The sequence below is a fragment of the Polaribacter reichenbachii genome (assembly GCF_001975665.1).
GTDB classification, from domain to species: Bacteria; Bacteroidota; Bacteroidia; order Flavobacteriales; family Flavobacteriaceae; genus Polaribacter; species Polaribacter reichenbachii.
Genome location: NZ_CP019419.1, coordinates 173,014 through 230,684 on the forward strand (window position 1 = coordinate 173,014; position 57,671 = coordinate 230,684).

Sequence of the window (57,671 nt, forward strand, 5' to 3'; positions counted from 1 at the left end):
GAAAATATGATAATAATTATTTGATTCTAGTACTTCGTATTTCATATCCTTTATTTGGTAGACCTCACAGGTTTCAAAAACCTGTGAGGTCTTTTGATAACTCTAATAATTTTAAAGTTGTTCTTAAATTTCTTGTTGTTGCAGTTACTTTTAATTTTTTTTCGATGCTATTATTTGTCAGTTTTGTTTTTGCAAATGTTGATGGGCAATTTAAATACACAACATCTCCATTTATTTTATATTTATCTTCTCCAATATTATTGATTTCAATTTCTGTAATTTCTGATGCTTTGTCTAAAAAAGTAAAGGCAACTATTTTTTCGTTTTCTGTTGAAAACGGATAATTTTCAATTGCTTTTTTCCACTCTGGAATTGTTCTTGCAATTACAGGAACATTAAACCCAAATTTATCTTTAATTGCGTCTCTTATAGTGTTACAAGTTGCTGATTTTGTTTTACTTGATTCTAAAATAATATTTCCACTTTGGATATATGTTTTTACATTTTGAAAACCTAAGCTGTTTAATAATTCTCGTAAATCTAACATTGGAATTTTGTTTTTTCCTGATACATTTATGCCGCGTAATAATATGATAAATCTTTTCATTAATTTACTTATTTTGTCTGTTCGAGCGCAGTCGAGAACTATTTATTATAAGGTTTATATTTATGATGAGTAACATTTCTACATTCAGCTAAAATTTGTAGCATATCAAAATCATTGTTTGCTAAAGCTAATTTTTTCTTTGAACTCCATTTTTTTATTTTCTTTTCAAAATAAATTGCTTGTTCTACATCATTAAAAACTTGATGAAAAATTAATTCTAAAGGTCTTCTTTTAAAAGTAAAACAACCTTTGTTTAATCCATTTTGATGTTCTTCAAAACGTCTTGCCATATTATTTGTAATTCCTACATAAAGCAAGTTATCCGAGCATTTTAATATGTATACATAATACGTTTTCATAATTAACCTCTCGACTGCGCTCGAGGAGACACTTTATATTGATTATTACTTTTTTCATCCTCTCGACTGCACTTGAGGTGACTCATAATTTGACTTACAAACCTGCAATTTTATCTTCTTGCAAAATTTTATCTGTTTCGTGAATTACTTTATCTAAAATGCTTCTTAATTCTTCTTTTGTCATATTTAAATGGGTGTGTACTTCATCATCTACAATTAAATTTAACAAGGCTTTGTCTTGGGCTCTACCTCTTTTCATTGCTTCATTATAAACAATATTTTCATTGAATGTAACTAATGAATATTTAGAAAAATATTGATTAGGAAAGGTCTTTTCTAAATCCATTTCTATTTTTCTTTTTTCTTTAAACAACGGATTTGCAACGTGATCTCTCATTTCATAAAAGTTATCAATCGCTAAATCTGCAATGGCATCTGTGTCTTTTTTTCTTGCTTTTTCGTAAGCTTTAAAAACAGATTTCCAATCTGATAATTCTTGGTTTAATATTTCATCGAACACAAAAACATCTTCGAAAGAAGCGTTCATTCCTTGTCCATAAAAAGGAACAATTGCGTGAGCTGCATCTCCAATTAACAGTGTTTTATTGAGATAAGACCAAGGAGAACATTTTACAGTGCCTAAAGCACCTGTTGGATTTTGTGAAAACTCCTTTTTTATATTCGGAATTAAAGCCAAAGCATCTGGAAATTCTTTTTCGAAAAACTCATTAATCTTTTCTGTAGTTGTTAAATTCTCGAAATTATATTCACCTTCATTGTAACTTAAAAATAGTGTTACTGTAAAACTACCATCTAAATTTGGTAAGGCAATTAACATAAAATCGCCTCTTGGCCAAATATGTAAATGACTTTTGCTTATTTGGTGATTTCCTGAATTATCAGCAGGAATTTCTAATTCTTTATAGCCGTGATTTAAATAGTTTTGCGAATAACTAAACAAGAATTTACGCTCAGAAATATAGCTTTTTCTTAAAGCAGAACCTGCACCATCTGCGCCAAAAATAACATCGGCTTTTACAAAAAACTTTCTTTTACTTTTATAATCTTTAAAATGAGCAATTGTATTTTCAATATCTACATTTTCGCAACTACTATTAAAATGAATATTTACATTTTCGTGTTTTTCTGCTTCATCTAACAAAATGGCATTTAAATCGCCTCTAGAAATTGAATTGATGTACTCACCTTCTCTACCAGAATAATTCGACTCAAAAGTATTGCCTTCTTTGTCGTGCATAAATCTGCCATACATTGGTATGCTAATTTCTTTTGCTTTTTTTTCCATTCCACATAATCGTAAGGCTTTTAAACCTCTATCTGATAATGCTAAATTTATAGATCTTCCTGCAGAAATATCAACCTTTCTTAAATCAGGTCTGCTTTCGTACAATTCTATTTTATAGCCTCTTTGTGCCAATCTTAAAGCTAGTAAAGAGCCACATAAACCTGCTCCTATAATTAGTATTTTATCTTGTTTATTCATCAATTAATTCTAATGCTTTTAAATACGTTTCTTTATAACTATTTGTTGTAAAATCGGGTTTAAAATGTTCTCTAGGTAAACCATTTACATTGTATAATTTCTCAAAAGGATAGCAAAACCGAATTCCTGAATTCTGCAATTGTTTACACTTAATTGCTCCTAATAATTTTGCCATTGTTGTACCTACAACTGTTACATTTTCCATATTAGAAAAACCTTGAGCTATGGCTTCTCCTACTGAACCTGTCCATCTACTTACCAAAACATAAACTGGTTTTTTATATGGATTTTTAAGTGGTGATAATAGTTCTATATATTTTCTTTTGATGCCAAACGCCCTTTCTAAACCTACTCTTTCGTGAATTTGATAAGGCATTTCTTCTTTTATAAATTTGCCCATTATTGACTTTGCAACATCTGTATTGCCACCATTTGCAGTGTTTCTTAAATCGATTATGATGGCTTTACTGTTGTGCAGACTGTTGTGCAGACTGTCTACTGCCTTTGGAAATTGTTGAATTAAATTATTATTACCTAAAGAATTATTGATTCTAATATAACCAATATTTCCTGACAATAATTTATAATCTAAAAGTTTTGAATTGTATTTTTTAAGATTAGGTTTTGGCAGTTTTAAAGTGATGAATTTACCTTTGCGTAAAACTTTAATTTTTCTAGGTTGATTATGCCTGCCAGCAAAAATCAAATTAGCAAAATATTCTTTTACTTTATTGTCTGGTTTTTTTATAGAAATTGGTAGATTTTTTTTTACCAAATCTTTAAATGATGTATCATTTACTACTATAAGTTCATCGTCAATTTTTAGATTAAATTTTTTAATTGTATAATTATCTCTGATGTCTGTAATATAATATTTATTATTTTTTAGGGATACAAAAGCATCTACATCATTAGGAATTAAACGAAATGAAAACGCAAGATTTTTATTTAATGTAAAATGAGCATCATAAAGTTCGTGTTTCATTAGCTCGATTAAATAGGTAAACTCCCAATCTTCTTTTATCGAATTTAGACGTTTGCTATATACCTCTTTTACCTTCTGCCAATTGGTTTGTTTTGCATCAAAATAGGCATATTCTGTATTTATGGTTTCCCAGAAATAATTGAAATCAGACAAATATTTACTTTGAGAAAAAGCAGCAAAAGACTGTAAAATTAGGCAAATAGCAATGATGTTCTTTCTCATAAAATACCCTTTAAAATTGAAACCATTTTATAAACATCTTCAAAGGAATTATACATTGGTGTTGGTGCACAACGAATTACATCTGGTTCTCGCCAATCTGTGATAATATTTTTTTCTGTTAATTTTTGATGCAAACTTTTATCGGTATTTTTTACTTGTATAGACAATTGACAACCTCTTTCTTTGGGATTTTTTGGAGTGATAATTTTAATGTCTTCAGCACCAATTTCATCAATTAAAAACTCAAAATAACCTGTTAGTTTTTCTGATTTTTCTCGTAAAGCATCCATTCCAATTTCATCAAACAAATCTAAAGATGCTTTTATGGCTGCCATTGATAATATTGGCGGATTTGACAATTGCCAACCTTCTGCACCTTCCATTACATCAAAAGGCATTCGCATATTAAAACGTGTGGATTTGTTATGATTCCACCAACCTGCAAAACGTGGTAAATCTTTATTTTTAGCATGTTTTTCGTGCACAAACAAACCTGCTAAACTTCCAGGACCAGAGTTTAAATATTTGTACGTGCACCAAGCTGCAAAATCGACACCAGAATCGTGTAAATTGGGTTGAATATTTCCTGCTCCGTGAGCTAAATCTATACCAACAACACAATCTTTTGAATGCCCTATTTCTGCGATTCTTTTAAGATCTAAATACTGACCTGTGTAATAATTTACGCCTCCAATTAATAGCAATGCTATTTCATCTCCTTGATTTTCAACAATTTTTTCTAAATCATCAATATTTAATAATGCTGACCCTTTTCTTGGTTTCCATTCAATGACATCATCCTCAGAAAAACCGTGGAATTTTAATTGTGATTGCACTGCATATCTATCTGATGGAAAAGCATCTGACTCAATTACAATTTTATATTTAGATTTTGTTGGTCTGTAAAACGAAACCATTAGCAAATGTAAATTTGTTGTAAGCGTATTCATAACCACAACTTCTACGGGTTTTGCACCAACAATTTTTGCCATTTTATCCGTTAAATATTCGTGATAATGCAACCACGGATTTTTAGCTTCAAAATGACCTTCTACGCCTAAATTTGCCCAATCTTCTAATTCTTGATTGATATATTCTTTTGTAGATTTTGGCTGTAAACCCAAAGAATTTCCTGTAAAATACAACCAATCATTTCCGTTTTTATCTTTAGGAATGTAAAATTGATTTCTTAAATAAGCTAGTTGGTCTTCTTTATCTAATTGTTGGGCAAAAGCCAATGAATTTTTGTATTTCATTAATAAAAAATAGGATTGTTCTCAAATATAAAACAATCCTAATTCAATTTCAATTTTTTAAGTTTTGTTTTTTTGTATTTTCGCTTAAACTTAATGAAAATGAAATCCTTAAAATACACGTTACTTTCTGTTCTAATCTTATTTATTTCTTGTGATAACAAGGAGGAAGAATTAAAAAAGATACAACAATATGCTTCGTTATTAAAAATGACAGAAACTCCAGATCAGAGAGTAGCTCTATTTGATGTAGATATTAATTATGAAGAGGATAAAATTAAACTTGAAGGAATAACAACTACTAAGGCAGCTATGTTTAAATTAATGAACAGTATTAGTAGAAAAAAAATAAAATACATAAACGAAATTAGAGTTTTACCAGATACTGCTGTTGGTGATTTAAAATATGCAATTGCCAGAAATTCTGTAATTAACGTTCGTTCTCAACCCAAACATTCTGCAGAATTAGGCACACAAGGTTTATTAGGAATGCCTTTAAAAGTATTAGATAAAAAAGGCGATTTTTATAGAGTTCAGACTCCTGACAATTACATTTCTTGGGTTGATAAAGGTGGAATTACAAGAATGAACAAAACCGATTTTGATGCTTGGAATAATGAAAAAAAAGTAATTTTCACTAAAACCTTTGGAGCCGTTTTTAGCCATAAAAGTGATAAATCTGAAATTATTTCTGATATAACTTTAGGTGGAGTTTTAAAATATAAAGCTTTACATAAAGATTTTATTGAAGTTGAATATCCAGATAAAAGAATAGGATTTGTAAAAAGAGATGAAGCTACTTTATATGAATCTTGGCTTACTAATTTACAAGTTTCTCAATCTAATATTGAGAAGATTGCTAAATCTATGGATGGTTTCCCTTATTTATGGGGAGGAACTTCGAGCAAAGGAATGGATTGTAGTGGGTTTACAAAAATGGTGTATTTAATGAATGGTTTTATTATTCCTAGAGATGCTTCACAACAAGTGCATGCTGGACAAATTGTGGATCCTGAATTAAAGTTTGAAGGTTTAGAAAAAGGTGATTTATTGTTTTTTGGTAAAAAAGCAACAGCTGAAAAAGGAAAAAAAGTAACACATGTTGGTATTTGGCTTGGTAATGGAAAAGGTGAATTTATCCATGCTTCTGGTAATGTACATATTAGTTCTATAGATGATTATCAACCTAATTACGACGAATTTAATAAAAACCGTTATTTAGGTAGTAGACGTTATTTAGGTGTTGAGGATAAAAAGATCATCAACCTAAAAGAAAAAATTAAGCTATAAAAGTTTACAATAAATTAAATTGCTTAAAGTGATGCGTAAAATGTTTTACGTGAAATTTTTTCCAGTATTCATAATCTAATTCGCCAAAAAACGGATGATTTTCGGTTGTAGTTTCTGTAAAATGATTTTTAAAATCATTAATTTGTACTACTAAATCATCAATTGCTTCTTGAATAGAATTAAATTTTTCTGGAGTAGGTTCATCAGATAAAATAGCGGCTCTAAAGCCAATATGCAATTCGCCATCTGTATCTAAAAATGGTTTTCTTCTAGCTGTTTTTTCATCAGAAACATAATAATCAGCATCAATTTTTCCATTAGAAATTTGCATCAACAAACTTAAATGTTCAATAACTTGTTGCCCATTCATTTTACCAAAAACAGGTTTTGTTATTTTGGTTAAAGTGTTTAATCTTTCAGAAATATCATCAATATTTAAAAAATTAATCCAATTTATTTTTGGTTTTCTTAATTCATTAAATTGAGTAACCACAGCAGAATGAGATACAGTTCTGGTTTCGAAATATTTGATAATTTTTTCTTTTTCTTGCTCATTAGCACCTAACTGATTTAAAATATTTTGCAAGTGCATTTTCATATGCCCATGCTGAATTCCTTTGGTTGTTAATGCTCTTAAAGCTGCAAAATTTTGTGCTAAACCTGCTGCAGCCATAATTTGCATTAAAGTTCTTGCAGATGGTTTTTGCAACATTTCTAAAGACAATTTAGCCATAGGATGCAAAGCTGTTAAACCACCAACAGTACCTAATGCTAACGGAATTTCTATCCAAAATTTAAAAACTCCATCATCAATAGAACAATGAGACAAACTCGAATACGAACCATTTCTAGAGGCATAAGCATGTGCACCAGCTTCTACTGCTCTAAAATCGTTACCAGTTGCTAAAACTACAGCATCAATTCCGTTCATAATTCCCTTATTATGTGTAACTGCTCTATAAGGTTCTATTTCTGCAATTTGTACAGCTTGATGAAATTTTTCTGCAAATTTCTGCGGGTTTTCTCCACCCAATTCTTCAATTTTACAACTCACTTCTGCCCTAACCAAACATTCAGGAACGTAGTTAGATAAGATACTCATTACAATTTCTATATCGTCTTTTTCAAACTTTTTAGCAATGGCTTCTAAACAAGAATTAATAAAATTTGCACCCATTGAATCTTTCGTTTCAAAAGTTACGTGCAATTGATAATAATTGGCAAGTTTAGCTGTTTTATCAATCAATTTTATATCTAAAATTCCTCCACCTCGTTTTTTCATATTTTTGGTGATGGAAGCAGTTGCCGCAAATAATTCTGTTTTATTTTGATTAAAATAAGTTTCTAAATCATTTTTATTGCCAGCGAACATAAAATGAACTTGCCCAATTTTAGTAGTAGAAATTACAGTTGTTTTAAAACCACCTCTTGTGCTCCAAAATTTACCTACTAAAGAAGCTGCTGCAACTACAGAACTTTCTTCTACAACCATAGGAATTACGTAGGTTCTGTCATTAATCACAAAATTAGGCGCAACACCAAATGGCATATAAAAATTAGAAATTGTGTTTTCTATAAAATCGTCATGCAGTTCTTGTAATTTGGTATCAACATTCCAATATTGTTTAATAATATTTACAGTTTCTGTTTGGTTGTGGAAATAGTTTTCTGTTAACCAATTAATTTTTTCTTCTTTGGTAAACTTCGAAAAACCAGATATAATTTTACTCATTTAAGTATCTATAAGCTATAAAGAACAAATATAAATGAAACCTTTCAAAAAATATGATATAATCAAGTTTTATGGTTTTTTAAGATATTTTTTGCTGATTTTTCCGTAAACTTGGCAAATCTTTATTAAAAACAAAGTCTCAAATGAAAAAAAGCCTCATTTTAGTAACAATTTTCACATTGATAACTTCTATAAATTACTCTCAACAAGATTCAAAAAACACTTCTGGCACCAAAGAAATTACCCTCGAAGAAATTTGGGATGGTACTTTTTCTGCAAAGAGAATGAACTCTTTAAACTCTATGAACGGAGATTTTTATTCGCTCTTAAATAGGGATAAAGACAGAAATACCTCTGTTGATAAATATAGTTATGCCACTTTAGAAAAAGTGGAAACCATTGTAAATAGTAAAGATTTACCAGAAATTGATGGTTTTCAATCTTACAGTTTTAATAATGACGAAACTAAAATTATTTTAGGTACAAATTTTAAAAAGATTTATAGACATTCTTATACAGGTACTTATTATGCTTATGATGTTGCCACTAAAAAAGTAACTTTAATAGGTGAAGACATTCAAGAACCTATTTTTTCTCCTGATAACAAAAAAGTAGCTTACGCAAAAAACAACGATCTTTTTATCAAAGATTTTTCTGAAAACAAAATTATCCAGGTTACTAAAGATGGAAAAAAGAATAGTATTATTAATGGTATTACAGATTGGGTTTACGAAGAAGAATTTGCTTTTGTAAGAGCTTTTGAATGGAGTAATAACAGCGAATATTTAGCTTTTTTACGTTTCGATGAAAGTAAAGTACCTACTTTTTCTATGGATATTGTTGGTAAAGAATTGTACCCAAGCCAACAAGTTTTTAAATATCCAAAAGCCGGAGAAAAAAATGCTGATGTAACTTTACATATGTACACTATTGCATCAGAAAATAGTAAAAAAATTGCTTTAGGTGATTATGAATATATACCAAGAATAAAATGGTCTAATGATGATAAAATTTTAATAGCAACTACTTTAAATCGTCATCAAAATGATTTAAAATTACATAAAGTTGATGCTGTAAAAAATACAACTTCTGTATTATTAAACGAAACCGATAAAGCTTATATAGATATTACAGACAACCTAACTTTTTTAGTTGATAATTCTTTTATCTGGACAAGCGAAAAAGATGGATACAATCATATTTATCATTATGATTTTGATGGAAAATTAATCAATCAAATTACAAAAGGAAATTGGGAAGTAACTCGTTATTATGGTTTTAACGAATCTAAAAAAACAATTTATTATCAATCTGTAGAAAACGGATCGATTAATAGAGGTGTTTATTCTATCAAACTAAATGGAAAAAACAAAAAGCTTTTAAGTAATGAAGATGGACAAAATTCAGCTGCTTTTAGTACTAATTTAAACTACTTTATCAATACGTTTTCATCCGCAGAAATTCCGCCAATTTATTCTTTATACAATGCTAAAGGTAAAATGCTGAAAGTAATTAAAGACAATGGAGAATTAAAGGAAGAATTAGCAGCATATAAAATGAGTCCGAAAGAATTTTCTACCATCAACATAAATGGTAATGATTTAAATATGTGGATGATAAAACCTGTAGATTTTGATGAAAGTAAAACTTACCCAATGTTTATGTTTCAATATTCAGGTCCAGGTTCTCAGCAAGTAGGTAATAAATGGAATGCCGCCAATGATTATTGGCACAATATGTTAGCCCAAAAAGGGATGATTGTAGTTTGTATTGATGGAAGAGGAACTGGTTTAAAAGGAGCAGAATTTAAAAAAATTACTCAAAAAGAATTAGGTAAATTTGAAGTTGAAGATCAAATAGCAGCTGCTAAAAAATTGGCTGAACGTTCTTATATTGATAAAAATAATATTGGTATTTGGGGTTGGTCTTATGGCGGATTTATGAGTACGAACGTATTGCTAAAAGGTAATGATATTTTTACAACTGCAATTGCTGTAGCACCAGTTACTTCTTGGCGTTTTTACGACACTGTATACACAGAACGCTATATGCAAACTCCGCAAGAAAATGCAAGTGGTTATGATGACAATTCACCAATAAATTATGCAGATAAGCTAGAAGGAAACTACTTATTAGTTCACGGAACAGGAGATGATAATGTACACGTACAAAACTCAATGAGAATGATAAATTCTTTAATTGAAGCCAACAAACAATTTGATATGTTTATTGTGCCAGACAGAACCCACGGAATTTACAAAGGAAGAAATACTAGATTAAATTTATACACCAAAATGACTAATTTTGTTGTAGAACATTTATTAAACTAATCGAATAAACCTTAAGAAATAAAAGTAGAATTATGTTAGATAAAGGAGTTAGCACAACTGTTGAAGAACCACAAATGTTTGGACATCCAAAAGGATTGTTCTATTTATTTTTTGCTGAATTATGGGAGCGTTTTAGTTTCTATGGAATGAGAGCATTACTTACGCTCTATATGGTTGAAAAAATATTTGCTGCAATTACAGAAAGAGATACAGCTACAGCTGTTGTTTACGCTTCCTATGGTTCTTTAGTGTATGCTTCTACAGTGATTGGAGGTCAAATTTCTGATAAAATTCTTGGTATGAGAGCCTCTATTTTTTTAGGAGGAATTTTAATGTCTTTAGGTCATTTTGTTTTAGCAATTGAAAATGATATCGCTTTCTTTTTGGCTTTAGCTTTTATTGTAGTTGGTAATGGTTTTTTTAAACCTAATATATCAACATTTGTAGGTGCTTTATATAAAGATGGTGATGTAAGAAAAGATTCTGGTTTTACCATTTTCTATATGGGTATTAATATTGGTGGTATGGTTGCACCTTTTTTGTGTGGTTTATTAGCTGTTAAATATGGGTATCATTATGGCTTTGGTTTAGCAGGAATTGGAATGTTAGCTGGTTTGATTTTTTTTTGGAGTGGAATTAAAAAAAATGTATTTGGAGACAAAGGTATGCCACCAAGTAAAGACGTTTATGAGAAAAAAATAATTGGAGTTCCTCAAAAAACATTAATTCCTATTGTTGCTTTTTTATGTGCTCCTGCTATTGCATGGTTATTATCTTCTTGGCAAGATAATTATGTTACAGGTATTTTTAAATTTATTGGTGTTGCTGTATTAGTATATCTTGGATATATTATATATAATTTAAAAACAAATGAAGCTAGAAAAAAGTTATTTATGGCTGTTTTAATTACATTTTTTATGACGCTTTTTTGGGGTTTCCATGAATTATCTGGAAGTGTAATTACCTTATTTGCCTCTAGAAATGTAGATTTAGAAGGTATAATGACTGCTGGTCAAACCAATGGGTTAAACTCTATGTTTATCATCATTTTAGCAATCCCAATTTCTTTATTATGGGGTTATTTATCTAAAAAAGGTATGAACCCAAGAACTCCCTATAAATTTGGTTTAGGATTACTTTTTGCAGGTTTAAGTTTTTATATTCTTTCAATAAGTGGAGCTAGTGCTAATGAAAACGGATTAGTTCCTTTTTATTATTTATTTGCAATGTATTTAATCATTTCTATTGGAGAGTTATTTATGTCACCTGTAGGTTTATCTAAAATCACAGATTTATCACCTAAAAACATTGTAGCTTTTATGATGGGAGTTTGGTTTTTATCATCCGCATTTGCTTTTCAAATAGTAGGATTTATTTCTGAACAATTAGCCATTGAAAATGTTCCAGGACAAGTTATTAACCCATTAGATACATTAGGTGTTTATACAGATGGTTTTAACCTAATAGCTATGTACGCTCTTGGTGCAGGAGCAATTGTTCTTTTATTTTCTCCATTAATGAAGAAATTATTAGGAAACGTGCATTAATTTTTAAGGAGAAAATAAAATTAACTTTGGCATATCATTTGTAAATGTTTCAATATGAAAAAAACATTTTTATTATTACTTATAATATTCGCTAGTTTTTCAACTAACGCTCAAGATGAAATTAAATGGCTTTCTTTCGAAAAAGCAATCGCTTTAAACAAAGAAAACCCGAAACCAATTTTAATTGATGTGTATACAGATTGGTGTGGTTATTGTAAAAAAATGGATAAAGAAACCTATGCCAATAAAGTAATTATCGATTATATAAATAAAAACTTTTATGCCATAAAATTAGATGGTGAAGGCAAAGAAGATATTGAATACAAAGGCTATACTTTTAAATATAAAAAGGAAGGTAGATCTGAATATCACGAATTATCTGCTGCTTTGCTAGAAGGACAATTATCATATCCTTCAACCGTTTTTATGTCTGATAAAGAAGAAATGCTTCAAAAGGTTCCTGGTTATTTATCAGCAGAACGCTTTGAAAAAATACTCGCTTTTTTTAATACAAAAGCATACAAAGATCAAGAATGGGTTAATTTTGAAAAAGATTTTAAAAGCAATATAAAACCTTAATTACTTAAAATATAAGCTCCTTTTTTTGCAGTGTCATGAAAAGGAGTTTTTTTATTCTCGGCTGTTTGCTGCCATCTTTTTACATAACTTTTATAGTTAGAACCATCTGCAATAATTTGTTTAGGTTTTAATTGCATTATCAATCTTTCTAAGTTGATTTTAGGTGATTGTTGCAACAAAACAATCGGATTTTTTAAATCATTTAACTGATAAATTCCTAAACTATCTACCACCAAAATAATTTCATTTTTAAATTGATAAATATTTGAAACATCATTATTTAAAGTCTGATGTATATTTTCTCCAATTCTATAAGAACTTAACAAACCTAAATTTTGGATATTGATACTATCTAAATCGTGATGAATTTCAACTTGTTCTCCTACTCTATTGCCAAGAATTGAATTTCTACTTTTATGAAAAACAATAAATTCTTCTTTTGTTTTCTTTTGATGTTTATGAACCAAAAAAACACTCTGAATAACTAAAATTGAACTAAGAAAATATATCAATCTTTTGGGTGATTTTTTCATTAAAAAAAGAACTCCAATAAACGTTGCTGTGTAAGTTGCTAACATCATAAAAAATGATAGCGAAATCTCTTTAAATAAAAATTGTTCTTGATGAGAAATCCAACTTACAAAACTGTTCATTACAGAAATAACATAACCATAGCAATTTGCCAAAAACTGTGGTAAAACTCCTATTAAAGCTAAGAATATTACTAAAATCCCTGCAACTAAAATAGCACCTAAAAACGGAATGATTATTAAATTAGAAAGCATAAACAAACCCGGAAACTGATGAAAATAGAATAAACTTAAAGGCAAAACTCCTATTTGAGCAGCAATTGAAACTGATGCTAATTGCCAAATTTTTTCATCAACTATAAATCTTGGCTTGTAAATTATATACAATTTCGGTTGAATTAAAATAATACCGAAAACCGCTAAATAACTCATTTGAAAACCTACATCAAATAAAAACATAGGTTTAAAAATCAATAATAAAAACATAGACGATATTAACGAAAACACAGAAACATTTTTCTGATTAAAAGACATACCAATCGCCAAAAAAGTAAACATAGTTACAGCTCTTGTTACAGATGCAGATAAACCTGCTATAAAAGCAAACATCCAAAGAAATAAAACAATACAGATTATTTTTATGAATTTTCCTTTTTTTAATCGTTCTAAAGGTTTTAACAACCAAGTTAAAATCAATAAAATAATACCAACGTGCAAACCAGATACAGCTAAAATATGTATGGCTCCTGCTTTAGAATAGTTTGCCAAAAGTTCTTTAGATATTTCTTGCCTTTGCCCTAATAACAAAGCGTTTATTACTGCTAATTCATCGTTTTTAAATTGATATTTTTGTAGCGATTCTTGTATTTTAGTTCTAAATTTTGCAGATAAACCTACCAATGAAAAGGGTTTAAAACCTAGTCTTATAAAATTATTTTTGCTAATAAATAGTTGTTGATGAATACCCTGTTTAGCTAAGTAAAACCGATAATCAAATTGATGTGGATTTAAAGGTTTATTAATTGCTTTAAAAGGTGATTTTACATAAAGGAGTTCATCAACTTTAAAAGGTTTAGCAACACTATCTTTTGATAAGTTTAATAATACTCTACCCCTAGTTTTTAGGCTATCTATTTGCAAAACTTCTGCTTCAAATTTATGGTGATATAAACTTGATTTTAGAACTTTATCAATCTTTAAAATAGCAGTAGAAGTACTAGTTAATTGTTTTTGATAATAGTTCTCATAATTCAAATCGTTGTTTACAAAAACAGAAAAAATCCCTAAAAAAAAGAAAAAAACAAACGCTAAAACAGTTCTTATAATTCTATTGTTGAGCAATAATATAAAACCTAAAAGAACAGAAAGTAATACCCCTATTTTAGTAAAACTAAAATGGCAAATTTTGATATAAAATTGTAAAACTATTCCTAGAATTATAGAAATAACAAAATGTAGAGGTAAATAACCTAGTATCTTTTTCATATAGCATGATAAAGATACTAAAAAAAAAAATCAAACCACTTATTTACAATACATTAGAAGCTTTCACAAACGTATTCTTCCAATATTTTTCTGACATCGAAGAGACAATTACACCTCTAGAAGTTGTAGCATGAATAAAAAATATTTGTCCGTTTTTAATCTCAGTTACCAAACCAACGTGATTAATTTGATTTGACCTTCGGCTTATTTTAAAGAATAATAAATCGCCTTTTTTCACTTTAGCTAAAGCAATTTTTTTACCCTCTTTTGCCATGTATCTAGAAGATCTAGGTAATGCAATATTTTCTTCGCCAAAAGAAACAAACACGACTCCAGAACAATCCATCCCTTTTCTTGTTGTGCCTCCGTATTTGTATTTTACACCTTTATATTTTAGTGCATTTGCAACAACTATATCTGCTTTTGATATTTTATTTTTTGTGTAATTTACAGCACTCGCAGAAGAAAAACAAGAACTTAAAACAAAGGTTAACATTATAAAAAGTAGTTTTTTCTTCATACGCTTAAGGCTTTAAATTTTCTATAATAAGTTTTGCTGTTTTTGTTGATGCTCCTTTACCACCTAACTTTTTCTCTAATTCAAAATAGTCTAAAAATAATTTTTCTCGGTGTTCTTGATCAAGTATTTTAGACAATTCTTTTTTAAGTTTTGTTTTTGTAAAATTGTTCTGAATTAATTCAGTAACAACCTCTTTATCCATAATTAAATTAACTAAAGAAATATATTTTAAGGTTATAATTCTTCTTGCTATTTGGTACGAAATAAAACTACCTTTATAACAAACTACTTGCGGCACTTTAAACAAAGCGGTTTCTAAAGTTGCTGTACCAGAAGCTACAATAGCTGCTGTTGATACCGATAATAAATCGTAGGTTTTATTGTTGATAAAACTTACATTTTTTGTTCCAATTATTCTTTGATAAAAAGAAAAATCTTGACTTGGTGCACCACCAATTACAAATTTATAATAAGGATAATCATCTACCAAAGACAACATTACAGAAAGCATTTTGGTTATTTCTTGTTTTCTACTTCCTGGTAATAAAGTAATTATTGGTTTATCTCCTAAATTATGCTCTTCTCTAAATTCTTCTACAGCTGTTTGTTCTCTATCTGCAATGGCATCAATTAAAGGATGCCCAACAAAATCTACTTTATAATCGAACTTTTTGTAAAACTCTTTTTCAAAAGGGAGAATTACAAACATTTTATCTACATCGTTTTTAATTGCTTTAACTCTTGTAGCTCTACTTGCCCAAACTTGTGGAGAAATATAATAATTAGTTTTATAGCCTTGTTGTTTTGCCCATTTTGCAATACGCAAATTAAAACCAGAATTATCGATAAAAATAATTACATCTGGTTGAAACAAATCAATATCACTTTTACAAAACTTAAGATATACAAGAATCTTGTTTAAGTTTTTAAGCACTTCGAAAAAACCCATAAAAGCTCTTTCTTTATAATGGCTTACTAAAGTACCACCAACTGATTTCATTAAATCTCCTCCCCAAAATTTAATATCTGCATCTGCATCTTCTTTATACAAGGCTTTCATTAAATTAGAACCATGTAAATCTCCTGAGGCTTCACCTGCTATAATGTAATATTTCATCAGATAAACTTTAAAATTAAGGTGGTTAAAGCAATAAAAATGGTTGTCATTAACACACCTTTTGCTCTGTTGTCTTGTTTCTTTTTGATAAAAATTAAGAACACAAATAAATTAGGAATTGCTGCTATAGATAGAATTTTACCATACAAAGCTCCATCTTCTATCAATTTTAAAGTTTCACTAAAACCAACATTAGAAAAATATTCTATATACAAAAAACAGCCTGCAAGCGTTGCAAATACAGAAACTAAAACTCCTATTAATATGTCTTTTTTTACAGTTCCCAAGAATTTAGTTTTTGAATCATATGATGTGCAGTTAAATCGAACTGAACAGGTACTATAGAAATATAACCGTTTTCTAAGGCATAAATATCTGTATCCTGACCTTTGTCTCTGTTTACAAACTCACCAGAAAGCCAGTAATATTCTTTACCAAACGGACTTTTTCTTTTATCAAAATCTTCTTTCCAAACACCCATTGCTTGTCTGCAGATTTTTGTTCCTTTTATTTCTTCTTCCTTTAAGTCAGGAATATTTACGTTTAAAACAATACCTTCTGGCAAACCATTTAACAAGGTATTTAGAGTAATGTTTTTTACAAAATTTTCGCAAGATTTAAAATCTGCATGCCATTTAAAATCTAATAACGAAAAACCTATTGCAGGAATCCCTTCTATACCAGCTTCTATTGCAGCACTCATTGTACCAGAATAAATAACATTAATCGATGAATTTGGTCCGTGATTAATACCAGAAACACATAAATCTGGCTTTTTATTTAGAATTTCGCTAATTGCCATTTTTACACAATCTGCAGGTGTACCAGAACACGTATATTCTAATTGAGGGCCATCATCAATTGTTATAGGATTACATGTCAATACATTATCAACAGTAATTGCGTGTCCCATTCCACTTTGTGGGCTATCTGGAGCAACAACAACTACTTCACCAATTTTGTTCATTATTTTAATAAGCGCTCTTATACCAGGAGCTGTAATTCCATCATCATTTGTTACTAAAATCAACGGTCTTTCATTCATAAAGAATAATTTTTAGATTTTAAATTTAAGTCTTTTAAACAAATGTAATTTATTTTAATCGATTTTCTTTTTAACATTTTATAAAGAACGAATACCTATTATTTTGAGTAATATTGTTAGTCAAACGAGTTACTAATTAAAGAAAGACTTTTCTAAATTTTAAAATAAATTGGTTTGATACTCTCAATTTTAAAAAAGTAAAAACCTAATTATCTCTTAAATTTTAGAGGTAATTATAAAAAGAGTTGATTCCTAAAAAATTTGGCACTATTTTAGTAGATTAGCAAGTGAGATTAGTAATTTTTAATTAAAATAACGACAGTAGATTTATGAAGACGAAATTTAAGTTTAGTACTACTTTATTGGCAATTGTTTTGTTGATAAATAGCATAGCAGTAAATGCATCAGAAAAAATTGAAACATCAAACCTTGATCCCGAAAAAGATAAAGTTTTAATTTATGTTTTAAAAAATATCTTAACAAGAGGTCATTTTGTGGTAAAAGATATGAACGATGATTTTTCTGAACACGTTTTTAATTCTTTTATTGATGGTTTAGACAGCAACAAAAGATATTTTACTCAAAAAGATATTAAAGAATTTTCGAAATATAAATATCAAATTGATAATCAACTTTTACAAGACGATTTAACTTTTTACAAATTAGTTTACGGGCGTTTTTTAAGTAAAATTAAAAATGCAAAATCTTATTATGGCGATTTATTGGCACAGCCTTTTAATTTTAATAAAAATGAAGTTATTGATTTAGATTATGAGAAAGTTCCTTTTGCTAAAAATGACAATGAATTAATCGATTATTGGAGAAAACAATTAAAACTGCAAACTTTAAGCAGAATCGAAGAACAAACTGATTTACAAGAAAGTAAACTTAAAAAGGATAAAAATTTCAAAGTAAAATCGTTTGCAACATTAGAAAAAGAAGCTAGAGCAAAAGTTCTAGAAAATATGGATGAATTGTACATAAGAATTGAAGAATTAGAACACGATGATTGGTTTTCTACCTTCTTAAATTCTGTTGTAGGGGCTTTTGATCCGCATACAACCTATATGGATCCTTCTATAAAAGAACGTTTTGACCAAACCATTTCTGGTAAATTAGAAGGTATTGGAGCACGTTTACAAAAAAAAGGAATTTACACACACGTTTTTGAATTGGTCGCTGGTGGCCCTGCTTCTAAACAAGGCGAATTAGAACCTGGTGATATTATTTTAAAAGTTGCACAAGGTGATGAAGAACCTTTAGATATTGTTGGTATGCGTTTAGATGATGCTATTAAATTTATCAAAGGAAAAAAAGGAACTGAAGTACAATTAACGGTTAAGAAAAAGTTAGATGGTTCTACAAAAGTAATTTCTATTATTAGAGATGTTGTACAACTTGATGAAACTTTTGTAAAATCGAGCATAGTAGAAAAGAACGGAAAAAAATATGCAATTATAGATTTACCTAGTTTTTACATCGACTTTTCTGATAACAATTACAGAGATTCTGCAAAAGATATGGAAAAGGAAATTGAAAGATTAAAAGCAGAAGGTGTAAATGGTTTAATTATAGATTTAAGAAATAATGGTGGTGGTTCTTTAAAAACAGCGATAGAAATATCTGGTTTATTTATTGATAAAGGCCCTGTTGTTCAAGTAAAATACAGAGGCGAAAGCCCAATTATTAAAAATGATATAGATCCTAAAATGCAATGGGATGGAGCTGTAGTCGTTTTGGTAAATGAATTTTCTGCATCAGCATCAGAAATTTTTGCAGCTGCAATGCAAGATTATAAAAGAGGTGTTATTTTAGGTGGTAATCAAACTTATGGTAAAGGAACTGTGCAGAATGTATTGCCTATCAATCAATTTTATCAAAAATATGAAGGTGATTTAGGTTATTTAAAAATGACTATTCAAAAATTCTACAGAGTTAATGGTGGTTCTACACAAAAAGAAGGTGTTTATTCTGATATTGCAATGCCAAGTAGATTGAGTTATATGAAATATGGTGAGCGTGATTTAGAAGATGCTTTAGATTGGGATAAAGTACCACAAGCTAACTATACTCAAACTAATTCTTATGCTAATTTTAATGATGTTGTTTACAACAGCAAACAAAGAATTGCAAATAGCGATAACTTTAAGTTGGTAAACGAATATGCTAAATGGCTTAAGAAAAATCAAGATGATACTTCGTATTCTTTAAATTATAAAACGTTTTTTAAAGAGAGTGAAATTAGAGAAAAAGAAGCTGAAAAATTCAAATCTGTTTTTGATTACAAATCGAATTTAACATTTACTTCACCACAATATGAGCAATCTTTATTTAAAGAAAATGAAGATTTAAAGGACAAAAGATTAGCTTGGCACAAAAACTTATCGAAAGATATGTATGTATCTGAAGCTCTAAATGTTTTAAGCGAATTAAAACTTAATAAAAAAACAGATATTGTTAAACATTAACAATTATTAAAATTAATTTTTAAGCCTGATATGTTTCTATAACATATCAGGTTTTTTATTTTTGAAATATGGAATTTAAAGTAGACTTTACAACAAAATGGTCAGATTTTGACCCAAACAGACATATGCGTCATACAGCATATAATGATTATGCAGCAGAAGTAAGAGTTCGTTTTTTTGCAGGCCAAAACTTTACACTAGAAGATTTTAGCAAACACAATATTGGCCCAATTCTTTTTACTGAAGAAACCTCTTTTAGAAAAGAAATTTATATTGGAGAAAATATTTCTGCAAACTTTAAAGTATCTGGTCTTTCTAAAGACAACGAACGCTGGAAGATAACACACGAAATCTTTAACCAAGCAGGAAAATTATCAGCAATAATAAAAGTTTATGGTGCTTGGTTAGATTTAAAAACTCGTAAATTAACTGTACCTCCAAAAGAAGCGCAACATTTATTTTTAGTAGCAGATAAAACTGATGACTTTGAAGAAATAATCTTAAAAAAATAATTACAAAAAAAAAACGTCTAAATTTCTTTAGACGTTTTTTTTATTCAGTCAATTAATATTCTACCAGAATAAAGCATACAATACTGCTAATAAAAGACAAACAACCATTGAACCTAAATTGAATAATGGAGATGTTTTAAATAATTCTTTAGAAATTTCTATACCTTTTTCATCATCTGCGCCTTTATTCTGTAAATAACTTAATACCATTGTCACTGCCATAGATAATAAAGTTGCAATTCCCATTTGATGCATCCAAGGCTCCAAAGCCACAATTGGTAAGAATTTTAAAGCTAATGCAATAGGAATTGATAATATAGCTCCCCAAATTGCTGCATTGTTGGTTGTTTTTTTCCAAAATAAACCTAACATAAAAACAGCTAAAATACCAGGACTAACAATACCTGTCCACTCTTGTATAAATTGAAAAGCTTGGTCTATACCACCTAATAATGGAGCAACAATTACAGCGATTAATAAAGAAGCTGCAGCAGAAATTCTCCCCACATTTACAGTTTGTTTATCATTTGCATTTTTGTTAATGTATTGCTTATAAATATCCATCGTAAAAATGGTTGATGTTGAATTTAACATAGATGCTAAAGAAGAAACAACAGCAGCAGCTAGTGCAGCAAAAGCAACACCTTTCAATCCTGTTGGTAAAAATTGTAATAACCAAGGATAAGCTTTGTCTGCTTGTTCAGGAGAAGGTGTATTTAACATACCAACTTCACCTAAATTTGCCATAATTGCTGGGTCATTTACCATAACATAGGCAGCTATACCTGGTACAACAACAATTAAAGGAATAATTAATTTTAAAAATGCAGCTAATAAAATACCTTTTTGAGATTCTTTTAAAGATTTTGCTGCTAAAGTTCTTTGTATAATATATTGATTAAAACCCCAGTAATATAAGTTTGCCACCCATAAACCACCAACTAAAACCCAGATTCCTGGTAAGTTTACATAGTTTTCATTACTTTCTTCTAAAATCATATGAAACTTTTCTGGTGCTGCTTCCCAAACTTTAGAGAAACCAGCTAACATTCCTTCTCCTCCAGAAACTGTATTTAAGGCTAAATAGGTTGTAATTAATCCTCCTAAAACTAAGAAAACTACTTGTATTACATCTGTCCAAGCAACAGCAGATAATCCACCATATAAAGAATAGGCAGCAGCAAATAATGCCAAACCAATTATAGCATACATCATATCTACACCCATAATGGTTTCTATTGCTAAACCTCCTAAATAAAGAACAGAAGCTAGATTTACAAAAATGTATAAAGCCAGCCAAAAAAGCGCTAAAATGGTTTTCAAGTTTGTAGAGAAACGTTTTTCAACAAATTCAGGAATGGTATATAAACCTTTTTCAATAAAAATTGGTAAAAAATATTTACCTACAATAATTAATGTTAAGGCTGCCATCCATTCGTAAGAAGCAATTGCAATACCCAATGCAAAACCTGAACCAGACATACCAATAAATTGTTCTGCTGAAATATTTGCTGCAATTAGTGAAGTACCAATGGCCCACCAAGGTAAAGATTTACTTGCTAAGAAATAATCTTCTGCGTTTTTTTGATGCCCTTTTTTATCACGCGAAACCCATAAACCTACACCTAAAATTAAAATGGCGTAAGCTACGAAAACTACATAGTCCCACATATCAAATCCTGCTGTCATAATTGTTTTTTTATTATTTGTTTAGTTAATTTTTGAATCTCAAATATACTATATAAACCAAAGATATAGTAATAACTAATGCAAAAACCAACACAACAAATGGCTTAAATTATACAATTAATTGAGTTTTTTTTTTGATAATACAATTAGATTTCAATAATTCACTTTTTAAAGCAGAATCAAGTTTTTTATAAGAAAAAAGGCTGTTCTATGTAGAACAGCCTTTCGCTAATTATCAAATTCAAATAATAAAAAGTTTATTTATTTACCTAAAAACTTAGGTTTAATTACTAACATTACCCAAGCCCAATTTTGAGTACCTGCAGCTGTAGCTTCTGTAATTCCTTTTAATTCATACATACCATCAGAAGCAAACATTTGAGAATATCCTGCTACTAATGCATAACCTTTAAACTTCTTTTTATACACTATATCTAATTCTGTCCCTAAAGATTTTTCTCCACTTGCTAAAGCTTGTTCTCCACTAAAATTTAATGCTTTTACTAACAAGCTAGAACCTTTACCTAAATTAAAATTAGCACTTACATGAAAATCTACCAAACCAATTGAGTTTGCATGATTCCCCACATAAAAATAATCCATAAAACCATTAAATTTATGATTTGTACCATATAAAGGAAAGAATGCTCCTGTTTCACCTGCTGCACCATCATTACCACTTATAGACTCGAAACCTGCTCCTAATGTAACTTTATCTGATGCTTTAAGTGATGCATCTAAACTAAATAAATAAGCTCCTTTTACATCTAAAGCTCCTTGTCTTTTACCTGTTTGTAAAAAAGCATTAGCAGCTAAACCAAAACTACCAGATTTGTAATTTAAATGCGTACCAATAGTTTGTAAATTACTTACACCATCTGCTGCACTTGCTGCATCAAACTCTTGAAAACCATTATTTAAAAGTAACAAACTACCAGTAAATTTTGTCCAACTTTGTTTCATATATAACATTTGCATTGTTTTGTATGAGAAAAAACCTGTTGTATTATAAGCAGTTCCTGATGAAATAAAACCTGTTGGATTAGAGTAGTCTTGATTAAAAGCAAACGCAAAATCTAACATAAATTTATCCTTTTTATATTTAATTAAAGCAGCATCATGATTTCTACCTTGTTGTGCCCAATCTAAACCGCCTAAAATTCTTTGATCATCGTAAGAAAGTACTTGACGACCAATTTTTGTTGTAGTATTTTCTCCTAATTTAAGAGAAGCCCAAGCTTGAAAGACTGCAAATGAATTATTAGCATCATAAGGTAAAATCTGTCTATTTTCTCCCCAAACCATAACATCTTGTAAGCTGATAAAAACATTGTAAGCATCAGTTTTAAAACCTGCATTTAATCTTGCTCTGGTCGAAATTCCAAAACCCGCATCTGCTGCATCTGAAATTAAACTACCAAATCCGTTTCTGTATTCTGTACGTGGTCGAAATTCACCATCTAATGTAAATTGTGCATTTACGAATTGAAAACTCACTAACAATAAGGCTAAAATTATGTATTGTTTTTTCATTGTGTTTGTTTTAAAATTTAATTTATTTGTTTGTTTGTTTGTTTGTTTGTTGTTTAGTGTTCTAGAAAGTCTATTAAATGCTTCCTGTATTTGTAATAATCTTGGTGTTCTAAAACTGATTTTCTTGTTCTTGGTCTTTTAAAATCGATATCTAAAATATCTCCAATTTTTGCTCTTGGGCCACTTGTCATCATTACAACTCTATCTGCTAAAAAGATTGCTTCATCAACATCATGAGTAATCATAACAGCTGTAATTTTTTCTTTGTTCCAAATTTCGATTAAGATGTCTTGCAACTCTCCTCTTGTTAAAGAATCTAGCATACCAAAAGGTTCATCTAGCAATAATACTTTCGGTTTTATAGCAAATGCTCTTGCAATACCAACTCTTTGTTGCATTCCTTGCGATAATTCACTTGCTTTTTTATGAAATGCATCTTCTAAACCTACTTTTTGCAAATAATATTTAGCAATATCATTTCTTTGTTTTTTTGTTGCGTGAGGAAAAACTTGATTTACCCCAAGTAATACATTTTGTAAGGAAGTCATCCATGGCATTAAACTTGGCGATTGAAAAATTACACCTCTATCTGGACCTGGACCTTTAATATGTTTACCAAGTACCGCAATGTTACCTCCAGAAATTGGGTTTAAACCTGCAATCATAGAAAGCATTGTTGTTTTTCCACAACCAGAATGCCCAATGATAGTTACAAATTCTTCTTTTCGAATTTGCAAGTTTAAATTTTCTAATACTACATAATCTCCTTTTGGAGTTGGGTAAACTTTCTTTAAATCATTGAGATCTAACATTACATCATTAGATGGAAATTTTCCGTTTTCTAAAACATTTTTTGTGATGGTATTTTCAGTAATTATGCTCATAATTTTTCCTATCTAAATTGATTAACAAAATCTTTTGGTGCTACATCTGGTAATATAAATTCTTCTTTCGCTTCAGATTTACGTTCGTTTCCTATATCCATCAAATATTCAATAATTGCGTTTCTAGTTTTCTTAAAACTTTCGCTATCATTCATTTCTGTTTTATCTCTAGGTCTCTCTAAATCGATTTTAAATTCAGGTCCTAAAGTTGCATTTGGCCCAGGTCTTAAAGGAATAATTCTATCTGCCATATAAATGCCCTCATCAACATCATTGGTAATTAATAAAGCTGTTCTTTTATCTTTTCCCCAAATATTTAAGATTTGATCTTGTAAATTACCACGAGTTAAAGCATCTAAAGCTCCAAGAGGTTCATCCATAATAATCATATCTGGTTTCATAGATAAAGCTCTAGCAACAGCAACTCTTTGACGCATTCCTCCAGATAATTCTTTTGGAAGTTTATTAATAGCAGGTGTTAAACTAACCATATCTATGTAGTGTGCAGCTTTACGTTTCCAGACCGCTTTTTCTCTTTTAGGGAAAGCTTCTTTTACTGCCATCAAAACATTTTGTTCTACAGTTAACCAAGGTAATAATGAATAGTTTTGAAAAATTACACCACGTTCATGACTTGTACCAGAAACAGGTTCTCCTTTAAATAAAACCTCTCCACTTGTTGGTTTTATTAATCCGTTTATTAAGTTTACTAAAGTTGTTTTTCCACTACCAGTAAAACCAACTATAGCAACAAATTCTCCTTCTTCTATTTTTAAGTTGATGTTAGACAATACTTCTGTCTCATTATCTCCTTGACCATAGGTTTTGCAAATATTATTTAACTCTAAATATGCCATCTTTTTATTTTATTTGGGCGTTACCTAAAAAGGTCGGGCTTTCCACTATATCTTTTTTATTAAAAAAAATAAAAAAGGATGCCGTTTCAATCCCTAACACAGGTATCAACTCTTATTTATATTGCATCCGTTTTATCAAAAGACACCCAGTTCTGTATGGTTAACATTAATCGATCTAATAAGAAACCAATAATACCAATCACAAACATTGCTACAATAATTTTTGCATTAGAATCGTTAGCTCCATTCTGGAATTCCTCCCAAACAAACAATCCTAAACCAGGACTTTGAGCCAAAAGTTCAATGGCAATTAAAACCATCCAAGCTACTGATAATGTAATTTTTAAACCTGTAAATATTAATGGTAAAGATGATGGTAATACTACTTTAAATATCTTTTGAAAAGTTCCTAATTTTAAAACTTTTGCCACGTTTATGTAATCTTTATCTACAGAAGAAACTCCCATTGCTGTATTTACCAATGTTGCCCACATAGAACATAAACCCACACTTATAAATGAAATGGTAAATGAACTATCATCTGCAGAGCCTATTAATAATGTTTTTACAATCATAAAAACCAATAAATACCAAACTACAGGAGATACTGGTTTAAATATTTGTATAAACCAATTGAAAGCACTTTTTAAAGTTGGACTTAATCCGATAAAAATACCAAGAGGAACCGCAATAAATAATGCCAATAAAAAGCCTGCAAATACCGTTTGTAAACTTCTAAAGATTTGATCTACAAAAGAGGGTCTACCAGTATAAACAATAGCATCTTTACCATCTGCAATTCTTTTAGCATTTAAAGTCGCTGTTTTTTCTGCAAATGCAGCTTTGTCTGCACTAATTATATTGTGATCTCTTAATAAAGATTGAAAAGAATCCCAAACCTGACTTGGAGATGGCAATGTATTTGGCTGACAACTAGATTCGCCAGAAGCAATACAAGCTGTTAAAGCATCTGCTGCAACTTGACCTTGATCTTGTAAAGCTTTTTCAATTTTATATTCTGCCTCTATATTATATAAAGATTTTGCGCCTAAATGCCATAAAAGAAAGAACAATAAAATGGAAGCAAGTGGAACAATAAACTTGCGTAGTAAATTTTTAAAGTCTTCTTTCTCTAGCTTTCCAGTAAATAGATCTTTTAATGTTGTAAAAAAACCTAGTCCTATAAAATTAGATACTTTTCCTAATGTTAAACTTGCTTTCATAATATTTAGATTTATAAGTTCTCGATACAATTTCTCATTCTTCGAAATCACTCGAACTGACACCAAAAATTGTCACATCGAGTGATTCTGATTTTTCATCAGAATCGTATCGAGATGTTATTTTACTTTTTGTCTTTATTACCTATCAAAAAACTGTTGATATATCCTATAGGATCTTTTGCATCGTAAGTAGTACCATCAATAAAATCTGCTGTTGCTGGTTTGTAACCATCTGTTGCAGGAATATCTGTTGCAGGAATATTACCTTCTTCTACTAAAAGTGCTGCTGCTTTTTTCCAAATATCTGGTCTATATATATCTTTGATTGTTGATGAATACCAATCTGCAGTTTTAGCTTCTGGTATTTGTCCCCATCTTCTCATTTGAGTTAAGAACCAGATTCCATCAGAATAGAAAGGATAAGTTGCATTGTATTTATAGAAAACATTAAAATCTTCCATTTCTCTTTTATCACCTTTTTCAAATTCGAAAGTACCTGTCATTGAGTTTGCTAAAACCTCTACTGGAGCTCCAACATACTGACTCATAGACAAAATTTGCACAGCTTCTTTTCTGTTTTCTGGTTTGTCTAACCATTTACCTGCTCTAATTAATGCTTTTGTAACTGCAACCGCTGTATTTGGGTTTTCTTCGATAAACTTCTCTGTCATTACAAATACTTTTTCAGGATTGTTTTTCCAGATGTCGTAGTTTGTAACTACAGGCACTCCAATTCCTTTAAAAACAGCTTGTTGATTCCAAGGTTCACCAACACAATACCCAAAAATAGTACCTGCTTCTAAAGTTGCTGGCATTTGTGGTGGTGGAGTTACAGATAATAAAACCTCAGCATCAATTTGACCTTGTACATTTTCTTTGGTGTACATACCTGGGTGAATCCCTGCTGCTGCTAACCAATATCTAATTTCGTAATTGTGAGTAGAAACCGGAAAAACCATTCCCATTTTAAAGGCTTTACCAGAATTTTTATATTCTGTAATTACTGGTTTTAAAGCGTCTGCTTTTATAGGATGAATTGGTTTTCCATCTCCATCAGTTGGTACATTTGGTTTCATTTTAGACCAAACATCGTTAGAAACTGTAATTCCATTTCCGTTTAAATCCATAGAAAAAGGAGTTACTAATTTTGCTTGACGACCAAAACCTGCACCAGCAGCAATTGGCTGACCTGCTAACATATGAGAACCATCTAATTGACCATCTATAACTCTATCTAAAACATTTTTCCAGTTTGATTGTGCTTCTACAGAAACAAATAAACCTTCGTCTTCGAAAAACCCTTTTTCTTTAGCAATTGCTAAAGGTGCCATATCTGTTAATTTGATAAAACCAAAAGTTAATTGTGGTTTTTCTATATCTAATTGTTTCGTTTTTGATGTTGTTACAACTTCTGTTGTTGTTTCTTTCTTTGTTCCTTTTCCACCACAAGCAAATAATAACATTGCTATTGGTAAAATGTAAATTGTTTTTTTGAATAGAGCTTTCATTGTTTTGTAAGTTTTATTAATCTACGTATTAATACTTATTTTTTTAACAAATATATACCTAGTTATTATTTAAACTTATGGTATTACACATACAAAAAGCTCTTTTTAAAACATATTAAAACCTATCAAAAAACATACTTTTAAAATAAAATACTATCAATCATTGTTTTAACTAGAACACAAATACTAAGTAAAAAATTAGATATACTTATTTTTCATAAAAAACAACTACGTAAAAAAGTCTTTCAATTAAAAAAAGAAAGACTTTATGGTTCAAATAAAAAAAGGGAAACTAATATTATGAATCTAAATAGTAATTATGCTCGCTGATTTCGTTTTTAAGTGCTTGAAGATTTGTAATACCAATTTTTTTGCCTTTACCAATAATTAAACCTTCTTTTTTTAATAAAGAAAAAACCCTAATTACCTGCTCTTCTGTTGTACCTGCATAATCTGCATATTCTTTTCTACTTAATGGTAAGTTTAAAAAACCTCTTAAATCGCCAAATTTTCTGTTGATGTACAATAAAGTATCTATAACACGTTCACGAACCGTCATTTGAGAAATGGACTTTACTTTAGATTCACTTCTATTGAGTTCGTTAGCGTAAAACAACATCATATCATAAGCGAACTTAGGGTTTTTTAATAAAGCTTCTTGCAAATCTGCTTTAGAAAAATAACACAAAATAGTGTCTTGCAAAGCAATTGCACCAATAGAATAATATTCTTCAGTACCAAAACCTCTGTGACCTATTATTTCGCCTTCTTTTGCAAAACGAACAATTTGCTCACGACCATTAATACCTGTTCTAAATACTTTTACAGTACCTTTTAAAATAAAAAATAAGCCATTTACAGGAGCACCTTCAATAATAAATTGTTGCCCTTTTTTACATCTGAGCGATTTTTTATTATCAACAAAAGAAGGATTAATTAAGTTATCTATATTTTTCTTAATCAAACAATTGGCATTAGCACAAGACATACAAGAAAAATCATTTATTACTTTTCTTGTGCTTTTTAACGCTATGTTTTGATTTAATGTCAAAGTATTTCTAATTTCTATATTTATTTTACCAATACTACTTTTTCAAAATTACTTTTAGGAGCTTCGCAAAGAGGGCACTCGTAATTTTCTGGAAGCTCTGTAAATAAGGTTTCTGCTGCTATATTTTGAGTTATATCTCCATATGCTTCATCATAAATGGTGAAACAATCTTGACACTGATATACTTCTAATTCAATCTGTTCTTTTTTTACTTCTGTATCTTTTTCATCTTCTTTTTCACTACCTAAATCATCAAAATACAACTGACTTAACTCCATTAACAAACCTGGTAATTCTACTTTATCTACATCTTGAACGTGCATAATATATTGTCTTGTATTCGGATCAAAGTCTTTGGCATACAACAAATTATAAGTATCTCTTGTTAGAAAATTACCAATCATTTCTGGTTGTTTGTTTTTCTGAACTACTATAGATGTAAAATAATATGAAGCTTTGCTGTAATTTGTAATCGCAAAAGTTAAACCATAAGTACTAATATCATTTTGATCGAAATTAGCCACTAAGTATTTTTTTAGGTTTAAAGCCTCTTTATTTGCCACTGGTAAATGCCAATTTAACTCTAACATTGAGTGACGCACATTGATACCTCTTTTACCCAAAAATTTTTCCCAAATTAATTTAGATTCTCTAGGAATTCCTTTTACAATAAAAGATTTCCAAGGAGTAATAGAAATTTTACCAATCTTATTTTCTGAACATAATTCGCACATTTCCTTTAGAAAAGAAATATCGTATTTGTTGTTCCTCCAATACAAGCCCAACCAATATTTATCAGATCCTATTTTATTCATCCCTTCAAAATATGGAAAAGGGTAAAAAGGAACCTCTAAAGGTTTATCTACAGTTCTATTATTTGCATCTAAAGCATCGTTTACTAATTCAAAAATAGTTTCAATAGTTTCTGGTTCTTCTTTTAAAATATGTTCTATTGTGGTTTCTATTTTATCTAAATCCCAAGTATAAATTAAAGCAGGATACATTTTTATTTCATCCCAACCAGGAAGTCTGATGTACAAATACCAATAATCTTCGTGCTCTGAAGCAATAAAATTAATATGCCCTGTAAATAAAGGTACTAAACGTTGTTTTGGGTCTGTAATATTAATTTTTAAGGTTGATTTTGATCGGAATTGTTCTAAAATATACAAATATCGATCTCCTGTTAACCAAGAAGTACTTGGAAAAATATCTGCACAAACATAAGAAGACACAATATTCTCTATACCAACCTCATCTGCTTCTACCACTCGCAATTTATCAAATTGAGATAAATCTTCTTTTTTAACTTTTTTAGGCAATAAAATATCTTGTCTAGAACCAAAAGAAATAGTTTTTTGACCTAAGCTTTCTACAGATTCGCAAATGTATTTTAGTTCTCCGGGAGATAGAACACCACCTTTTACAATAACTCGATTCAATTGCTTTCTCATACCTTTACTTTAGCGTTATTCAAAATTTCTCTTACCTCAGTTTTACAACTTCCACAACCTAAACCAGCGCCTGTTTTATTACATAATTCTGTAAAATTTGTACAACCACCTGCAATTGCCTCTTCTATATTACCTGCACCAACTTGACTACAAGAACAAACTAATTCACCCAACATTGGCACATCATTAGAAGTACCTCTTAACAAAGTGTCTCTTTTATCAGACATTTCGATTTTGCTTTCTATCATTGTTTTGAATTCTGCAAACTCGTTTTTATCGCCCATTAAAACAGCACCAATTAACAAATCGTCTTTAACAATACACTTTTTATAGTATCGTTTAGACATATCTGTAAATATAATTTCTTCGTAACTATTATCGTTTTCTGGCACTTTAATTTCACCTATTGAACAGAGATTTAAATCATTGAATTTTAGAATATTCATTAATACAGAACCTTTGTAAGATTCACTAATATCACCTGCAATAAAGTTGGCTAAAATTCCTGCTTGTTCTTCTGCTGCAGAAGTAATACCAAATAATTGATTGTTGAATTCTGCAATTTCTCCGATAGCAAAAATATCTAGATGTGAAGATTGTAAATGTTGATTTACTTTTACTCCTCTACCACACACAATTCCGTTATTTTTTGCAATTTCTATATTTGGTCTAGTACCAATTGTATACACAATTGCGTTTGCTGTAATGTATTTTCCTGATTTTAGGTTGATGGTTAATTCGCCTGTTTCATCATCATCAAAAACAGTACTTACTTCATTATCAAAATAAATTTGAATTCCTCTTTCTTGCACATCCAAAGACAATAATTTGCTAGAAATTTTATCTAATTGACGCTCCATTAATCTAGATGCTCTTTGTATGATGGTTATTTTAACATTCTTGTGTTTCATTGCAGCAGCTAATTCTAATCCTAATAAACCACCACCAACAATAACAACGTGTTGCTCTTCTGGAGGCAAACCTGTATTGTCTAAGTATTGTTTAAATTCATCTGCATCACTTTTATTACGCATAGTAAAACGACCAGGTAAATCTATTTGCACATCTTTTGGAATAAAAGCTCTACTACCTGTTGCTAAAATAAGCTTATCAAAAGTATGCGTTTCTCCATTTGAATCTGTAACTATTTTAGCTTCTTTATCAATTTTATCAATTAAAGTTTCTGGATGAATATGAATCTCTAAATTACTTAATTCTGCATTTTTAATTTTTAATAACTGCTGCCAAGTCAATTCTTCTGTAATGTATTCTGGCAACAAAACACGATTATAAAATAGGTTAGATTCTTTAGAAAAAACGTGAATTTCATCTACCTCATTATAATCTCTATAATTTTGTAAAAAACGAAAAGCTGCAGCACCTGCGCCTGCAATAATTATTTTTTCTTTTGGTTTTTTATATTTAGAAACTGAAACCGAAGTAAATTTAAAATCTGGCTCTTTAGAAACAGGATCTATATGTGTATTTGTTAAATTATTAGCTCTATTTAAATTGCTTTTTAAAACTTTACCCCAATGCATAGGCAAAAACACAACACCTTCTTTTATGGCATCCGTAATTTTTGCACGTACTCTAACAACACCATTTGCGCTTTTTATTTCTGTAACATCACCATCTTTTATTCCGTTTAAATATGCATCAACAGGATTAATTTCTAGCACAGGTTTTGGATAATGCGTTTTTAAACGCGACACTTTTCCTGTTTTTGTCATTGTATGCCACTGATCTCGAATACGACCAGTTGTAAGAATTAATGGGAATTCTTGATTTGTTTTTACTGATGTATTTTCTATGGTTGATGGAACATTAAAAATTGCTTTTTGAGATGGTGTATAAAATTTTTTATCTTCAAAAAGACGAGGAGTACCAGAATGACGATATTCATTTACTGGCCATTGAAAAGTACCTTCGTTTTTTAAACGATCGTAATTTAAAAAAGAAACATCAATATTTGTGCCTTTTGTCATTGATGCATATTCATCGTAAATTTCTTCTGCACTATTATAATTAAAACCTCTAAAACCCATTCTTTGGGCAAAATCACAAAAAATTTCTACATCTGGTCTTGCTTCTCCTGGAGCATCAATTTCTTTTGGCAAATAAGAAATTCTACGTTCAGAATTTGTCATTGTACCTTCTTTCTCTAACCAAGCAGCTGCTGGTAAAACCAAATCTGCATATTTTACAGTATCTGATTTATGAGAAATTTCTTGCACCACAACAAACTTAGAATTTGCCATCGCTTTTTCTATTTGATGCGAATTTGGCAAACTCACTAACGGATTTGTACAAGCAATCCAAACTGCTTTTAGTTTTCCGCTTTCTAAAGCATCAAACATTTCTGTTGCTGTTAAACCAGGTTTGGGTGATATTTTATCTACACCCCAAAACTGTGCAACTTCTCTTCTATGCTCTTCGTTACCTAAATCTTTATGAACTGCCAAAAGGTTAGCCATACCACCAACTTCACGACCACCCATTGCATTTGGCTGGCCTGTTAAAGAAAATGGACCTGAACCAGGTTTACCAACTTGACCTGTTATTAATGATAAATTTAAAAGTGATGTATTTTTATCTGTACCAATAACACTTTGATTTAAACCCATTGCCCACATACTAATAAAACCTTTTGATAGCCCAATTATTTCTGCAGCTTTTTCGATATCATCTTCAGAAACTCCACAAATTTTTGAAGCTTTTTTAAGGTTTGTATCTAAAATTATTTTTCTATAATCCTCAAAACCTTGAGTATGTTTTTTTATAAAATCTTCATCAATTAAACCTCTTTTATACAAACGTCTTGCAATTGCGTTGTACAAAACTACATCTGTACCCGGAATTAATTGTAAGTGTAAATCTGCAAAATTTGCAGAATCTGTTCTACGAGGATCAATTACTATAATTTTTACGTTCGGGTTTTCTTCTTTTCTTTTTTCTATCCTTCTAAACAAAATTGGATGACACCAAGCAGGATTTGCTCCTGTAATTAAAAAGCAATCTGCCAATTCTATATCTTCATAAGAAACTGGCACACTATCTTCTCCAAAAGTTTTTTTGTAACCCACAACAGCAGAACTCATACATAAACGTGAGTTTGTATCGATATTATTTGTACCTAAAAAACCTTTGGTTAATTTATTTGCGATGTAATATTCTTCTGTTAAACTTTGTCCTGAAACATAGAAAGCCACTGAATCTGGCCCGTGTTTTTTTATGATGGATTTAAATACATTTGCAGCTCTATCTAAGGCAGTATCCCAAGAAACTCTTTCTCTAGGATGAGAACGAGACCAACGCATTTCTGGATATAAAATTCGATCAGAAACATCATTTGCAACATAATGTAAATTCATTCCTTTAGAACATAACATTCCTCTATTTACAGGATGATCTTTATCTCCTTCAACAAAAACCTTGTTGTTAATGTCTTTTTTTACGATAATTCCACAACCTACTCCACAATAAGAACACGTTGTTTTAACTTCATTTTTGATCATTTAAACTAAGATTTTATACTAAATACGACATTAAATTTTCACAAACCAAACATTGAGCTTATATTTCTTTACAACCTAAATTAGTTTGGTAGATTTTACATCAAGAAAAACGAACTCTTATTTATTGTTTTTTTTCCTCAAGAATAATATCAACCAAATATTTTTACTTTACAGGTATTAATTCTGGAATTATTTCTTTTACTTTTTCTGACACTTCTAAAGACTCATCTTCTTTAGAAAACTTAATCGTTAAAGACATAACTGCTGTTGCAATTACCACAAAACCAATTAATAAATACCCACTAGAAACAGCACTTGATGAAGCTACAGATTGTGCTGCCTTAATAGCTTCTTCTCCTAAACCTTCATTAGCCGCAATAGCTGCTTTTTCTGCTACAGCAGATTTAGATTTTAATAACATTGCTGCTAAAAAAGCACCAACATTACCACCTGCACCAACAATACCAGAAACAGAGCCAATTGCTTTTTTATTGATAAATGGTACAACAGAAAACGTAGCTCCCTCTGCCATTTGCACACTTAAACTAAAAGAAATTAATAAAACAATTCCTAAAATTATACTTGTTGCTCCTGAAAAGGAAATTAACATAATTCCTTGTAAGGTTAAGATAAAAGACAAAAATAAAACTCTACCTCTTAAACCATTTAATTCCCCAAATTTATCACCAAAAAAGCCTCCTAAAGTTCTTGCAAAAATGTTCATTAAAGCAAAAGACAATACAATATTACCTGCTGTTACTCTTTCTAATTGAAAGGTATTTTGAAGGTAATCATCCATTGTACCATAAACTGTTAATTCAATTCCAAAACTTGCTGCATATACCACAAAAAGAATCCAAACTCTGTAATCTTTTAAAACCTCTAAAAAACCAATTTGATCTTTTTTAGTAACAATCATTTCTCCTGAAGTTTTTAATTCTTTAAAGTTTCCTTTTGGAGTATCTTGTGTAAAAAAGAAATAAACAATACCCATTAAAAAACAAACAACACCTGCAATAACCATAGAATATCTCCAAGCATCTGCATCAGAAACACCAAAAGCTACAACTGCTCCTGCAATTAAAGGCATACCTAATCTATTGGCACCACCACCTAAATTACCCCAACCTGCAGAAGTTGCGTTTGCAGTACCCACAATATTTGGCGCAAACATTAATGAGGTATGCACTTGTGTTATTACAAAAGACGCACCTATAAAACCGATAAATAATCTACAAACTAAAAACTGAGCAGGTGTTTGCACTAAACCACATAGAATAACAGGAATTGCACCTAACATTAACAACCAAGTATAACATAATCTTGGCCCGTATTTATCACATAATTTACCTATTAGTAAACGTACAAAAACAGTTCCTGAAACTGCTAAAATAATTGAGTTCCATTTTTGATCTGGTGTTAAACCTAAATCTCTTACTACATCTGGCATAAATGGCACAATACCAAACCATGCAAAAAAGCACATAAAAAATGAAATAGATGTAATCCAAAAAGTGCGAGTGGATACATTTTTAAAATTTAACAAACTTAGTTTTGTAGCTTTCTCTTGAGTTAAAGTAGACATAATACATATATTCATATCACAAAACTAAGTATAAATACTTAATTTTAAGTATAAAAAAATACGTGTATTTTAATTATTAGGAAATTAACAATTACACAATACTGATTTTAAAGATATTGTAAAATTGAAGTTAAAATATGATTGTTTTAAAAAAGTGCTTTTACTTAGTAGTTATATTAACTGATATTCTTTAACCTTATTCGTTAATTCCATTAGATTTTTAACCTCTAATTTCTTCATTAAATTAAAACGATGCACTTCTGCTGTTCTTTTACTAATTTTAAGTTCATCAGCAATATCTTTATTATTTTTTAATTCTAAAACTAAGCCTAAAATCTGCCTTTCTCTTTTAGTTAATTTAAAAGGCAATTGTGTACTTACTTTTTTAGAAGCATCAACACTTGTGGAATTTCCGTTTACAAAATTATTCATTATAATAGAAGAAACATCACCAGTAAAGTATTTACCGCCAGAAGCTACTTTTATCACAGCTTTTAAAAACTCTTCTTTACTTGACCCTTTTAACAAATAACCATCTGCACCTGCTTGTATCGATTTTACCACATATTCTTCTGAATCATGCATAGAAAGCATTAAAGTTTTTACATCTCTAAAATGTTTTTTAACTTCTGCAACCGCCTCAATTCCATTCATTTCTGGCATACGTATATCTATAATTAAAACGTGTGGTTTATTTTTAGAAAGTACTTCTAAAGCTTCTTTTCCATTAGAAGCCTCATCAATTACAGTAATTCCTGATTGATCTTCTAATAGCGCTTTTATTCCATCTCTTACCAAAACGTGATCGTCGGCTAACACTACATTTATCATAATTAATTATAGATTTTATACTTACAAAAATAAGAAATTTAAGTAAAACTACGTATTTTGAATAATTCTGTTAAGTTGATATTAAATTATTTCAGATTCCAACTGTTATTAAATAATAAATTGTGAATGAACTCTAACTTATAATAAACAGGTTCTGGAATAACAAAAGGATAAATATCAGGTAAGCCCATAGCTCTATTTAAACTATTAGCAGCCGAAGTTAATGTAATGCTTGCATTAAATATTTTTCTGAAATCTTTAATTTTATAAGGATCATCGAAATTAGAAACACAATCTTTAGACAATATTGTTTTAGAATTTGCAAAAGAAATACCTAAAGAACTTGCTGTTTCTAAAGTATCAATAATATGTAGATAATGTGCCCAAGTTTCTGCCCAATCTTCCCAAGGATGTGAACTTGCATAATTACTTATAAAATTCAAGTTCCAATCTTTTTGTGGGCCGTTTTTGTAATGCGCTTCTAAAGATTTACCATAATCTTTTCTTTCATCACCAAAAAGCTTTCTAAAACTTTGTAAGTGTTCTTTTTCGAAAAACAGCATCCAATAATAATGTCCTATTTCGTGCCTAAAATGCCCCAACAAGGTTCTATAAGGTTCGTTCATCTCCTTTTTTAATTGAGCTCTATGAACAGCATCAGCCTCAGAAAGTATTATAGTTACCACACCATTTGCATGACCAGTAAGTTTATTTTCTTTGTTGTTTTCTGATAAAAAATCAAAAGCAATACCTTTATTATTAAGATTTTTTGCGACTAATGGTAATTTTAATTTATACAACTGATATATTAATCGATGTTTCGCAAATTCTAATTGTTCACATTTATTAAAATCATCAAAATCTCTTTTATTGGGTATTACTCTATTTAATTGGCAAGCTGTACAAAAATCATTCTCATCATTAATATCTATCAACCAATTACAATTATTATAAATATAATTTTTACAAAATTTTAAATCATTATCTTCTGGTACTCTAAAATCATCATCATCAATACTATAACCTAAAGTACTATCACAATTTTCGCAACTTGTATTCTCAAAATAAACGGTATTACTGCAATTTGGACATTGAAATACATTCATAACTAATTTAGATATTTTATGATAAAAGTATTCATAATAAATATTGTACAAGAAATTTTATGAATAATATATTAAATTGTGTGTAAAGGAATATTTAAGGTTACTCTTGTACCTTTTCCTAGTTCAGAATTTAAGAACAAACGACCATCAATATACTTAATCCTTTCTTTCATAAAGGTCATTCCCATTCCTCCATCACCATTTTTAACTTTTTTTACTTTAGCTGGCTCAAAACCCTTACCATCATCATCTATAACAATACTTAACATATTTTTACTGTGAGAAAGTGACACTAAAATATGTGAAGAATCTGCATATTTAATTGCATTATTTATAGCTTCTTGAGTAATTCTATATAAATTTATTTCAGTTAAAGAATCTAATCGTTGATTGAAATCTGTTTTATTAAATAAAAGAATTTCTTTACCTGTAAGCTTACCCAATTCTTGAGTTAATTTTGATATTGCTGGTACAATTCCATGATCTGATAATTCTGGTGGTGTTAAATTAAAAGTTGCTGTTCTAACTCCTTTTATAATACTGGTAGTCAATTCTTTTAGGTGCTCTATTTTGGTTTTAGACTTTTCTAAATCATCTAAATTTATGCTTTCTAAATTAAATTTTAAGCCTGTTAGCATTTGCCCTATTCCATCATGAACATCTTTTGCAATCCTATTTTGTTCTTTTTCCTGATTTTCTATAATCTTGCTAGAAATTATTTTTTGCTGGCTCATTTTCTCTTCGAAACTAACCTTTGTTAGCCTCTCTACCTCTATCTGAGCTTCTTTTCTATCTGTAATTTCTGATGCAATAATCAATAATTCTGATTTATCTTCTGTAGGCCTATAAGGTATTATAGACATTTCTAACCAAATAGAAATATTATTTTTAGCAGTTGCTTTAACCTCTCCTTGCCAACCTATTTTTTTATGTTTATTTATTAAATTTTCTATTACAACTTTTTCGTTTTCATTGATTGATAAAAGGTCCCAAAATAAAATTTCTTTATTAAAGTTTGATAATCGAAATAGACGCGAAAACTTATTACCCATATGAATTAAGTTTCCTGTTGGAGAAATTCTGGCAAACAATAAGGTTTCATCCATAGCGTGACTCAGTGCTCGTAATTCTTTAACAGATTCTGCTTTAGCAACACTTAATTGATCTGCATCGAAAGCCATTTTTTTTGCTCTTTTTTCTGCCAATAATAATTCTGATAACGTAGCTTTTACTGATTTTGCAGTTGGCCAAAAAATGAATAAAAACTCACCTAAAAGAATTACCAAGGTTAATGCCATTAAAAAGAATTCTAATTTTCTTAACCAAGCCACTTTTTCATTTGCTTCTAAATCATATTGATTTACAATATCATCCATCTTTGCTAAAAAAGAACCTTCATTTTGAGTTACTTTTTTTATATCTGTAGCTAGCACATTAATAGATAATTCTGAGTTTAATTCTATTTTATTTATGATAGATTTTGAAGCTACTTCTATAGTTTTAAAAACAGGATTGATCTCTTTAAAACGTCTTTTTATCTCATAACTATTTTCTGCTGGCAAACCTAAAGAATCGTTACCATTTTGTAGTGCATAATGAGACAACTCCCACAAAGTCAAAGTGTTTTTAATTCTATTTTTTAGTTGATTTTTAGTAAGTTCTTGATCTGAAATAGATAAGGAAAGAATATCTTTAGTTAATTTCTGACTTAACATTCGTTGCCTACCAGCAACGTTAATTACAGTAGAATCGCTTTCTTGATTTGCTAAGTGATTACGAACCAAAACCTGACTTACAATTACAGAAAGTGCAATTGCACTTAGCGCAAGAATATACAAACGGCTTAACTTAGAAAACGTACGCTGATCTAAAGAATTACCGTTTTTTGTCATTTATAAATTGCTTTTTTATTATGAGATTGCTTGCTTTACTAAAGCCAAACTTTTATCAGAAAAAGGAATAGTTAAAGCAGCTTTATGCCCTTTATCTGACATTTTTACCCAAGTCTTTTTTAAGATATCAATTACTTTTTCATCATTATGTTTCACTGCAAATTCATCAAAATAATAATCTAAAAAAACCAAACAAATAGTATCTTCTAAAGTTTGAGATTCTTCGTTTTTCTTAATTAATTTCTTTAAGATAATTTTCTTTACTCTTTCTTGAAACTGCTCGTCAAAACCTACTTGTTGTAAAATTTCTACAGTTAAATCTGCGTGCATTTTTTTAAGCGTTTCACGCCATTTTAAATACCCAACTCTGTCCATAGGATATTCTTTTCTTTCAATTTTCCACCTGCAAATGTGCTGTGCTCTTGCTGCAATTTGTAATGCTTTAGATGCATTAGGCTCAAATTGAAGTAATTTTCTTGTCATTCTTTGCGAGTACAACAACTCTTTAGCATACTCTAACCCATCAACTTCGTATGTATTTGGGTCTTCAGCATTTTTTTTATCTATTAAGGCAATTGCAGTTTCGAATCTTGTTGGCTTCATAAAATAGCTTTATTCTGAAAAGCCAATATACACAATTTCACCTTCTATTTTAACAGGATATGTGGCAATTTTAAAATCTTCTCCAGTTAAATTAGATCCGTCTTCTAGAGAAAATGTTTTTTTATGCAAAGGACAAGCAACTTTTGGAGTTCCTTTATCATCACCAATCATACCTCTACTTAACACCATTTCCATTTTATGAGGACAAACATTTTGACAAGCATACCATTTATTTAATCTTGCAAAATTAAAAACAGCAATTTGTTTGTTTTTGTATTTTACACAAGCACCACCATCTAAAGGAAAATCTTTTACAGTTGCAGCTTTAAACCAGATTTTTACATCTTCTAGTTTTGTTGATGAGTATTGTTCTAAAATTTGTTCCATTTTAATATTATTTAAGGCCTCCTCTAATCCCTCAAAAAGAGGGGATTATCACTGTAGTGGTGAACCGTTTTTTTTTAGTTTTTATTTTTAAATGATAATTATACTTACTAGAATCTTCAATAACTTTATAAACTTGTGCGAGCGTTAGGCATTACAGCATTTGTTTGAGCTCTTTTTTCTTTTTCAGAAAAAAAGCGAGTGCGTAAAGCCCGTTAAAACGCCCAAATTAATATACTTTTTATTTATACCTACAAGGTTTTAAAACCTTGCAGGATTGTTATTAATCTGAAGATTGCCACTATTTTACACCCATTGTTCTGGCATTTTTTGATCTCTCATTGGTACAAAAACAATGTTATCATCTTCTTCATCAGAATTTACAAAGTGATTGAATCGTTTCATAACTTCTGGATCATTAACAGCTTGTGTCCATTCGCATTCAAACTTATTCACTAAAGTTTCCATTTCAGTTTCTAAATCTTCTGCAATGCCTAATTTATCATCAATAATTACCTCTTTTAAATACTCTAAACCACCTTCTAAACGCTCTTGCCATGCAGCAGTTCTTTGTAAAGGTTTTGCAGTTCGCATATAAAACATTAAGTATCTGTCTAAGTATTTTACTACAGTTTCGTTATCTATTTGTTCTGCAAATAATTCTGCGTGTCTTGGATTTGCACCTCCATTTCCTCCTAAATAAAGATTCCAACCCCCTTCTACAGCAATTAAACCAAAGTCTTTTCCACGCGCTTCTGCACATTCTCTAATACAACCAGAAACTCCACCTTTAATTTTATGTGGGGCACGAATACCTCTATATCTATTTTCTAATTCGATACCAAAACTGACACTTTCTGCCATTCCATATCTACACCAAGTAGAACCTACACAGGTTTTTACAGTTCGTAAAGATTTACCATAAGCATGACCACTTTCGAAACCGTGAGCAATTAATTCTTTCCAAATTAATGGCAGTTGATTTAAAGTTGCTCCAAATAAATCGATTCTTACACCACCAGTAACTTTGGTGTATAAATCGTATTTTTTTGCGATTTCTCCTAAGGCAATTAATTTATCTGGGGTAATTTCTCCACCAGGAACTCTAGGTACCACAGAATAGGTTCCATTTCTTTGAATGTTTGCTAAAAATCGATCATTAGAATCTTGAATTGCATATTCTTTATTTGCAGTGTCTGCATTAATTGTAGCCATTAAAGATGCTACTAAAGGCTTACATAATTCACAACCATGACCTCCATTTCCGTGATTATCTAATACTTCATTAAAAGTTGTATAACCTTTTACTTCAATGATTTTATATAAATCTTGTCTGTTATAATCGAAATGTTCACAAACAGAATCTTTAACTTCTATACCTAAAGATTTTAAAGTTGCTGTAGTAATATCTTTTACCATTGGTTTACAACCACCACAACCTGTACCTGCTTTTGTACAAGAAACTACATCTGCTAAATCTTTAGCTTCTCCACTTTCTATTACTCCACAAATCTGACCTTTTGTAACGTTTTCGCAAGAACAAACTTGAGCTTCATCTGGCAAATCCATAACATCACCAAAAGAAGAACTTCCTTCTGTTACTGGCAAAATTAATTGGGCTGGATCTTCAGGAATTTTCATTCCGTTTAAATAAATTTGATGCAACATATTATAATCAGATGCATCACCTACTAATATACCTCCTAGTAATTTTTTACCATCAAGACTAACATTAATTCTCTTATATAAATGTTGTGTTTTATTTTCGAATATGATAGAATGCCCTTTAGATGCTGGCATAAAAGGCTCACCAAAACTTGCTACATCTACTCCAATTAATTTTAATTTGGTAGACATATCTATACTAGCTGGCATTAAACTTTCTTCATTACCCAAAATCTGATCTACTGCAACTCCAGCCATATCATAACCAGGAGCTACCAAACCATATATCATTTGATTGTACAAAGCAACTTCTCCAATTGCATAGATATTTTCATCTGAAGTTTGCATTTTATTGTTTACTACAATTCCTCCACGAACTCCCATTTCTAAACCAGAAGTTTTCCCAAGTTCATCTCTTGGACGAATTCCAGCAGAAACCACTAGCATATCTACATTAAGAACATCATCTTCACCAAATTCCATTCCTGTAATTCTACCTTCATCTCCTAAAATCTGATTGGTAGCTTTACTTAAATGAATATTTAAACCAATTGATTCTAATTTTAATTGTAAAACCTGACTACTTCTAGAATCTAATTGTCTTGGCATTAATTTAGGAGCAAACTCTACAATATGTGGCTCTAAACCCATATCCATTACTGCTTTACCTGCTTCTAAACCTAATAAACCACCACCCAAAACAGCTGCTTTTGCTTCTGAGTTTTCTGTTCTCAGTTTATCTGCATAAGCTAACATCCCTTCTAAATCTTCAATGGTTCTGTAGACAAAAACTCCTTCTTTTTCCACACCTTTAATTGGAGGCACAAAAGCAGAAGAACCTGTGGCTAAAACTAAGTAATCGTAAGTAAAAACTCTATTTTTAGCAGTAATAATTGTTTTTGTATTTCTTTGGATGTCAGAAACTCTTTCATTAACAATTAAATCGATAGCATTTTCTGCATACCATTCAGCAGGTGCCATTTCTAAAGCCTTGGCATCTTGATTTTCAAAAAATTCACTTAAATGAACTCTATCATAAGCAGGTCTTGGTTCTTCTCCAAAAACGATAACTCTAAACCCTTTATTATTAGCAGCTGTAACAAATTTTTCACAAAATTTATAACCAACCATTCCATTACCTACAACTATAATAGTTTTCATAATTACGTATTTTAAAAACAAAACTAAGTATTATTACTTATTTTTATAATAAAAAAACTAGATAATTTAAGTATTTGACTTATTATTATAGATTTCGAAAAAATTTGATAATGAATTTAATTTTATTAAAAAAATTATCATTTAAATTATTAAAACTATACTTGAGTATTTTAAAGAAGTAGATAAAAATTACCATAAAAAGAAAAAAAACCTTTCAAAGATACACTTTGAAAGGTTTAAAATTGTACAGGCGGAGAGACTCGAACTCTCACACCTCGCGGCACTAGATCCTAAGTCTAGCGTGTCTACCAATTCCACCACGCCTGCAACTTTCCCATTTAACGGGATGCAAATATAAACAATACTTGTAAACTACAAAGTTGTTCATTATAATTTTTCTATTTTTGATGATTAAGACTTAAATTTAATATATGAAAAGCATCCAAAATTATATTGAAGAGAATAAACAACGGTTTTTAGATGAATTAATTGATTTGTTAAAAATACCATCAATATCAGCAGATTCAGCTTATAAAAAAGATGTTTTATTAACAGCAGACTTTGTATTGAATAGTCTTAAAAAAGCTGGTTGTGATAAAGTGGAATTATGTGAAACTCCTGGTTATCCAATAATATATGGAGAAAAAATTATTGATAAAAAATTACCAACGGTTTTAGTTTATGGTCATTATGATGTACAACCTGCAGATCCAATAGAATTATGGACTTCACCTCCCTTTGAACCTATCATCAAAAAAACAGAAATTCATCCAGAAGGAGCAATTTTTGCTAGAGGTGCTTGTGATGATAAAGGACAAATGTATATGCACGTTAAAGCTTTAGAGTATATGACATCCACAGGGAATTTACCGTGTAATGTTAAATTTATGATTGAAGGTGAAGAAGAAGTTGGTTCAGAAAGTTTAGCTTGGTTTGTACCTAGAAATAAAGAAAAGTTGGCAAATGATGTCATTTTAATATCAGATACAGGAATAATTGCCAACAATATTCCGTCAATAACAACAGGTTTACGTGGCTTGAGTTATGTAGAAGTAGAAGTAACAGGACCAAATAGAGACTTACATTCTGGTTTATATGGTGGTGCTGTAGCAAACCCTATCAATATTTTAACCAAAATGATAGCTTCTTTACACGATAAAAACAATCATATTACCATTCCTGGATTTTATGATAATGTAGAAGAATTATCAAAAGAAGAAAGAGCAGAAATGGCAAAAGCTCCTTTTTCTTTGGATGCATATAAATCAGCATTAAATATTGATGCAGTTTATGGTGAAGAAGGGTATACGACTAACGAACGTAATGCTATAAGACCTACATTAGATGTTAATGGAATTTGGGGAGGCTATATAGGTGAAGGTGCAAAAACGGTAATTGCTAGTAAAGCTTTTGCAAAGATTTCTATGCGTTTAGTACCAAATCAAGATTGGAGAGAAATCACTGATTTATTTGTAAAACATTTTGAAAGTATTGCACCTAAATCTGTAAAAGTTAAGGTAAAACCTCACCATGGAGGCCAAGGTTATGTTACGCCAATAGATAATATTGCATATCAAGCCGCAAGTCAAGCCTACGAAACTACTTTTGGAAAAACTCCTATTCCGCAAAGAAGTGGAGGAAGCATACCAATTGTAGCCTTATTTGAGAAAGAACTAAAGAGTAAGACTATTTTAATGGGCTTTGGTTTAAACTCAGATGCTATTCATTCTCCAAACGAACATTTTGGAGTTTGGAACTACTTAAAAGGCATAGAAACTATTCCATATTTTTATACTAATTTTACTAAGCTTTACTTATAATTATTATCTTTACCGCAAGTTAACAAGTAATTTTATCAGTTTAACGATAAAATGAAACAGTTGATAAGATAAAATCCTCCAAAATCATTAATATAATTAAGTTTGACTTTAATTACACAATTAAAAAAAATAATAAATAAACAAAATAAGATGAAGAAAATTTACTTTGGGGCAGTATTTACATTATTGTCTTTTTTAACTCAAGCACAAGAAGATTTTGACCATTGGTCTATAGATATTGGAGGAGGTTTACATCAAATTGGTTCTACAATAACTCCTGGTTATTCTGCAAATATCTTGGGACAAGGAAGTATGGGTTTTAGATACATGTTTAATGAAAAATTTGGTTTACGTTTAGATTTAGGATACAATAGCTTTAGTGCAGACGAAAATAGTACTGCTGATTTTAAATCTAACTACTATAGAGCTTCGTTAGAAGGAGTTGTAAATTTAGGAAACCTTTTAAATTTTAAATCGTTTACTAATCGCTTTAACCTTTTGGCACATGTTGGTGCAGGTGCAGCTTCTTTAAATGTTACAGAACCAACTGATAATGGTGGTGATTTAATGTATGTAATGAATGTTGGTTTAACACCTCAGTTTAAATTATCAAATAGATTTTCTATATTTTTAGATTTTAATTCTCTTATACATTATAATCAAGAAGATAATTTTGATGGTGGTGCAAACACATCTGGAAGAGAATCTAATATTAGTCTAATGAATACTTCTATAGGTCTTAACATTGCCTTAGGTAGAAATAAACAATCTGCTGATTTTTGGAATGAAGAATTAGATGAAGAAGTAATCGATGGCGAATTAGTTTCATTAAAAAAACGTTTAGATTCTGCTGAAAAAGAAATTGCAATCTTAAAAACAAAAGAATCTGGTCCTAATAAAGAACTTATTATGACTGAACTTGACGAAAGATATGTTAAAAAGAATGAAATTAATAAATACGCAAATGTTGTTAGTGGTTCTAATGTAGATTTCATTAGAAACTTGTTAAACAGCGGTTATATTAATGTATATTTTGATACAAATAAAACTAAAATTCAAGAAGGTTCTTTAAATTCTGTAAATTACTTAAAACAATTTATGATTGATAATCCATACGTAAATGCAGAATTAATTGGTTATGCTGATGAAACTGGTACTGTAGAAAGAAACAAAACACTTTCTCAGAATAGAGCAAAAATGGTATTTGATGTTTTAGTTGCTGCTGGAATCAACCCAACTAGACTTTCTTATTTTGGTGGTGGAGAAGATACTTCTGTTGCAAAAGATGCAAGACAATTAGCTAGAAAAGTTACTTTTAAAATTAAATAAATTTTAAACTTTAACATACTAAAAAAGCATCAACATTAATTTGTTGATGCTTTTTTACTTTAAGAAATATACTATTAACTTAAATTTACTTCTTTAAAATATAAGCCTTGGTTATATAGTCTACTTTAGGAAATTTTTTCCTTAAAAACTCATTACCAAATCTGGATATAGAATCTTGTTTACGCCCTAATTTATCTCCATAACCATCATAAAATTTTAATATATTTTCTTGCCCAGAAATAACTTTTGCAACAACAGGAAAACCAGTTACTCCAGAAAAGTCCAATTTATCTAATCTATGATTTTCTTTTAGATTAATAAATATCTGATTAGACCTAGAATTAACACCTCCTCTTGCAAAAGAAATTGTCATAGAATCATTTTTCTGAATTACAGGCTCGTCTTTAACACCTTTTGTTTTCCAAGAATTATTGATTAAACTATCATTATGAATACCAAATTGAGCAACAAAATTGGGTACTACTCTAAAAATAGCAACATCAACATAATAATCATTTTTAATTAGTTGGTATAATCTATCCACACCATTTGGAGACCATTCTCTTTTTGCTTCAATCTCAAAGTTACCTTTTGTAGTTTCAAATCTCGCTTTAAAACTAGCAGGAGCCTCTTTTTTTAACCATTTTTCATTAAACTTTTTTGATCCACAAGAGGACATTAAAATTATAGATACTAAAAGTAAAATTCGTTTCATCATATTATTTTTTATAAATCAAAGGTATAAAAAGTAAAAACTATTTTAACTCTACATTTGTAGAATTAAAATTTTTATTCTATGTTTGTAGAGTAAAAATATCAGAAAATGCAATTATCAAAAACAGAAGAACAATTAATGCAGTATTTATGGAAACGTAAAAAAGCATTTTTAAAAGAACTTTTAGAAGATTTTCCTGAACCAAAACCTGCAACAACTACAGTTGCTACATTGCTAAAAAGAATTTCTGATAAAGGTTTTATAGATTATAAACTGTTTGGTAAATCTAGAGAATATTACCCAATCATAAAAAAGACAGATTATTTTTCGAAACATGTAAATGGTCTTATTAAAAATTTCTTTAATGATTCTGCTAGTCAGTTTGCATCGTTTTTTACAAAAGAAACAAATTTAACTACTAAGGAATTAGAAGATTTAAAAAAAGTAATAGATTCTCAAATTAAAAAACAACAAAAATGATTGCATATCTTTTAAAATCAACAACTTGTTTAGCATTACTTTTAGCCTTCTATTACCTAGTTTTAGAAAGAGAGAAAATGCATAATTTTAATCGATTCTATTTATTGAGTAGTGTATTATTTTCTTTTTTAGTCCCATTATTTATTATTTATACTGATGCTGCTCCCATAATTCTAGAAAATGTAAATACACCGAATATAACTTACGATATCGAAGAAATTCCAGCAGAAATTATTGTTGAAAATCCGATTAACTATAAATCAATTTTAATGACTTTATATTTTATAATATCATCAATATTATTCATTCGTTTAGGGAGAAATTTATTCAACATCATTAATAAAACAAAAAGAAACACAGTAATTCCTTATCAAAAAGCAATTTTAATTTTGGTTGATGATAAAATATTACCTCATACTTTTTGGAATTATATTTTTATCAATAAAAATGATTACGAAAACAAAAAGGTTGAAAAAGAACTTTTTACACACGAGCTAACACACGTTACACAAAAACACACACTAGATATTTTACTCTTAGAAATACTACAAGCCATTTTCTGGATAAATCCTTTCTTTATTTTATTAAAAAAAGCGGTACAATTAAACCACGAATTTTTGGCAGATGAGCGTGTAATACATCAACATAAAAATATAACCCAATATCAGCATTTATTATTAAACAAAGCTGCTTGGAAAAACGAATATTACTTGGCCAGTAATTTGAATTATTCACTTACTAAAAAAAGATTAAAAATGATGACAACACAAAGTTCGCAAGTAAAAATCTTGTTTAAAAAACTGGCGGTAATTCCGCTTTTAGCAGGGTTTATTTTCCTCTTTGCAGAAAGAGTTGAAGCGCAAAAAATTATAGAAGTTAAAGAATATATAGATACTCCAATTAATGATTTACAAATTGAAGATTTAGAACCAGAAGATATTAGGGTAAAACTAAAAGACGTAAATAATTTAAAAATTTCTTATATAGACAAAGACACTATCATTGAAAAAAACAAAGCATCACAAAAGCAGATGAACGAATATAAGAAGCTTTTAAATGAAGGGAAAAAACATAATATCTACAAATTAAAGAATATCAAAAAAATGCAAACTATTTATAGTTTGATGTCTGAAAAACAAAAAAATTCTGTTCAGAATGTTTCTGAAATAATTCCTCCTCCTCCACCTGCAATGGATACAATTTACACATATCAAGCATTAGTAAAAAGAACCAAATTCATTCCTAACAACAAAAAGAATAATATTCAATATTTAAAAGTATTATATAAAAAAATGTCGCCCTCAAAAAGGAAAAAGGTTGAAAGCCCAAATAGCATAAGTAAATATATTAAACAATTAGAAAATTTATCAGAAGCTCAAATTAAAAAAGTAAATGAAGTTTATGATATAATTAGAACTAAAGCAAAATCTAAGGGAAGAAAATTTTATACTGCTACCGAATATAAAGAACTTGAAAATCTCTATAGCAAAATGCTTTTGAGCAAACAATAAAGTTAAATTTTTAAAAAAAATTGACATAAAAGTAACATAAGACAAATTTAAATAACAATATAATAAATTTAAATAACAATATAATAAATTTAAAAGCCGCTCAAATGAGCGGCTTTTTTATGTAACAAATTCACTTTTAAAACGTTGTATTTATACATTTAAATACAAAACTTTGCTTAAAAATTTCTTTCTTACCTGTTCTGGAGTTGATAAAAATTTAATTAACGAGTGTTCTAATGGAGAACAAAATAAATACGTTGGTATTGGAGCCACCGTCTTTTTTACTGCAATTATGGCAACTATTGCTGGTTCTTATGCTTTATACACTGTTTTCGATACTATTTATACTGCCATTTTATTCGGATTAATTTGGGGATTACTCATCTTTAATTTAGACAGATTTATAGTCTCTACCATAAAAAAAACAGATTCTAAATGGAAAGAATTTGCACAAGCTACACCAAGAATTATTTTGGCAATAATCATTGCTACTGTTATTTCTAAACCTTTAGAATTAAAACTGTTTGAAAAAGAAATCAATCAGGTTTTGTTAACAGAGAAAAACCAAATGACTTTGGATAATAAATCTCAAATAGCACAACAATTTACACCAGAGGTTAATAAAATTAATTCAGAAATTGATTTGCTTAAACAGGAAATTTCAAATAAAGAAACAGAAACGAATGCCTTATATCAAACTTATATTTCTGAGGCAGAAGGTACAACAGGAACAAAAAAACTAGGTAAAGGGCCTGTTTACAAAGAAAAAAGAGCTAAACACGATGCTTCTTTATTAGCTTTAAATCAACTGAAAAAAGAAAATTTAGAAAAGATTAATAAAAAAGAAAATACAATTGCTTCTTTATTAGAAAATCAAAAGTTAGCAGAAATAAAATCGCAACCCATAATTTCTAATTTTGATGGTTTAATGGCAAGAATTAATGCTTTGGGTAAATTACCTTTCTTTACATCTTTCTTTATTTTCTTGTTGTTTTTGGCTATTGAAACATCGCCTATTATTGCTAAATTATTAGCACCAAAAGGTGAATATGATTTTAAATTAGAAGAAAAATTATCTGCTGTTAAAACTTGGGCAACTCAACAAATGCAACAAAGAGAGCAAATGCTAAATGCTGATATTACTATAGATAATAAAGTGTACAAAGATATTACTGCTGATGAAGAATTGTACAACTACAAACAGAAAATGGCAAGAGAATTAATGAAACTACAGGCTGATTCATTTTACAAGAAACAGCAAAAAATGCTATAAAAATAGTATCATTCTTTAAGATTCGAAAAACCTTAAAAACTTCAATAACAAAACCAAACAAGTTTAGCCCAGATTGAATCTTTCGACTGCGCTCAAGACAGGTTCTTGTTTGAGCTCTCCAGATTGTAAAATCGGGAAGCGAGTAATGAAAGCTGGAAATAGCTTCTAATAAAAATAATATTGAAAAAAGATTTGTTTTTTAATGAAGTTTAGATCAACTAACAAATTTAAATATTTTGCAATTTTTTTAAATTTGAATTTCTCTTAAAATAAAAAAAGCGTCCCTTTATAGGGAAGCTTTCCATTGGTTAACAAAACCACAGCACTTTTATGAAAGTGCCAAAACAACACAACTAATGTTACTTTAACAAAAAGCAACGTGCAAATATACACTGTTTTTAATTATTAAGAAATAATTATCTAATTTTTTACAATTTTCTCAATTGTCTATTTACTCATAGATTGTATCTTTGTTGCCTTTATTTAACACTAGAATTATAAGCAAATGCAATTATCAGAACAAGAAGTTGTACGTAGAGAGAAACTCGCAAAATTAAGAGATTTGGGGATTAACCCATATCCAGCAGATTTATTTCCAATCGATTCAAATTCGAAGGAAATAAAACAGGAGTTTACTGAAGAAAAACAGGTAATTATTGCTGGTAGACTAATGTCTAGAAGAATACAAGGTAAAGCGTCTTTTGCTGAATTACAAGATGGTGAAGGTAGAATACAAGTGTATTTTAATCGTGATGAAATCTGTAAAGGCGAAGACAAAACTTTATATAATGACGTTTATAAAAAATTACTAGATATTGGTGATTTTATTGGTATTGAAGGTACTTTGTTCACCACAAAAGTGGGTGAAAAAACAGTAATGGTTAACAATTTTAAATTGCTTTCTAAAGCTTTAAAACCATTACCATTACCAAAAGTAGATGCAGAAGGTAATACTTTTGATGCTTTTAACGATCCTGAAATGCGTTACAGACAACGTTATGCAGATTTAGTAGTAAACCCAAATGTTAAAGAGGTGTTTATAAAAAGAACTAAATTATTTAATGCAATGCGTTCTTTCTTTAATGATGCTGGTTATTTTGAAGTTGAAACTCCGGTTTTACAACCAATTCCTGGTGGAGCTGCTGCAAGACCATTTATTACGCATCATAATTCTTTAGATATACCTTTATATATGAGGATTGCTAACGAATTGTATTTAAAAAGACTAATTGTTGGTGGTTTTGATGGTGTGTATGAATTTTCTAAAAACTTTAGAAATGAAGGAATGGATAGAACTCATAATCCTGAATTTACTGCAATGGAAATCTATGTTTCTTACAAAGATTACAACTGGATGATGGATTTCTGTGAGCAACTTTTAGAGCATTGTGCAATTGCTGTTAATGGAACTTCTGAAGCTACTTTTGGTGAGCATAAAATTGATTTTAAAGCACCTTATGCCAGAGTAACAATGGCAGATTCTATTAAACATTTTACTGGTTTTGATATTACTGATAAAACTGAAGCAGAAATTAGAGAAGCTGCTAAAGGAATGAATATTGAGGTTGATGAAACTATGGGTAAAGGAAAATTAATCGATGAAATTTTTGGTGAAAAATGTGAAGGAAATTACATACAGCCAACTTTTATTACTGATTACCCTAAAGAAATGTCTCCACTTTGTAAAGAACACAGAGACAACCCAGAATTAACTGAGCGTTTTGAATTGATGGTTTGTGGTAAAGAAATTGCAAATGCTTATTCTGAATTAAATGACCCAATTGACCAACGTGAACGTTTTGAGCATCAATTAAAATTAGCTGCTAAAGGTGATGATGAAGCTACAGAATTTATAGATCACGATTTTTTACGTGCTTTAGAATATGGTATGCCTCCAACTTCTGGAATGGGAATTGGAATGGACAGACTAATTATGTTTTTAACGAACAACCAGTCTATACAAGAAGTGTTATTTTTCCCTCAAATGAGACCTGAGAAAAAAGCGCCTTCTGTAGAATTAAATGATGAAGAAAAAGCGGTTTTAGAAATCATTACAAAAGCGGAAAAAATCGATTTATCAGCATTAAAAACACAATCTGGTTTATCTAACAAAAAATGGGATAAAACTATTAAAGGTTTAACTAAAAAAAGTGTTGCCAAAGTTTCTAAAACAGATGAAGGTTTGTTTGTAGAAATTGTTTAACACAATTCATTATTCTAAATTTATTTTAGGATTTTATAAATTTAAAAAAGGAATTACAGCAATGTAGTTCCTTTTTTATTTGACTTTTTTTAATACGATTCGTAATCTAACTCAAGAAATTTTTCTACATAATTAACCCAATAAGTTTCTACAAAATGAACGTGAATTGGATTATTATTATAGTTTTCATATTCCTTAATTGTTTCAAACTTCATAGATAAACAATAATCAAAATCATTTTTATTACTAGTTTGACGAAAAATTTTAAAATTAAGAACACCAGGTATTAAAGATAATTTAGAAACTTCATTAAAAAATTGAGATTCTTTAGGTGACTCTTTTTCATATTTTAATTTAAAAACAACTGTATGAAGCATAATGAAACTTTAATTTTATAAAAAATTGTAATTAAGTATTTTTATAAGAAAACAAGATTTTTGCTGTAAAATAAATGTAGCAACATTCCTTAAAACACTAATTAAAACAATGTTTATTCTTACCCACCAATTTAAGAATTAATAAAAGATATTGAAAGTAAAGTTTACAGAAATCTATTTACTTATTGTATTTATAATTTTGTTGTTTCTTAATAAAAAATCTAATACGTTTGTTACTCTCAAAACAATAATTATCAATGGATAACTATAAAAAGATAATTGAAGAAATATATTTAGATGTTAAAAATGTAGATGATATTGGTAAAGTTGCCAATTATATTCCTGAATTAGCACATATTGATGAAAATAATTTTGGTGTACATTTAACTTCAATTAATAAATTGTCTTTTGGTTTTGGTGATTGTAACAAAAAATTTTCGATACAAAGTGTTTCTAAAATTCTCTCTTTAACCTTAGCTTATAAATTTGAAGGTGCAAAGTTATGGGACAGAGTTGATGTAGAACCTTCTGGAAACCCTTTTAATTCTCTTTTGCAGTTAGAAGCCGATTTTGGAAAACCTAGAAATCCGTTTATAAATGCTGGAGCCATTGTTATTTGCGATGTTTTAGTGAGTCATTTAAAAAATCCGAAGAAAGATTTTTTAGAGTTTTGTAGAGAAATATCAGACAATAAAAACATTAATTACAATGAAAAAGTTGCTGAATCAGAAAAAATATCTGGTTTTAGAAATGTGGCTTTATGTAATTTTATTAAATCTTTTGGCAATATTAAAAATGATGTAGATGATGTTTTAGATTTCTATTTTCATATTTGCTCAATAGAAATGACTTGTAAAGAGCTCTCAGAAATTTTTCTTTTTTTAGCAGATGAACAGTATATAAACAAAAAAGGAGAAAGTATACTTACTGAAAGTCAAGCAAAAAGAATAAATGCCATAATGCTTACTTGTGGTTTTTATGATGAATCTGGTGAGTTTGCTTTTAGAGTAGGTTTACCAGGTAAAAGTGGTGTTGGTGGTGGAATTGTTGCTATTCATCCTGATGAATATTGTATAACAGTTTGGAGCCCAAAATTGAATAAAAAAGGGAACTCTTATAAAGGAATGCTGTTTTTAGAAAAGTTTACAACGAAAACTGTTTCATCAATTTTTTAAAAAACTAAAAACCAATTCCTTAAACTTAAAATAATTTTATTTTTATCTTTGGTTTTATGAATTGTAAAAACTGCCAAAATCCTTTAAAAGAAAATGCCCATTTTTGTGAAAATTGCGGAGCAAAAGTAGTTATAGATAAAATTACTTTTAAAAATCTATTTTTAGATTTTTTTATAAATGTTTTCGGTTTTGATAGTAAGTTTTTTCTAACTATAAGAACTATTTTCATAACTCCAGAAAAAATTTTAAAAGAATATTTAGATGGAGTTCGCAAACGCTATATGAATCCGTTTGCTTTTTTGGCTGTATCTGCTGGTATCTCTCTTTTAGTTTTCAATTATTTTGCTGATGATTTTATTGCTATTAATAAATCTGTATCCGTAAATCAATTTTATCAATTAGAAAAAGACGCAAAAATAGACACTTCTAAAATGATAGATCTGTCTGAAAAACAAAAAAACAAATTAGAAAGAAGAAAAAAAACAGCAGAAATGCAATTGAAATTTAATAGTGGTATAATGCAATTTATGCTTCGCTATTTAAACCTTTTAACCTTTGTGTTTTTATTTATACTAGCTGTTTTAAGTAAATGGACCTTTTGGAAACCTTATAATTATGGTGAACATTTAGTGATAAATGCTTACATATATGGTTTTGCTAATTATTTAACTTTAATCTTATTTTTCTTAGCAATTGCCTTTCATCCTTCTATATACTATTATAGTACTTTACTCTATATAATATTTTACATCTATGCTTTTGGTAGATTTTTTAAAGTAACTATTTGGAAAAATTTTCTAAGAACACTAAAGTTTATATTTGGTTTAGCTATTGTTTGTTTAATACTATTTATAATTGCTACTATTATAGTTATGATTTTAACTACTATAGGGATATTAGATTTCTCTGTTTAATTCGCCTTATACTTCATACCTAAATGCACCACTTTTTTGGTTTCGAAAAAAGGTTCATCAAAATAATTAGGCAAATCGTAGATAGTTGCAGAAGTATATAGTTTTAATTCTTCTGATAAATCACCACCTTTTAAATATAGAATCCCATTTTTTAAATCGTGGTTTTGCTTTTTAGCAATTTTACCTTTATTCCATCTTACAAAAGTTTCCATTTGGGCTACTGCTCTGCTCACTATAAAATCGTAAGTATCTTTTACCTCTTCTACTCTACCGTGTGTAGTTTTAACATTTTCTAAGCCTAAACCAGCAACAACTTCATCTACCACTTTTATTTTTTTACCAATAGAATCTACCAAATGAAACTGTGTTTCTGGGAATAAAATAGCTAACGGAATTCCAGGAAAACCACCTCCAGTTCCAACATCCATAACTTTTGCTCCTGGTTTAAATTGCATCACTTTAGCAATACCTAAAGAATGTAAAACGTGTCTTAAATACAACTCATCAATGTCTTTTCTAGAAACAACATTTATCTTCAAGTTCCAATCTTGGTATAATTCTTGTAATTTAGAAAATTGTTCAACTTGAATTTTTGTTAAGTTTTTAAAATATTTGTGTATAATCTCCATCAATAAATTATTTAGAAATGCAAAAATAGTTATTTGCTACTTACAATTCTTAACAAAATCTAACGTTTATCAATTAAAGCAATTTTAAATATCTTATTTTTGCAACTTTATACATTATATGAAAACAGTAAAATTCTCGAGAGTAGATAAAGCAAAGTTTTTTAGAACTTTAAATAAAAGAGTAAACACATATTTTAAAGAAAATAATATTAAAAAAACAGGAAACTGGAAATTGTATACCAAGGCAATTTTAATGTTTTCATTGTTTTTAGTGCCATTTATTTTAGTTTTAACTGTTAATATGCCACAATGGGTAATGGCTATTTTAATGGTAATTACTGGTATAGGAATGGCTGGTGTTGGTATGAATGTTATGCATGATGCGAACCACGAATCTTTTTCTAAAAGAAAATGGGTTAATAAATTAATGGGAAGCAGCATTTACATTTTGGCTGGTAATGTGTATAACTGGAAAGTGCAACACAATGTTTTACACCATACTTTTACAAATGTAGAAGGTCATGATGAAGATATTGATGCAGGTAGAGTTATTCGTTTTTCTTTACATTCTAAATGGTTAAAAATTCATAAAATTCAAAAGTATTATTCTATTTTTCTTTACGGATTATTAACAATAAACTGGGCAATTACAACAGATATTAAACAAATGCGTAGTTATTTAAAACGTAAATTATCTTATGGTAAATTCCCAAACCCAAAAACTGAATGGACTAAATTAGTAATTTCTAAATTGGCTTATTATTCACTTTGGATTGTTTTACCAATCTTAGTTTTAGATGTTGCATGGTGGAAAGTTTTAATAGGATTTTTTGTAATGCATTATACAGCTGGTATGATTTTAAGCTTAGTATTTCAATTGGCACACATTGTACCCAATACAGAAATGCCTTTACCAGACAAAAATGGAAATTTAGAACATACTTGGGCAGTCCATCAACTTTACACCACAAGTAACTTTGCACCAAGCAATTGGCTTGTAAACTTTTATACAGGAGGTTTAAATCATCAAGTTGAACATCATATTTTTCCACACATTTCTCATGTACATTATAGCAAATTAGCTAAAATTGTAAAAGAAACAGCAGATGAATTTAACTTGCCTTATAATGAGTATAAAACAATGAGAAAAGCTATTATAGAGCATTTTAAACATTTAGGTGTTTTAGGGCAAAACCCTGAATTAGCATAAACAAAATTTCAACAACTTACTTAACAAAATGACACATCCATTATCGGACAGAATTAACAGCTTGCCATCTTCTCAAACATTGGCAATGGCTGCTAAAGCTAGAGAGCTTAGAGCAGAAGGAAAAGATATTATCGGTTTAAGTTTAGGAGAACCTGACTTTAATACACCAGATTTTATTAAAGATGCTGCTATAGAAGCTATTAATGAAAACTATAATTCTTATACACCTGTAGATGGTTATGGAGAATTAAAAGAAGCGATTTGCACAAAATTTAAACGTGATAATGATTTAGATTATAAACCAAGTCAAATTGTGGTTTCTACTGGTGCAAAACAATCTATTGCAAATATTGCACAAGTGTTATTAAACCCTGGTGATGAAGTTTTATTACCTGCACCTTATTGGGTAAGTTATTCTGCAATTGCTACTTTATGTGAGGCAAAATACATCGAAATTCCTTCTTCTATAGAAACGGATTTTAAAATTACTCCAGAGCAATTAGAGGCTGCAATTACACCAAAAACAAAAATGATTTTCTTTAACTCTCCAAACAATCCTAGTGGAACTATTTATAGTGAGGCTGAGTATAGAGCCTTAGCTGCAGTTTTAGAAAAACATCCGCAGATATATATTTTATCTGATGAAATTTACGAACACATAAACTATGATACAAAACCATTTAGTTTTGCTGCCATAGAAAGTATGTACGATAGAACTATTACTGTAAACGGTTTAGCAAAAGCTTTTGCAATGACTGGTTGGAGAATTGGTTATATAGGTGCCCCAGAATGGATTGCTAAAGCTTGTACTAAAATGCAAGGACAAATTACATCTGGTACAAACTGTATTGCACAAAGAGCTGCCATTACTGCTGTTTTAGCACCAGTTTCTAAAATTCAATATATGGTAGATGAGTTTAAAACTCGTAGAGATATTATTATTGGATTACTAAGAGAAATAGACGGATTTAAAGTAAATGTACCTGAAGGTGCTTTTTATGTTTTT

Annotated in this window: 47 protein-coding genes and 1 tRNA gene (2 of these 48 only partly in view); 16 read left to right on the forward strand and 32 right to left on the reverse strand. The window is 29.5% G+C overall.

Going from position 1 to position 57,671, the window contains the following annotated elements; genetic code table 11:
- The 6 genes from BW723_RS00750 to kynU all read right to left on the reverse strand — a co-directional run.
- Nucleotides 1–45: the 5' portion of a transposase gene (locus tag BW723_RS00750; RefSeq protein ID WP_068363940.1), read on the reverse strand. The gene continues 525 nt to the left of window position 1, outside the view; the window shows 45 of its 570 coding nt (coding positions 1–45); its start codon is at nt 43–45; the stop codon falls past the left edge of the window.
- Between the two features lie 28 nt (nt 46–73).
- Nucleotides 74–607 carry a DUF1697 domain-containing protein gene (locus BW723_RS00755; protein ID WP_068363937.1) on the reverse strand — a complete coding sequence of 178 codons (534 nt, stop codon included), beginning with the start codon at nt 605–607 and terminating at the stop codon, nt 74–76.
- A 38-nt stretch (nt 608–645) separates the two neighbouring features.
- Nucleotides 646–966 (reverse strand): GIY-YIG nuclease family protein, encoded by a 321-nt coding sequence (locus BW723_RS00760; protein ID WP_068363934.1) that lies wholly within the window; start codon nt 964–966, stop codon nt 646–648.
- 94 nt (nt 967–1,060) lie between these two features.
- Nucleotides 1,061–2,470 carry an FAD-dependent oxidoreductase gene (locus BW723_RS00765; RefSeq protein ID WP_068363931.1) on the reverse strand — a complete coding sequence of 470 codons (1,410 nt, stop codon included), beginning with the start codon at nt 2,468–2,470 and terminating at the stop codon, nt 1,061–1,063.
- Complete coding sequence (locus tag BW723_RS00770; RefSeq protein ID WP_068363928.1) at nt 2,463–3,677, reverse strand: S41 family peptidase; 1,215 nt, start codon at nt 3,675–3,677, stop codon at nt 2,463–2,465. Before BW723_RS00770 ends, BW723_RS00765 begins: the two co-directional genes overlap by 8 nt.
- A complete protein-coding gene (kynU, locus tag BW723_RS00775) occupies nt 3,674–4,933 on the reverse strand; it encodes a kynureninase (RefSeq protein ID WP_068363926.1) in 1,260 nt (419 codons plus the stop codon). Before kynU ends, BW723_RS00770 begins: the two co-directional genes overlap by 4 nt.
- Before the next feature lie 99 nt (nt 4,934–5,032).
- Between kynU and BW723_RS00780 the strand changes: the two genes are divergently transcribed.
- Complete coding sequence (locus tag BW723_RS00780; RefSeq protein WP_068363965.1) at nt 5,033–6,220, forward strand: C40 family peptidase; 1,188 nt, start codon at nt 5,033–5,035, stop codon at nt 6,218–6,220.
- Between the two features lie 4 nt (nt 6,221–6,224).
- On the opposite strand, the gene BW723_RS00785 is transcribed toward BW723_RS00780, so the two are convergent.
- Nucleotides 6,225–7,952 carry a hydroxymethylglutaryl-CoA reductase, degradative gene (locus BW723_RS00785; RefSeq protein WP_068363924.1) on the reverse strand — a complete coding sequence of 576 codons (1,728 nt, stop codon included), beginning with the start codon at nt 7,950–7,952 and terminating at the stop codon, nt 6,225–6,227.
- Between the two features lie 143 nt (nt 7,953–8,095).
- Between BW723_RS00785 and BW723_RS00790 the strand changes: the two genes are divergently transcribed.
- The 3 genes from BW723_RS00790 to BW723_RS00800 are packed head-to-tail and all read left to right on the forward strand — an operon-like array spanning nt 8,096 to nt 12,408.
- Complete coding sequence (locus BW723_RS00790) at nt 8,096–10,282, forward strand: S9 family peptidase (protein ID WP_068363921.1); 2,187 nt, start codon at nt 8,096–8,098, stop codon at nt 10,280–10,282.
- A gap of 32 nt (nt 10,283–10,314) precedes the next feature.
- Nucleotides 10,315–11,829 carry a peptide MFS transporter gene (locus BW723_RS00795; RefSeq protein WP_068363918.1) on the forward strand — a complete coding sequence of 505 codons (1,515 nt, stop codon included), beginning with the start codon at nt 10,315–10,317 and terminating at the stop codon, nt 11,827–11,829.
- Between the two features lie 54 nt (nt 11,830–11,883).
- Nucleotides 11,884–12,408 carry a thioredoxin family protein gene (locus BW723_RS00800; RefSeq protein ID WP_068363914.1) on the forward strand — a complete coding sequence of 175 codons (525 nt, stop codon included), beginning with the start codon at nt 11,884–11,886 and terminating at the stop codon, nt 12,406–12,408.
- Here BW723_RS00800 and BW723_RS00805 read toward each other — a convergent pair.
- The 5 genes from BW723_RS00805 to surE are packed head-to-tail and all read right to left on the reverse strand — an operon-like array spanning nt 12,405 to nt 17,105.
- On the reverse strand, nt 12,405–14,423 hold the full coding sequence (locus BW723_RS00805; protein ID WP_068363911.1) for a ComEC/Rec2 family competence protein: 2,019 nt from the start codon (nt 14,421–14,423) through the stop codon (nt 12,405–12,407). The genes BW723_RS00800 and BW723_RS00805 overlap by 4 nt on opposite strands.
- A 43-nt stretch (nt 14,424–14,466) precedes the next feature.
- Entirely contained in the window at nt 14,467–14,943 is a 477-nt protein-coding gene (locus tag BW723_RS00810; RefSeq protein ID WP_068363908.1) for a C40 family peptidase, read from the reverse strand.
- A 4-nt stretch (nt 14,944–14,947) separates the two neighbouring features.
- Nucleotides 14,948–16,060 (reverse strand): lipid-A-disaccharide synthase, encoded by a 1,113-nt coding sequence (gene lpxB / locus BW723_RS00815; RefSeq protein WP_068363905.1) that lies wholly within the window; start codon nt 16,058–16,060, stop codon nt 14,948–14,950.
- A complete protein-coding gene (locus BW723_RS00820; RefSeq protein WP_068363902.1) occupies nt 16,060–16,347 on the reverse strand; it encodes a hypothetical protein in 288 nt (95 codons plus the stop codon). Before BW723_RS00820 ends, lpxB begins: the two co-directional genes overlap by 1 nt.
- Nucleotides 16,335–17,105, reverse strand: a complete 771-nt coding sequence (surE, locus tag BW723_RS00825) for a 5'/3'-nucleotidase SurE (protein WP_068363899.1) — start codon at nt 17,103–17,105, stop codon at nt 16,335–16,337. The genes BW723_RS00820 and surE overlap by 13 nt, the downstream gene beginning before the upstream one ends.
- A gap of 329 nt (nt 17,106–17,434) precedes the next feature.
- Here surE and BW723_RS00830 point away from each other — a divergent pair, with 329 nt between their 5' ends.
- Both BW723_RS00830 and BW723_RS00835 read left to right on the forward strand, forming a co-directional pair.
- Nucleotides 17,435–19,573: a carboxy terminal-processing peptidase gene (locus BW723_RS00830; protein WP_068363896.1), complete on the forward strand. Its 2,139-nt coding sequence runs from the start codon at nt 17,435–17,437 to the stop codon at nt 19,571–19,573.
- A gap of 68 nt (nt 19,574–19,641) precedes the next feature.
- Nucleotides 19,642–20,085: an acyl-CoA thioesterase gene (locus BW723_RS00835; protein ID WP_068363893.1), complete on the forward strand. Its 444-nt coding sequence runs from the start codon at nt 19,642–19,644 to the stop codon at nt 20,083–20,085.
- Nucleotides 20,086–20,145: 60 nt separating this feature from the next.
- Here BW723_RS00835 and BW723_RS00840 read toward each other — a convergent pair whose 3' ends face one another.
- From BW723_RS00840 to BW723_RS00920, 17 genes are all read right to left on the reverse strand, one after another.
- The gene (locus BW723_RS00840; RefSeq protein ID WP_068363890.1) at nt 20,146–21,774 is read right to left on the reverse strand and encodes a sodium/sugar symporter; all 1,629 of its coding nucleotides are present in this window, start codon (nt 21,772–21,774) and stop codon (nt 20,146–20,148) included.
- A 261-nt stretch (nt 21,775–22,035) separates the two neighbouring features.
- Nucleotides 22,036–23,307: an alginate export family protein gene (locus tag BW723_RS00845; protein ID WP_068363887.1), complete on the reverse strand. Its 1,272-nt coding sequence runs from the start codon at nt 23,305–23,307 to the stop codon at nt 22,036–22,038.
- Nucleotides 23,308–23,360: 53 nt separating this feature from the next.
- A complete protein-coding gene (locus tag BW723_RS00850; protein WP_068363884.1) occupies nt 23,361–24,191 on the reverse strand; it encodes an ABC transporter ATP-binding protein in 831 nt (276 codons plus the stop codon).
- An 8-nt stretch (nt 24,192–24,199) separates the two neighbouring features.
- Nucleotides 24,200–25,048, reverse strand: coding sequence for an ABC transporter ATP-binding protein (locus tag BW723_RS00855; RefSeq protein WP_068363881.1), 849 nt, complete (start codon nt 25,046–25,048; stop codon nt 24,200–24,202).
- Nucleotides 25,049–25,164: 116 nt separating this feature from the next.
- Entirely contained in the window at nt 25,165–26,271 is a 1,107-nt protein-coding gene (locus BW723_RS00860; RefSeq protein WP_068363876.1) for an ABC transporter permease, read from the reverse strand.
- Between the two features lie 122 nt (nt 26,272–26,393).
- The gene (locus BW723_RS00865) at nt 26,394–27,779 is read right to left on the reverse strand and encodes a CmpA/NrtA family ABC transporter substrate-binding protein (protein WP_068363873.1); all 1,386 of its coding nucleotides are present in this window, start codon (nt 27,777–27,779) and stop codon (nt 26,394–26,396) included.
- Between the two features lie 298 nt (nt 27,780–28,077).
- Nucleotides 28,078–28,830, reverse strand: a complete 753-nt coding sequence (locus BW723_RS00870) for a Crp/Fnr family transcriptional regulator (protein ID WP_226789229.1) — start codon at nt 28,828–28,830, stop codon at nt 28,078–28,080.
- A 20-nt stretch (nt 28,831–28,850) separates the two neighbouring features.
- The gene (locus BW723_RS00875; protein WP_068363868.1) at nt 28,851–30,284 is read right to left on the reverse strand and encodes a rubredoxin; all 1,434 of its coding nucleotides are present in this window, start codon (nt 30,282–30,284) and stop codon (nt 28,851–28,853) included.
- On the reverse strand, nt 30,281–33,802 hold the full coding sequence (locus BW723_RS00880) for a nitrate reductase (RefSeq protein WP_068363865.1): 3,522 nt from the start codon (nt 33,800–33,802) through the stop codon (nt 30,281–30,283). Before BW723_RS00880 ends, BW723_RS00875 begins: the two co-directional genes overlap by 4 nt.
- A gap of 163 nt (nt 33,803–33,965) precedes the next feature.
- Nucleotides 33,966–35,387, reverse strand: coding sequence for an MFS transporter (locus tag BW723_RS00885; protein ID WP_068363862.1), 1,422 nt, complete (start codon nt 35,385–35,387; stop codon nt 33,966–33,968).
- Nucleotides 35,388–35,558: 171 nt separating this feature from the next.
- Nucleotides 35,559–36,218, reverse strand: coding sequence for a response regulator transcription factor (locus BW723_RS00890; RefSeq protein ID WP_068363859.1), 660 nt, complete (start codon nt 36,216–36,218; stop codon nt 35,559–35,561).
- 86 nt (nt 36,219–36,304) lie between these two features.
- Nucleotides 36,305–37,324, reverse strand: coding sequence for a zinc-binding metallopeptidase family protein (locus BW723_RS00895; protein ID WP_068363856.1), 1,020 nt, complete (start codon nt 37,322–37,324; stop codon nt 36,305–36,307).
- A gap of 71 nt (nt 37,325–37,395) precedes the next feature.
- Nucleotides 37,396–39,216, reverse strand: coding sequence for a sensor histidine kinase (locus BW723_RS00900; protein ID WP_068363853.1), 1,821 nt, complete (start codon nt 39,214–39,216; stop codon nt 37,396–37,398).
- Between the two features lie 18 nt (nt 39,217–39,234).
- Complete coding sequence (locus tag BW723_RS00905; protein ID WP_068363850.1) at nt 39,235–39,819, reverse strand: DUF4202 domain-containing protein; 585 nt, start codon at nt 39,817–39,819, stop codon at nt 39,235–39,237.
- Between the two features lie 9 nt (nt 39,820–39,828).
- Complete coding sequence (nirD, locus tag BW723_RS00910; protein WP_068363847.1) at nt 39,829–40,206, reverse strand: nitrite reductase small subunit NirD; 378 nt, start codon at nt 40,204–40,206, stop codon at nt 39,829–39,831.
- Nucleotides 40,207–40,509: 303 nt separating this feature from the next.
- Nucleotides 40,510–43,029 carry a nitrite reductase large subunit NirB gene (gene nirB / locus BW723_RS00915; protein WP_068363844.1) on the reverse strand — a complete coding sequence of 840 codons (2,520 nt, stop codon included), beginning with the start codon at nt 43,027–43,029 and terminating at the stop codon, nt 40,510–40,512.
- 245 nt (nt 43,030–43,274) lie between these two features.
- Nucleotides 43,275–43,356, reverse strand: a tRNA-Leu gene (locus tag BW723_RS00920).
- 104 nt (nt 43,357–43,460) lie between these two features.
- On the opposite strand from BW723_RS00920, the gene BW723_RS00925 reads away from it, so the two are divergent.
- Nucleotides 43,461–44,849: a dipeptidase gene (locus BW723_RS00925; protein WP_068363840.1), complete on the forward strand. Its 1,389-nt coding sequence runs from the start codon at nt 43,461–43,463 to the stop codon at nt 44,847–44,849.
- Between the two features lie 150 nt (nt 44,850–44,999).
- A complete protein-coding gene (locus BW723_RS00930; RefSeq protein WP_068363836.1) occupies nt 45,000–46,178 on the forward strand; it encodes an OmpA family protein in 1,179 nt (392 codons plus the stop codon).
- Between the two features lie 85 nt (nt 46,179–46,263).
- On the opposite strand, the gene BW723_RS00935 is transcribed toward BW723_RS00930, so the two are convergent.
- Nucleotides 46,264–46,893 carry a peptidylprolyl isomerase gene (locus BW723_RS00935; protein WP_068363833.1) on the reverse strand — a complete coding sequence of 210 codons (630 nt, stop codon included), beginning with the start codon at nt 46,891–46,893 and terminating at the stop codon, nt 46,264–46,266.
- A gap of 108 nt (nt 46,894–47,001) precedes the next feature.
- On the opposite strand from BW723_RS00935, the gene BW723_RS00940 reads away from it, so the two are divergent.
- From BW723_RS00940 to lysS, 4 genes are all read left to right on the forward strand, one after another.
- Nucleotides 47,002–47,373, forward strand: coding sequence for a BlaI/MecI/CopY family transcriptional regulator (locus BW723_RS00940; protein ID WP_068363831.1), 372 nt, complete (start codon nt 47,002–47,004; stop codon nt 47,371–47,373).
- Nucleotides 47,370–48,884, forward strand: coding sequence for a M56 family metallopeptidase (locus BW723_RS00945; RefSeq protein ID WP_068363828.1), 1,515 nt, complete (start codon nt 47,370–47,372; stop codon nt 48,882–48,884). Before BW723_RS00940 ends, BW723_RS00945 begins: the two co-directional genes overlap by 4 nt.
- A gap of 172 nt (nt 48,885–49,056) precedes the next feature.
- Complete coding sequence (locus BW723_RS00950) at nt 49,057–50,157, forward strand: DUF4407 domain-containing protein (RefSeq protein ID WP_068363824.1); 1,101 nt, start codon at nt 49,057–49,059, stop codon at nt 50,155–50,157.
- Between the two features lie 505 nt (nt 50,158–50,662).
- Complete coding sequence (gene lysS / locus BW723_RS00955; protein WP_068363821.1) at nt 50,663–52,360, forward strand: lysine--tRNA ligase; 1,698 nt, start codon at nt 50,663–50,665, stop codon at nt 52,358–52,360.
- Between the two features lie 89 nt (nt 52,361–52,449).
- On the opposite strand, the gene BW723_RS00960 is transcribed toward lysS, so the two are convergent.
- Entirely contained in the window at nt 52,450–52,737 is a 288-nt protein-coding gene (locus BW723_RS00960) for a Dabb family protein (protein ID WP_068363818.1), read from the reverse strand.
- A 257-nt stretch (nt 52,738–52,994) separates the two neighbouring features.
- Here BW723_RS00960 and BW723_RS00965 point away from each other — a divergent pair, with 257 nt between their 5' ends.
- Both BW723_RS00965 and BW723_RS00970 read left to right on the forward strand, forming a co-directional pair.
- Entirely contained in the window at nt 52,995–53,912 is a 918-nt protein-coding gene (locus BW723_RS00965; RefSeq protein WP_068363815.1) for a glutaminase, read from the forward strand.
- Nucleotides 53,913–53,968: 56 nt separating this feature from the next.
- Nucleotides 53,969–54,826, forward strand: coding sequence for a DUF3667 domain-containing protein (locus tag BW723_RS00970; protein ID WP_068363812.1), 858 nt, complete (start codon nt 53,969–53,971; stop codon nt 54,824–54,826).
- Here the strand turns inward: BW723_RS00970 and rsmG are convergent.
- Nucleotides 54,823–55,455 carry a 16S rRNA (guanine(527)-N(7))-methyltransferase RsmG gene (gene rsmG / locus BW723_RS00975; protein WP_068363809.1) on the reverse strand — a complete coding sequence of 211 codons (633 nt, stop codon included), beginning with the start codon at nt 55,453–55,455 and terminating at the stop codon, nt 54,823–54,825. The two genes, BW723_RS00970 and rsmG, sit on opposite strands and share 4 nt — an antisense overlap.
- 118 nt (nt 55,456–55,573) lie before the next feature.
- Here rsmG and BW723_RS00980 point away from each other — a divergent pair, with 118 nt between their 5' ends.
- The gene (locus tag BW723_RS00980) at nt 55,574–56,665 is read left to right on the forward strand and encodes a fatty acid desaturase family protein (RefSeq protein ID WP_068363806.1); all 1,092 of its coding nucleotides are present in this window, start codon (nt 55,574–55,576) and stop codon (nt 56,663–56,665) included.
- A 28-nt stretch (nt 56,666–56,693) separates the two neighbouring features.
- Nucleotides 56,694–57,671, forward strand: partial view of a pyridoxal phosphate-dependent aminotransferase gene (locus BW723_RS00985; RefSeq protein ID WP_175335423.1) — the 5' portion only. It continues 210 nt past the right edge of the window; only the first 978 of its 1,188 coding nucleotides appear in the window; its start codon is at nt 56,694–56,696; the stop codon falls past the right edge of the window.

Bases quoted from the DNA above. Each gene is read 5' to 3' on its own strand.
- BW723_RS00755 (WP_068363937.1), bottom strand. From the start codon at position 607: ATGAAAAGATTTATCATATTATTACGCGGCATAAATGTATCAGGAAAA.
- BW723_RS00760 (WP_068363934.1), bottom strand. From the start codon at position 966: ATGAAAACGTATTATGTATACATATTAAAATGCTCGGATAACTTGCTT.
- BW723_RS00765 (WP_068363931.1), bottom strand. From the start codon at position 2,470: ATGAATAAACAAGATAAAATACTAATTATAGGAGCAGGTTTATGTGGC.
- BW723_RS00770 (WP_068363928.1), bottom strand. From the start codon at position 3,677: ATGAGAAAGAACATCATTGCTATTTGCCTAATTTTACAGTCTTTTGCT.
- kynU (WP_068363926.1), bottom strand. From the start codon at position 4,933: ATGAAATACAAAAATTCATTGGCTTTTGCCCAACAATTAGATAAAGAA.
- BW723_RS00780 (WP_068363965.1), top strand. From the start codon at position 5,033: ATGAAATCCTTAAAATACACGTTACTTTCTGTTCTAATCTTATTTATT.
- BW723_RS00785 (WP_068363924.1), bottom strand. From the start codon at position 7,952: ATGAGTAAAATTATATCTGGTTTTTCGAAGTTTACCAAAGAAGAAAAA.
- BW723_RS00790 (WP_068363921.1), top strand. From the start codon at position 8,096: ATGAAAAAAAGCCTCATTTTAGTAACAATTTTCACATTGATAACTTCT.
- BW723_RS00795 (WP_068363918.1), top strand. From the start codon at position 10,315: ATGTTAGATAAAGGAGTTAGCACAACTGTTGAAGAACCACAAATGTTT.
- BW723_RS00800 (WP_068363914.1), top strand. From the start codon at position 11,884: ATGAAAAAAACATTTTTATTATTACTTATAATATTCGCTAGTTTTTCA.
- BW723_RS00805 (WP_068363911.1), bottom strand. From the start codon at position 14,423: ATGAAAAAGATACTAGGTTATTTACCTCTACATTTTGTTATTTCTATA.
- BW723_RS00810 (WP_068363908.1), bottom strand. From the start codon at position 14,943: ATGAAGAAAAAACTACTTTTTATAATGTTAACCTTTGTTTTAAGTTCT.
- lpxB (WP_068363905.1), bottom strand. From the start codon at position 16,060: ATGAAATATTACATTATAGCAGGTGAAGCCTCAGGAGATTTACATGGT.
- surE (WP_068363899.1), bottom strand. From the start codon at position 17,105: ATGAATGAAAGACCGTTGATTTTAGTAACAAATGATGATGGAATTACA.
- BW723_RS00830 (WP_068363896.1), top strand. From the start codon at position 17,435: ATGAAGACGAAATTTAAGTTTAGTACTACTTTATTGGCAATTGTTTTG.
- BW723_RS00835 (WP_068363893.1), top strand. From the start codon at position 19,642: ATGGAATTTAAAGTAGACTTTACAACAAAATGGTCAGATTTTGACCCA.
- BW723_RS00840 (WP_068363890.1), bottom strand. From the start codon at position 21,774: ATGACAGCAGGATTTGATATGTGGGACTATGTAGTTTTCGTAGCTTAC.
- BW723_RS00845 (WP_068363887.1), bottom strand. From the start codon at position 23,307: ATGAAAAAACAATACATAATTTTAGCCTTATTGTTAGTGAGTTTTCAA.
- BW723_RS00850 (WP_068363884.1), bottom strand. From the start codon at position 24,191: ATGAGCATAATTACTGAAAATACCATCACAAAAAATGTTTTAGAAAAC.
- BW723_RS00855 (WP_068363881.1), bottom strand. From the start codon at position 25,048: ATGGCATATTTAGAGTTAAATAATATTTGCAAAACCTATGGTCAAGGA.
- BW723_RS00860 (WP_068363876.1), bottom strand. From the start codon at position 26,271: ATGAAAGCAAGTTTAACATTAGGAAAAGTATCTAATTTTATAGGACTA.
- BW723_RS00865 (WP_068363873.1), bottom strand. From the start codon at position 27,779: ATGAAAGCTCTATTCAAAAAAACAATTTACATTTTACCAATAGCAATG.
- BW723_RS00875 (WP_068363868.1), bottom strand. From the start codon at position 30,284: ATGAGAAAGCAATTGAATCGAGTTATTGTAAAAGGTGGTGTTCTATCT.
- BW723_RS00880 (WP_068363865.1), bottom strand. From the start codon at position 33,802: ATGATCAAAAATGAAGTTAAAACAACGTGTTCTTATTGTGGAGTAGGT.
- BW723_RS00885 (WP_068363862.1), bottom strand. From the start codon at position 35,387: ATGTCTACTTTAACTCAAGAGAAAGCTACAAAACTAAGTTTGTTAAAT.
- BW723_RS00890 (WP_068363859.1), bottom strand. From the start codon at position 36,218: ATGATAAATGTAGTGTTAGCCGACGATCACGTTTTGGTAAGAGATGGA.
- BW723_RS00895 (WP_068363856.1), bottom strand. From the start codon at position 37,324: ATGAATGTATTTCAATGTCCAAATTGCAGTAATACCGTTTATTTTGAG.
- BW723_RS00900 (WP_068363853.1), bottom strand. From the start codon at position 39,216: ATGACAAAAAACGGTAATTCTTTAGATCAGCGTACGTTTTCTAAGTTA.
- BW723_RS00905 (WP_068363850.1), bottom strand. From the start codon at position 39,819: ATGAAGCCAACAAGATTCGAAACTGCAATTGCCTTAATAGATAAAAAA.
- nirD (WP_068363847.1), bottom strand. From the start codon at position 40,206: ATGGAACAAATTTTAGAACAATACTCATCAACAAAACTAGAAGATGTA.
- nirB (WP_068363844.1), bottom strand. From the start codon at position 43,029: ATGAAAACTATTATAGTTGTAGGTAATGGAATGGTTGGTTATAAATTT.
- BW723_RS00925 (WP_068363840.1), top strand. From the start codon at position 43,461: ATGAAAAGCATCCAAAATTATATTGAAGAGAATAAACAACGGTTTTTA.
- BW723_RS00930 (WP_068363836.1), top strand. From the start codon at position 45,000: ATGAAGAAAATTTACTTTGGGGCAGTATTTACATTATTGTCTTTTTTA.
- BW723_RS00935 (WP_068363833.1), bottom strand. From the start codon at position 46,893: ATGAAACGAATTTTACTTTTAGTATCTATAATTTTAATGTCCTCTTGT.
- BW723_RS00940 (WP_068363831.1), top strand. From the start codon at position 47,002: ATGCAATTATCAAAAACAGAAGAACAATTAATGCAGTATTTATGGAAA.
- BW723_RS00945 (WP_068363828.1), top strand. From the start codon at position 47,370: ATGATTGCATATCTTTTAAAATCAACAACTTGTTTAGCATTACTTTTA.
- lysS (WP_068363821.1), top strand. From the start codon at position 50,663: ATGCAATTATCAGAACAAGAAGTTGTACGTAGAGAGAAACTCGCAAAA.
- BW723_RS00960 (WP_068363818.1), bottom strand. From the start codon at position 52,737: ATGCTTCATACAGTTGTTTTTAAATTAAAATATGAAAAAGAGTCACCT.
- BW723_RS00965 (WP_068363815.1), top strand. From the start codon at position 52,995: ATGGATAACTATAAAAAGATAATTGAAGAAATATATTTAGATGTTAAA.
- BW723_RS00970 (WP_068363812.1), top strand. From the start codon at position 53,969: ATGAATTGTAAAAACTGCCAAAATCCTTTAAAAGAAAATGCCCATTTT.
- rsmG (WP_068363809.1), bottom strand. From the start codon at position 55,455: ATGGAGATTATACACAAATATTTTAAAAACTTAACAAAAATTCAAGTT.
- BW723_RS00980 (WP_068363806.1), top strand. From the start codon at position 55,574: ATGAAAACAGTAAAATTCTCGAGAGTAGATAAAGCAAAGTTTTTTAGA.